The organism is Cupriavidus sp. HMR-1 (genome assembly GCF_000319775.1).
Classification (GTDB): Bacteria; Pseudomonadota; Gammaproteobacteria; order Burkholderiales; family Burkholderiaceae; genus Cupriavidus; species Cupriavidus metallidurans.
Genome location: NZ_ANKP01000086.1, coordinates 1 through 43,085 on the forward strand (window position 1 = coordinate 1; position 43,085 = coordinate 43,085).

Here is a 43,085-nt window from a genome sequence, read left to right on the forward strand (position 1 = left end):
TCACGAAAGCTGCTTATGCACACCTGTGGCGGCGGTGGCGGTGACAGCGCTCCTGCTACGCAACAACCAGCCACGCCGACGCCGCCGGCTCCCACCATCACAGTGCAAGGCAGTGCTCCTGCTGTGACAGCCGATCCGGTCGCGCTCATCTACGTTCCTCAGGATGCTGTGTCTCGTGGTGCTTCGCCTCATGCTTACGTGACGGCCAGCGTCGCCGCATCGGCACAGACCAAAACTGCGGAAGGTGCATATACGACCGTCGGAGCAAATTCGTCGGTCAACGTTTCACTCACCACCGGCACCGTGGCAGACGTTTCTGGCAACGGCAATTTCTCCATTGGGCGCTGGACCAACGGGACTACCAGCCAAGGCAATATCAGCGTGAATCAAGGCGGCCATTACGTAGTAGGTAAGCCGCTGGCTCTTCCCCGGACCCCCGGCCCGGTGGCCAACCTCGTTTGCTCCCTGCTGTCGAGCACGAATCCGACAGCGGTTTCCGGCAATTTCCCGACGGGGAAGGTCAACACCGCGACCGCGCAAATCAGTCTCGGCGGTCCTGGCATCGACTCGTTCGCGATTGACGTCGCCATCGGATCAGACGCCCATGCAACCGCATCCACGACGGGCGCGCCGATCACCGGAGCACATCTCGCGACGGCTGGCACCTTCCAGTTTGAGACCCTTGGGACTGATACGGCGAAGCCCCTTCTCGCAGTCGGCTACACCATCCCCAGCCCGTCGAGCGGCGACATTTCCGGTGTAGCTATCCTCGCCTGCCAATGAGTGTAACTAAGGCCAGGTAAAGAAAAAAGCCGGCAAATGCCGGCTTTTTTCACTGTAATATGGTCAGCCCCCGTTTCCGCCGCCGTCCTGAATGATGCTATAGAGGGGAACCATAGCCGTTCCCGGGGGACAAGCGTATCCATCCGCTTGCCTGTACCCTGCATTTCCATACATATCACTGTACGGAGTGGAGCCTGCACGGTAGTCGGTCGAAACCGCGCCGCTGCCTTGATATACGCCGGGCGAACCGGCTAAGGTGAAGCACGCCATCGGATACCTGTTCATTCCCCCCGATCCTCCGTATGTCCAGGTAATCGAATGGACACCCGAAGCGGACCCGCTAGCCGCTCGCCACACACCCGATTGGCAAGACAGGGTCTTACCCTCAGGATCGCTCCGAATAGCACCCTGTGGGTCAGCGCAACCCCAACCCTCGATGACCTTTTGCCCTGGGTCCAAGGATGGGACGACGGCCCCATTGGAGTAGACATAGCCACTCGCATTCATGTTTCCATATGAGGTAACCCCACTGGCGTAGACGGCTCCAGTCTGAAGGTTCCCGGCAACATAAGCGCTCCCGTTGGACTGAACGTAGTTGCCATACACCCCATTGCCAGTAACGTTGCCGCCAGCGCTCATGCTGCCGGATGCCGCCACATTGCCAGCCGCAGACACTGAACCATTCGACTGGAAATTCCCCACCCGATTCATCGCCTGGTTGTTCGCATCCATCGGGCCGGTCAGATTCAGTGAGCCGTCCCGCTTATAGAATTGATTCATCGACTGCGCGAGCAACGAGCTTGATCCCACGCGCATTGCCAATACGCCGACGGGCTGTCCAACCACGGGGTTGGGTGCCTGCCAAGTAGCCGCCATCCCCGTAATGGTCGCCGGCGTTTCCGCAAAAGTCACGCCAGAATCCTGTCCCGCCTTGACCACCGCTGCGCCCATCAGGTCCGTCCGAATCCGCCCAAACGCATCACGATAGCCGGTCGTCGAGTAGACAAGCCCAGGGATCGAGCAGCCTGAGATATCGCCAGCGCAATTCGTGGGGGTGAGATCGATTCTGAACGACAGTCCGAGCGGGCTGACGTCCGAATACCCGATCGGGAGCAAGCCGAAGTTGATGAAGTCCTGCACCGTCGGGTGCAGCGGATCGGCCACGCCGATTGTCTTGCCGCCCACCGTCAGATTGGTCGATCCCGTCGGGCTCTTAGCAAGCGCAGTGAATGCCTCGAACGTGTACGTGTTCGCCGCCTGTGCGATGTTGGACATGTAGTTGCCCGTGCCGATTGCGAGGTTCTCCTCCTGGTCCGCATAGGCCCATGCCACCGACCCCACCAGAGCGATACTTCCCACCAGCAGGCCCATCGAATAATTGCTCAACAGCATTTTCCGCTCTCCTATGCCAAAGCCCGGCCATTTGGCCGGGCATGTCTACTCGACTAGCGTCCACGTCAGGACATGAACAGGTTGAGGGTGTTGCTGTCGCCGGAGCACTTCACCTTACTCGGATCCACCGAGCCGCCAACATCTTTGATCGTCGTGCCGTTCACAACGATTCGCCCAGCGCTGCTCTGGAATGCCGCCACAATCGCCGGGCACGCGGCATCCGGTTGATTCGGCACCGTGTACTGCACGCTGTCGTTGTTGCTCAGCAAACGTGCCGGCGCCACCGTCAGCGTGCCGCCACCGGGTTGCACCGAGATCGTGCCGCCCGTGTCCGTCATCGTGGTCAAGTCACGGAATACGCCGTTGTCGATCAGCGATGTCACGGATACCTTGCTGTACTGGCCACGGTAGTTCGTCTTCACCTTGCCCATGACGTTGTTCAGTTCGGTCGTCAACTGTTGGACCTGCGTATCCACCGAGTTGTGCGAGAACAGCACCAGGATCGCAACGAGGGTCAGCGCGGCGAGCAGCAGGTAGAAGCCGTATTCGTCGAGAATGCCGCCGTGTTGGCCGCGCAGCCGCGGGGTGCTGCGAATGCGCTTCCACTGCTCGGCACGGCTCAGTTGATTGAGGGGAACGGTGGCATCGAAGGCCATCTCGTCGGCGGCCGCGGGGTTGTCTTGCAGGTTGCGGTTGTCCATGTTTCTTTGTTCCATGTCAGTTGGATGGGAGGGCGGAAGGGTTGATGCTCTTTTGATGCGTGCGGATACTGTTCGTCTGCATGCTGGACTTCAGTTCCCGCGCCATGAACGCAGGCATGAAGGCCAGGCTGGTGATGAGGATGATGAGCAGGATCGATGCCTTTCGATTGAACGACGACGCCCGTTGCTCCAACTCGCGCGGTGCAGTCTGCAGAAGGGTGTGGGAGACCGTGCCCAACATCTTCGACAGGTCGTCTTCGTACTCGGCAATGTCCTGAATACGGAACGAGGTGTCGCGGTCGAACAAACCGGTATCGAAAATTTTGCCGCCGGCATTCGGACTGTCTTCGAGCGCGATCTGGATGCGTTCGATGTGCTGGGCCAAGTACGGATACGCGTGCTCTCGCATGAGGTCCAACGCTGGCGACAGGTTCTTGGAATCCCCTCCAAAGCGCTGCGTCACCGCCGACATGGCCGAGAGGAACTGCGCGCCCTGGAAGCGCCGGAAGAAGTCGAACAAGATCACCTTGTTATCGAGCCACTGGCGGTATTTGCCGGTGTAGTTCTTCAGAGCCTTGAGGACCCAGTAGCCCAACGCAAGCTCTCCGGCCAATACCAGCCATCCCCAATTACGAAGAAACTGCGCCGCATAGTGGAATGTCTTGGCGATAGGCCCGTAGGCGTCCACCGGCAGCAGACTGGCGAAGCTGCGATCCAGCATCGGCGCCACGAGGAACGCCATGGCGCCGACATACACGTGCAGGATGATGAGTGTGAGGCCGACGCTCGCCAGCATGATCACGATATTCGCCTTCGCGTCGTGCATGGCACGTAGGTTTTCAGCGAGCTTGAATAGCCCTTGCTTCAGGTCACCGCCCTGCTCTGCCACGGCAAGGATTGCGAGGTCCTCATCCGGCACGGTGCCACGCAGAATCTCTGCCAGACGCGATTCCTGCGTTTCACCGTCCAGACCCTCGCTACGCGCCAGCCACAACGCCGCCAGAATGCCAAGCGGCTCGCCAGCGCGACGTGCCGCATCCTTGGCGAAGTGGTTCGAGATCGGCTCACCCGGCATCTTCTCGATGCGCATGGCCAGATCGTAGTAGTAGTCCGCCCGCTTCGCGCCGAACTCGAAGCGCGCACGCCATAGCTTGTCAGGGAAGCGGCCCACAGAGGTGTGGGGACGCGTAGCCGCAGTGCCATGCGGGTGCTGGCGGCGCAGCAGCGCCTTGAAACGGGATTTCATACGGCACCTCCTCCTTTGACGCGGCTCAGCATGCGCTTGAGGCGTTGCTCATAGCCGTCCAGCGAGAGAATTCGTTCGGCCTCGCGCGGGTCCACCGTCCCGGTGTACACGTGGTACATGGCAACTTCGAACACCGACTTTCCGGTGCAGTCCGGGATATCGAAGCCCGTCTCCCGCTTTTCGCGCTGATGCGCCTGCAGCTCGATGGCGCGGGCATCGCGGATGTACATGAGGTCCAGTTCGTCCGGCTCGAACATCTCGGCGGCCATGACTCGGCCGCGGATGCCGTTCAGATCCGGTAAGTTGGCGCGGCGGCACTTGTCACAGCCTTCGAGGCGGCGCAGGCGAATGCCATCCACGTTGAACTGGAAGAGTTTTTCGATCTGGTGCAGCTTTGCCGCCCCAAGCATCTGCTTGGCCTCTTCCCCGTGGTGGCCGCACTCGCACGTCTTCGGCAACAGTGCCTGATAGACATAGAGGTTCACGAAGCCGGGCGTGGCCAGCACACTGCGCGGGATACGCAGTTCGCTGTCCGCGAGCCGATCCGTCGCGGCAACCGCCGAGGGTGCGTGGACCGTCGTCAGTGCCCGGAGGCCGGCACCGGCCACGTCGCGGAACAGACCCGCTGATTCAAAGTCCCGCACCTCCCCGATCATGACGAAATGGGGGTTCATCCGCTTCAACTGGCGCTTTGCCACGATGAACGGATCGTCTTCCCGGTTGGCGCCGTCAAGTTGCCGCGATACCGAGAAATGGTGCGTGCCGCGCGCCATCAACTCCACCGGGTCTTCGATCGACATCTTGTTCATCCAGCCCGGCAGCCGCTGCATGACCGCGTGCGCCGAAGTGGTCTTGCCCGAGCCGACAGTACCCACCAGCACAACGCCCCCGCCCATCTGCATGGTGCAGCGGTCGATGACATCAGCCTGCTGCTGGAAGAATCCCAGGTCCTTGACGAAATCGACGTCGTTCGTCGCCGCCTTCTCCCGGTTGACCCGCATGACGGTCACATGGCCATCGGCGCTTTGCATCGACGCCCAGCGAAACACCAGCGGTACGTTCTCGACCTCCGCGCGCACGCTCGTCTGTTGAGGCAGGATCCGGCTGAAGAGACCTTGCGAGCCGCCCTTGCCCTTCTGCCAGACGTGTCCGAGCATATCCAGCAGGTCGCCGGTACGGATCTGGAACTCGGGCGGCGACACCAGGTGGCCATCGATCGCAAAGCGGATCTGCGAGAGTTCGCTGTTGTCTTTAGCCTCAAAGTGGATATCCGATGCCTGCTCGCGCAAGGCGAACTGCGCGGCCGCAAGGAACGTCTGCCAGAGTGCGTTGGCATTGCGCGCGCCAGGGACGGCTGTGGCCGCGCGTCGCGCCCGCCCCTCGACGCCACGGGACAGCGCAGTCATAACCTGCGGCGCGGCGGAATAGAAGAACGGGGTCGCGGCCTCGTAGTGCAGGCGCGACTGCCGAAGGATTTCTTCGGTCACGTCCGAATGCTGCATCTCGGCCAGCAGAATGAGCGCAAACTTTCCTCGCGATCCCGCGACGCCCTCCTCCACCAACACCGGACAAAGCTGGTGTCGCAGGGATTGGGCCATGGCCAGCTCGTCGTAGATCACGCGTACGAACGAGGGCAGATCGTCGGTCGTACGGATTTCTGTGGCGGCCGAAGCGTGGCTGTCAACAGCAGCGAGCACCGGTTCGACCGGCGCCGAAGATTGCACCACCGATCCGGTTCCCGACAGCACGGTAATGCCACCACTCGAGGCCGGCATCAGGGACTTGGATTTGCCAAAGATTCGCATAGCCGATCTCACCCTTTGGCCGGCGCCGCGGCAGGCAACGCGAGCGAGCCGACTTGAGGAGGCTGCGTCGGAGCGGCCGTAGGCGCCGGTACCGTCGACGAACCCGGCTTCGGCTGCAGCGGGGGGAATGGCGTGAAACCGCTGGGAGCGCCCGAAACTGGTGGTGTGCCGCCGGGTTGGGTACCGCCAGGAAGCGGACCCGCATGTTTCGGTGTCGTGCGGGTTTCGCCGCCCGACTGCTCACCCGCCAGAATCACCGCATCTTCGTCGACCCTGGCGGCGTTGATGGTCTGCTTGCCGCGAGAGAGCTTCGTTCCGGCCTCGGAAATAGAGACTACCTTGTAGCCACGCATCGAGCCGCCAACCTTGGCCGCATAAACCTGGTCGCCCCACTTCACATAGCTGCGCAAGGTCAAGGGCAGCCCCGCTGCCCGCCCATCCACGCCGTAGAGTGCAATCGTCTTGGGTGCTTCGTCGCGCGCGCGTTGCTCGGGCGACGACGTTGGCGTAGCGGCCACCGATGTGGGCGCGGGGTTTCCCTTTGCGAGATCCTGGTCTAGCTTCTGGAGCGCCAATTGGGCGTCCTTCTCCAGCAGCTGCTGCGTGACGGTCTTCACCCCGTCAGCATGCGCGGCACCAGCGGCCAGACAAACAAGAAGAGCCGTCGAGATTTTGTTCATTGCAGTGCTCCATCGCGCGCGTACGCGTCGCCCTTGACTTCGATCATGAATTTGGAGTCGTTGATGGACGGTTCGACGTCCAGCTTGACGGTGAGCGTGAGTTCACTGACGGACACGTTCGGGGGAAACGATCCGACCATGCCGGCATTGCGCAATGGGCCGTTGATCTCCCACGTCGCGATCCTGTAGATCGCCGGGACCGATCCAAGCCCCTCAGGCGGGATCGCCCCGAACGGCACCATTTCGTTGAGCGCCGCCTTCACTGTGGCAGGCCGCATCAGTTGCAAGGTTGAACCCAGGTCGGTGCGCAGTGCCATGCTGGTCGGCAGCGATTCCAACAGCTTGCCAAGCGGCGTCGGCGGCCCGAACGGTACCTTGGCGGTCACCGTCACATCGTTGTCGTCTTTCCCGAACCGAGGATTGCCGAAGACATCCGGCATATCGACCAGGAACGTGGTGTTCGTCGCACCACGCGTGCCGCCCCCGCTCTTGCTCGCATCCAGGCTATAGACCGCATCGCACTCGCCCACCGGGGACACGACGGTCTTGCACGTGATGGTGGCGAGCTTCCACCCGCCGACGATAACCGGTACGGATTCCGCGAACCAGCGGGCAAACTGCGGGATCGCAACGGCAGCTTTCGCGGACGGCGCACCCGAGCGGGCCATAATGTCCTCCGCATAGCGCTCTGCAGGACTCTTCTGCGGTGGCGGCGGATTCTTCCGAATCTGGTACGCCTGGTACTCGGCCATGCCGTACTTGCCACCAACGGCAGCCAGCAGCGCGACAATCGCCAGCATTGCCAACCGCTTCTTGGTCGCGGCTGCACTCGGCTTGCGCAACGCCGCGTGGGAGTCGGCGGCAGCGGCGATCGCATCGAGGTGCAACTCGACAAAGCTCAACGGCGTGGTAGCCGCCACCAGTTGGGCCAGTTCCGGCAGATTGCCGGCCAGCCGGAACGAGCCTCCGGCCTTCTGCGCAAAATCCCTGACCACCTCGGAGAGCGTCGCCTCGTCCGCAATGACGCGATCGAAGCCCACGCGTGGGCGGCCCTTCAGGATGCCGCAGACGAAGTAGCCCACGTGCGCGCCTGCGTTCTCCAGCCGATACGCGAACAACACGTTCGGCAGCAGGTCTGGGATGCGGGCGATGGCAACGGCGGCCGAGTAGATCTTGTCCTTGATCTTGGTCTGTGCGTCTTCGGGCGCGAGATACCCCATGTGCAGCGCCGCGCCGTCATGCCAGATGCGCCCCGCCTTAACCTCCTTTGCCACCTTGGCGGCCAGGTCCGGCGCCGGTGCATTGCCCGTGAGCGTGCGCCAGTTCATCCCGAAGGCAAGCGTCTTGCCATGGATATTGACGATCATCGTGCCGCCCCTCCTGCAGCGCTCGCGGCGGCCTCGGTCATGCCGCGCTGGCGCAGAAACGCCCGGAACGCACGACGCTCGTCGGCAATGACGGTCTGCTGATCCTCGACGCGCGTGAGGTTGATCTCGCCAATCGGAAACAGTTCAAGCCTGCGGCGCAGTTCATCCTGCCAAGCCGCGCGGAACTCATTGCGACATCCGAACTGGCGGTACAGAAACAGCATGCCGAGCGCGGCCGACGAAAGCAGCATGGGCAATACGACCTGGACGGTTGCGACCGCAAGCCGTTCGGGTTCCGTCTGAGCCGCAATCAGAATCGTCTTGATCGCGCCGACAGTACCCTCCGGTGCCAGCAACAATCCGCCCAGCGCAATCCAGAACAGGATCACCGGAATGTTGCGAATGAGCCAGTGCAGGAAAGTCACGCCAGCACCGACGACATTGACCGTCTGCCGCAGGTAGGTACTCACGGAAAAGGCGGCCCGCTCGCGCATTGCGGCGTACTCCGCATCGGAGATGGCACCACGGGCAGTGCCGTCCACCAGCACTGTCCAGTAGTTGTCATCAGCCGTGATCATCCGGCTGCGCAGCGACAGGCTGTAAGCAGCGAGCAGCCCTTGACCAAACAGCGTGACAGCGGCCATGACGATCCCTACCCCGATCCTGTCCGCACGAGGTTGTATGGCAATGGCCAGCAGCCAAGGAAGCCACGTCACGACAGCCACCGGCAGGCTCCACTGATACAGGGTCACCAGATCCGAGATGAATTGACGAAATGCGCGCATTGTTTACCTCGCCTCGCCCTGGTCCTGCACCATCACGGTCGCCAGCAGCAACGTGAAGGTCCGCGTTTTGGATACCGTCTGCGATCCGCCCAGGATCATCGGCAGGGACTCGCCGAGGGTGCGGCGCGTGTTCTGCGTGTCATCCTGATCCAGCGCCGTCATAAGCACGGTCTGGCCGTTGCGCACGATGAGATCCTGCTTGGGGATGCCCTTGCCGACGAGATTGATGGTTTGGACAGACTGCTGGTTGTCGCCAGAACCGGACGTAAATTTCTCCAGCGGCCCGTCTTGCTTGGATTGGTCCAGCGCGATCGTGAGATTCACGTCATCGCGCGAAGTCGCGTCGGCGTAGACAGCCAGCTTGAAACCGACCGTGGCAGTCGATGTCGTGATGCCAGGAACGCCGCCCGTTCCGCCCACGCTCGATGCAGCCGGCGTCGTGCCGGAGACGTACGAGAACGTACGACGGTTGTTGTACTGGAAGCCGTGTCGGTTGCGCATCGAGACCGGAATCGTCAGGTTCGACGTCACCGTGCCGTATTGCTTGAGTGCGCTGACGATGGCCTGCGTCCCGCTGAAGCCACCCGAAGTCAGGTTCAGACCCAAGCTACCGGCAGACGACGAGACCAGCGTAGCGGGCGACAACGCCGTTGCAGTGAAGCCGGGCAGGTTATTCAGTGCTTTCGTCAGCACCACATTCCAGTCCACACCGGCCTCACCGTTGTCGGACACCGTCAGGTCGATCATCTGGAACTTCAGGGTCACCATGCGCGAGTAGATCGCCACCTGCCGACGCACGATTTCGTCGGCGGCATCCACGGCTTCCTTGGTATCGCGCAGCGTCAACAGGCCGGTGGCCGGGTTGAGCTCCGCATTGCCGACCAGCGTCATCGCCGGCTCGATGCTCTTCTTCACGCCCGCGAGGTCATCCTGATCCTTGATCTCGGACTTGGCCACCGCGTCCACTTGATTGCTCTGGCCGCCACTGGTGCTGCCAGAACTTGAGCCTTGGGCGGACTGCTTGAATTCGGTTGTGAACGAGTTGGTGCCGGCCTGCATGGGCAGTTGCCACGTCTTCGTCACCAGACGATAAAACCGGATGACGCCCTTCTCGCTGTTGAATTCCCAGTTGATCCCGAGACGCGTGGCAACGGTATCGAGCATGGTGGCCAGCGGCATCTTCTCGCTGTTCTTGAACTCAACGTTCAGGGCGTTGTCGAGCAGCGGGGTTGCTTGCGATGCCGCCGACAGGCCACCGCCTGCGGTCAGGGCGCCGGGCAGCGGACCGTTCAGGGTAGGCGCCGGGCCCAGACCTTGCGCAATGGGATTGACGGCACCCTGTCCCTGTGTCGAGCGTAGCTGCTGCGCAGCTTGCTGTCCCAGGCTGCGCGGGAGCAGGAGGCTAGGCGGCAGGTAGACATCCGATTCTATCTTGACCGGAATGTTGGTCGACATCTGGATGCGCTGGGCAACCACGGCGAGCGACATCGACCGCTCGGGGAACATGACAAGGGTGTCGACATTGGCCCGCAAAGCGACGGGGAGCGTCACGTTCCGTGCAACGGGAACACGCTTGCCCGCAAGGTAAGGGCGCGAAACATCTTGTTCGGCCTCGACTGCGGCTCGGTCACGGCGAATACGCGCGTACAGGTCCTCCGTGGTCTGCATAGACTGCGCCGTCGTCGAGTCGGTCGCCTGGCGCACGTCCTTGAGCAACGAAGGAGAGACACACCCTGCGAGCGTGGAGCAGACAAGCGCGGCGCCAGTTGCCGGGCGAAGAATTCGGGTCAACATCATTGCTTTCCTCACTTGGACGGGTCGCACTTCGTGGTGAGCTTCACCACACGTACATAGTTGTTGGAGTAGAAGCAGGGCTTCAGGCTGTAATCGGTCATCTCGGTCGCGGACAGCACGCGACGCACGGCGGTCTTAAAGTCGCCCGAGAACGCGTCCGACGCCTCAATGGGCACGTCCTGGTCCACTTCCCATTGCGCCGCCGTCCAACCTGCCTCCCGGGCCCACTTTTCAATGAGGACGCGATAGTTCGTGTCAGCAGGAGAGACGCTCCAGCTGCGCTCCAGCGATGCCGACGCGCTGAGGGGCGGCACAGTGCTCGGAGCTGAGGTCACGGCTACCGGCGTTACCGCTACCTGCACTGCACTCGGTGTACTTGCCACGGCCGATGAAATCGCGGCCACCGTGGTCGGCTTCGCGCGATCGCCCGCCAGCACCTGCCACCCGCCGCCAGCAAGCGGCTTCGTCGGTTCGAAGCTGCCGAACGGCTCAGCGCCAAAGGGGCCGGACACTGGCACGGCCGCATTGGCGCATACCGCAAAGGCGGCCGCACCGGACAAAAGGGTCCGGGAGATCCGGGCGAGCAGTCGAGACTGGTACATGGCTGATTTCCGTTTGAATTCGAATGGGTTACTTGCTTGTGGATTGCAGCTTCTGGTAGACGCGGTTCGCATACCTGAGCCGCTTGTCTGGCGAGCCGGCGTTGTAGCAACCGACCGCTGTCCAGGTCTCGCCATACCGGCCCAGGCAATCGGCGAGGATCCAGGTACCAACGTAGGCATTGGTGCAAGGATCGAAGAGACTCTGGCGGGTGATCCCGAACTTCGCGAGGCGCGGCAGGTGCACTGAATTGATCTGCATCAGCCCGATGTCCTCGCTGCCGTTGGTGTTGGTGTTGGTCACCCAAGAGCGCATGCCGGACTCGACTTGCGCGATGCCGCGGACCAGTACGGGACTCACGCGATGGAACGCCGCCGCATCGTCCAAGCAATCGGCGTGCACGAGGCCGGCCAATGCGGTGCCGGCGATCAGTAGCCCGATGCGCATCGCAATCATTGGACCGCCCGCTCGTAGAAGCGGACCTCAGGCAAGCGGTCCACACGAACCACATTGCCGTCAGCAATGACGGTCAGGTGGTCCGATACACCGTTGAACTTGAAGTAGCGATCCTTCTGCTCTCCCCCGCCCTGGTGGTCGTCGCCGAACACGGAGATGCTGGCCATCGACTTGGCGAAGCTCAGGTAGGTCGCACCGTCCTTCTCGAACACGCGCTCCAGGCCCGCAGCGTTCTCGCGGGGGAACAAGAAATTGATGCCCGGCACGCGCGCGACTTCGACGCGCTTCGACCCGCTGCTCGCCGTAAAGCTGTCGACCGTGGGGAAGGACAACACCTTCTCGCTGTCATCCCAGCGGGTACGGAGCTTGTCGCCGGCACCATCCCGCATTTCCAGGTCCTTCGGCTCGGCATCGAAGCGGACTTCGATCCGCCCGTTTTTGGCGTCGCGGATAGCCAAGGCGTTGAACGCCGAAGCCAACGTGGGACCTTCCGGCAACGGCGTGCCGGTCGCCGGCGCACTCGCAGTTGGAATCGGCGTAGCGATTGCTTGCGATGTTCCAGTCGTTGCTGAAGCGCGGAGCATTCCAGGCGTCGCGGTCTCCACGCCGAATGCCTTGGGTGGCGTCGCACGCAGCGCTACGTTCCGGCGGCCGAAATCCACCTCCGCGTACAGATTGCGCTGCTCAAGTACCTGCGCGAGCGCTTGCAACCAATTCTCCCCGGCCCGGGCGTCCAGCGAGACGTCATCCGTCAGCGGAATGTCCTTCTGCGCCGTACCGCTCCACCCGTTCGGGGCGATGGACTTGACCATCTGCGCCAGCGGCAATGAGGACCGGCCTGCTCGCACCAGCGCGATATCCGAATAGCTGCCGATCAGGGCCAGACGGCCGGAAATGGCGGCGAGGCTGCGCGGCATATCACCGCCGGGGTTCGCGGGCTCGGATGTGAAGCCATTCGCGCGCTTCCAGCGGGCCACAACCGGCTGCCCATTGACCGAGTATCGGACCACGTCCGGCACGCCATCAATGACCCAATACGGGCCGTTCTGGATCGCACCGTCGGCCTGCACCGATTGTCCGAAGCGCGGCTGGATGTACGTGGAAAGTCCGTCGTTGAACACCATCGCCGGCCGGTCGGCGGCGCGAGCGACGACCTGATAATCGAAGTCAAGCGGGTCGGTGTCGGCCGCGATGGCGGGCGCAGCAATCAGCGCCATTACAGAGAGTAGGAGCGGCCTGATCATTGGAATGTCGCCACGTGTTTCATGAATCGGGTGAAGTAAGGACCGCCGCGCTCGGGATTCGCGCTGTGGTACCAGGCCACAGCCTTCATGGCAGACCCGCTGCGCTGAAGGTTCTCTGCGAGGATGTCCTCTGCCACGCGGATGTTTGTGGCCGGTGCCAGTGCTTCCCACGGCGAGGCGAAGCGCTTGCCGTGGTAGCACCAGTTGACCTGCATGAGTCCCACGTCGAAGTCGCAACGGTCGCTCGCCAACAAGCGATTGATGGCCGAGTAGGCTTCTTCCCGTGACGAGAAGAACATGCCCCGCCCTGCTACGTTGAGCGTCCACGGCCAGGGGCGACCGCGATAGGACGACTCGTTCATGGCGATGCCGGCGGTAATCTTGGGATCCACGCGGCTACCCATCTGTGCAAATGGCTCTGTCTTGGGTGCGCACGCCCAGCCGCCGCGACGCTCTGCAAGCGCTTCTTGAGCAGCGTCATCCAGATTCGCCGGGCGCAGCCACCCTTCCCGTGCAAACAAACGGGCAATCGGCGCCGTCTTGCCTGCCAGCATGACTGTCGGGCCGTGGTCGGCACCCGCCTCGATCTGCACGCCGAGTAGCCGCGCCGACCAGCCCAGGAACGCGTCCAACCCACAGTACAGAACGGGCTTGCCCTCGAGGGTATGCACGCGCGCCTGGCCGTCGGCATTCACGACAATGGCGTTGGGGCTGATGACGGCCTCGATCGTTGCCGCATTAGCAGCAACCGACGTGGAAGCAATAAGCAGAGACGCCGCGAGCCGCTTAATCACGATACGGCTCCAGAACGATGTCATGCTTGACCTGCACCATCATCTTTTGGCCGGGTTCGGTCGTGATGGTCGGGCGAATGTTCTGGTTGCGGTTCAGGATCGTTTGCGCCGTCTGCGTCGCGACCTGCCCTGCAGCGTTGCCGTATGCAACCAGTCCGGCCGGACCGACTGTGGTGGTCGTCGGGTTGTCGTTGAAACGCAGCGAGAGTGCGCCGATGATGAGCGCACCACTGAAGATCTTCAGGAAGTGGTTGTTGACGTCACCCGTATTGCCGGCGGTGCCGTCAGGGTCTGCGCCTTGCATGCCCATCAGCGGCACCGTCTTGCCGTTAGGCAATTGCATGCGCACGAAGGCCGTGAGGATACGCTCCTGGCCTACCGCGATATCGGCGCTATACATGCCAACCAGCGTGCTGCCTGCGGGGATGATCTTGCAAGTGCCCTTCACCGTGTCATAGACGTCCTGCGATACGGTCGCACGGAACTCGCCTGGCTTGTCCGAGTTCAGGCCACCCGCAAAATTCGCGGGAATGTTGAAGCCTCGGCTCAGCGTGCAACGCGGCAGCTTGCCGTCGAAGCCGGTACGCAGCGTGGTCGTGGACCCTGCATCGCGCAGAAATTGGCGATCGGCCGACGCCGGTTGAGCCGCCGCGCCCTCAGGGTTCTGAGCTGCCGCATTCGCCGCCGCGGCCTTGGCGGCCACCGCCTGCTGGATAGCGCGCATCTGGGCAGGATCGGTGACATCCGCGAGCGCCGCCGTAGGCTTCGCCTGATTGACCTGCGACTTCCGTGCACCGCTCTTGAACACCGGGGCCGTGAAGAGGTCATCCTGCTCGTTCTTCTTGGCATCCGGCGATGCGGTCGTGGTTCTTGCCGTACTGGTCAGGTCGCCGGCGGTCATAACGGGCGCCTTCGTGTCGGACGGGATCGCCTGTTTGCGCTGCCGGTCGGCTTCCTCGCGGGCCTTGTCGGCCTGCGCGCGAATGGTCGCCTCCAGGCTCTGCCCGGTGTCCGCACTGGCTGCGCGTTGGTTGATTTGGTCGGCGCGCTGCTGCTCGGCCTTGGCATCGAGCTGCTCGTCCGAGATCGTCTGATAGTAGTAGCCCAGCGCCCCAACCATGACAGCGGCCACGCCGCCCAACGCGAACACGACGTTGCGCGGGAGCTTACCCTTGACGGTACGCTCCTGCGCTTCCGTCACGTCAGTGACGTTCTCGGATTTCTTGTTGCCGCGCATCAGAACAGCCCCAGAATGCGGCGACGACGCTCAATCTTGACTTCGTCGCTACCCGAACGCAGCACTACGGTATCGGCCAGACGCTGCACTACGAGGTAGCGTCCGCGCGTCACGGAATTCACGACCACATAGTCGCTGCCGTCCTTGATTAGCGGCACCGGCCAGTTTTGCAATGCCCCAGCCGGCAAGCGCAGCCAAAGTGCCTTGCCGTCGTCGAACGCCGTATCTGGCTTGAAGTCCGCACCGCCGGAGATGGTGTAGTCGAAGTTGAGTTGATCGGGGGGCACACCGACGGCATCCAGGTTCCGGCTGATGTCCGCATCACCGGACTTTCCTTCGTCGGCCTGCTCCGGTCGGGCCTCATTGCGTGCCTTCACCTTGGCGGAAATGGACGTGGGGATTCGGAACCGCACCTTCTGATAGAAGATGCCACCGAGTGGCGAAGAAACCAGTGTGAATTCGTAGCTACGCTTGTTCGTGTTCACCGACAACGTGTTGACCAGACCGGCCGCCTGCGGCTTCACGTACAGATGGTTCGCACCGTCGGTGTCATAGTCCCAGCGAACGCTCTCTCCCCACGCCGGGTCCCCAACGATCTGCTCATCGTCTGGGAACTCGATGGTTGTCATCTTGAGCGGCGCACTCAAGACGCGGAAGATCTGGTCCCGGCTGTAGTTGAAGACCACCAGCCGCGAATCGCCCGGGAGCGCCACGGGATCCACACCACCGTTGAACGGGTTGGCCGGGTTCATCGCATCACTGAGATCGCCAATACCGAGTCCGGACATCCCGGCTCCTGCGCGACGAGGCGACTTGTCGGCGGCATGGCCGTCCGGCACCGACAGCATTAGCGCAATACAGCAGGCGATGGCGTAAGGGAGGAATCGGGAAGAAGTACGGGCGTCCATGAGCGTGTGCGCGGTCAGGCCGCGGATTTCTGAATGCTGAAGAAAACGGGGTACACACCAAACGGATTGGTGCCGAGCACGGCTTCCTTGTCCGCCGGCTTGGTCTGGTACCGGAACGTGATCGTGTAGCGCTGCTTGCGCGGCTTGAAGCCGTCTTCGGCCGTCGTGGTCACGAACTCCACGACCACAGTGCTATCCGGCAGGCTCGCGATATTGATGAACTTGGGTTCGCGCGTGAGCGTCGGCGACGATGTGACTTGCCTGAACGGTTCATCCTCATCGACCCAGGCCTTGAACTGATCTTTGGCCGACCCGAGCATCTGCTCGCGCACGGACCGAAGGTTTGCGGCCATCCGCGAAGATTCGATCTGGGGTGTCAGGATCGGCTCGATGGTGAACCAGCGTTGCACCAGGTCCTTGAGCGCCGCCTGCACCTGACGCTCGTCAGGACGAAAGGCATCGAGTTCACGGGTAATGGGCTTGCCGGTCACATCCGAAGACACGCCGACCACCTTGACGACCGATGGCGGCGGATCACGCGTAAGGATGGCTGCCACTGCGATCACGCCCAAGCCGACGGTTGCCAACTTCCAATGATTCCGGTCCACGCTGATCCGCGTGGTACGGTCGAAGATGACTTGCTCCGGGCTCTCATTGCCATACATCCCCGGTGCAACGGTCAGGGGCTTGGCTTTGTCGGAAGATTTGCTAAAAAGGCGCATGCTGCGGCAGTCCAATTTGATGCCGCCCATTGAATCAGCGAATGCCCTTCGACTTCCGTCCAAAAGCTATGCGATTTCGCGTAGCTTTCTGAAATTCTGAGATCGGCGCGAAAACTCGCCCCCTCCGATGCACCGTCGCTCTGAGGCGAGCCTACCTAGAAAGGCGATACAAAAAAGTGAGCTTTCTAGGATTTTGTGATGAGCGTGCTCAGACTTTTGACGCCGATTCCACTTCACTCGCTACTGCTCGGCATCAATTCCTGAGAAAGCTCGCCAAAATCGCATAGCTTTCAGCAGCCCATGATTAACGTACCCCGCCAACAATACGGGGCATGGAATCTCCGACCAACGACCACCCTCTTCTGCAACTCACGCAGCTGGCTGAAAGCGCTGTCTCGATGTTCTTCGAGTCGCTCGCGCCGCTGCACGACGTCATTCATGCTGCGGACGTCGCAGAAGTCATGATCAACCGGCATGACAGCATTTGGGTGGAGCGTCGCGGCATCCTGACAAAGCTCAACGTGGTGCTTGAGCCGTTCAAGCTCGAAGGTGCGGTCCGTGCCCTGGCCTCTTCCGTAGAGAAATCGGCGGTGCGGGGTACATCTCAGGGCATTATCAACGCCGGTCACAAGGGCTTGCGGATTGCTGCAGTCATGCAACCAACAGCGATAGACGGCCACGCTCTGAGCATCCGGCGGCACCGGGAAACGAATCTTACGCTTGAGGACTACGCGAAAGCTGGTGCCTTCTCATTGCGCAACGCAACGACGCAGGATGAAGAGCCGATCTTCCTTGGGAACGAAGAAGACGAATCCCTGGCGCGCGCCCTTGAACAACTGATGGTCCGCCGCAAGAACGTCATCGTCGCCGGCGGCACTTCCTCCGGGAAGACAACATTCCTCAACGCATTGGCAGGCAAAGTCCCGGTGACAGACCGGGTCCTGACGATCGAAGACACGATGGAACTGAAGCTGTCCGTACCGAACCTCGTGCGGCTGCTCTCGAACGCAGACAAGGGAGTAACAACCCAACATCTTGTGGCGCTGGCCCTACGCTTCCGCCCAGATCGAATCTTTGTTGGCGAAGTGCGCGGAGGCGAAGCCTACGACATGCTACAGGCACTCAACACCGGCCACGATGGCGGCATCGCCTCCCTGCACGCCAACAACGCTCGCTCCGCGCTCTCCCGCCTTGAAAGCATGGCGCTTCTTGGCATTCCAGCCGGTTCCGGCTGGAAGCTCGACGACATGCGCAAGCTGATTGCCGATTGCATTCACTACGTGGTGCACATGAAACGAACCGGCGAAATGCGTCACGTCTCGGAAATCATCGAAATCAAAGGTTTCCGCGACAACGACTACGACATCAAACGCGTCTTCTAACCAACGGAGTCTTCCTCGAAATGCAACTCGCAATCCATCCGCGCGTACGCGCCACCGCCCGTAAGTACGCACCGTCAGCCATGCTGATGATCGGCATGATGGCCGTCGCCACATCGGCGGTCGCTGCCGACGATTCGTTCCTTGGCAATCTCGGCAACTTCATCTGCGGCCTGGCGACCTTCATCAACACCAAGTATCTCTTCGTGCTGGGGCTCATCGTGATCGTGCTCGGCGCGATTGCGTATGCCAATGCCGAATCCTCCCTCTCGAAGTTCATCTCCGGCGCTTGCGTGGGCATTGGTCTCGCCGCCGCTGCACCGTCGATCCTCAAGACGCTGAACATCGTCGCGTCCTGCACAGGCTTCTAGCATGCGCAAACACCACGTGAGCATTGGATTGTCCATGCCGCAGCTGATCGCTGGCGCGGTGCGGACCCTGGCCATCGCCAACGGCACGATCACCGCGTTGCTGATCTACGTCACTTACCGGAGTGGCTGGCAAATCCCCGTGACGTTCTTCGTCCTGGGCTTGAGCGTACACGCGCTGCTGGCATGGCTGACAAGCCGAGATCCGTGGTGGAACCAGATACTGAACCTTTACAACCAGTACGGCGACCTCTACGAATCACTCCCTTGGCACGGGAAATCGCACCCGGTCTTCCGTCGCCCCTATGGATTTGACAGCGACCTGCCATGCTGAAACTCAAGCGACGCCCACTGGCTGAGATTGCCCCGTGGCTCACTTCGATCACTCCCGAACTCATCCTGAACAAGGATGGCTCGTTGCTCGCCACCTACGAATTCCGTGGCGTAGATGCGGACAGCGCTGACGCAAGCGATATCACATCCGCCCGTGAGCAACTCGACCAAGCCTGCCGCTCGTTTGACAACCGCATCACTGCATGGTGGCGCCTCACACACCGGCGCACCAAAAGCTACGTCGATGGCGAATTCAGCAATGGCACAGACGCCCGCCTTAACGCCCTTAATCAGGCGCACATGACAACCGGGCGCTATTTCCGGAACGTGCATTCACTGAGCATTGCCTATACGCCCGAGACCGGTGTTGCCAAATTCTTTGAAAAAATTGGCTATCACATGACGGTTGGGGGCAAGAAGGTCTACGGCGCCATTATCGAAGCTGCCAAGGACACCGTGCTGTCCCGCAGCGCATTTGCGTTTGACATGGAGCAAATCCGCTCCGACACGCGCCGCTTCGAGGCCATGCTGGATGCCTTCACGGGTGGGATTCCGCGCATCAAGCCGACGCGCCTCGCGATGCAAGAAAGTTACGAGGCGCTTCATCAGATTGCGAACCCCAGCGTCCCCAGTCGCCGCATCCGATTCCCCGTCACGTTGCTGGACACGCATCTGAGTGAGTCCGAGATCACCGTGGGCGCGGAGCGCCTGTTGTTCGAGTCGGCACACGGCAAGCGCTATGCAGCGATTGTGGCGGTGAAGGAATGGATGAGCTTCCAGGAAGCCGCGCTCGACAGCCTCTTGCAGGTGGACGCAGAGTTGGATATCTGCATCATGTTCCGCTTCCTAGACACCGCGCGGGCCACGGCCTACATCGAGAAGGTGCGCCGTTTCTACAAGATGGCGGCCGTCAACCTCCGCTCCATGGTCAAGCAGTACGTCGCCAAGGAGGAGAACGAGAATGATGAGGGACGCGAGGAGCTCGCCAAGGAAGCTGGCAAGGCCTTGAAACGCTTGACGGCCGAGGGCGTCCAGCATGGATTCGCCAACATCTCCATCGTCATTTACGCGGATACGGAATCGGAACTTGAGGATTCTGTTAGCGAGGTGGTCGGCACGCTGACGAATGCCGGCTTCGGAGCGATCCGCGAGAAAACCAACCTGATGCCGGCGTGGAACAGCACGCTTCCCGGGCGTTGGGACAAGCAACGGCGTTTGCAGTTTGTCGAGACCCCAGCAGTCTCCGATATCGCACCGGTGCGGTCGGTACTCGAAGGCCCAATCCGCAATGCATGGCTCTCCGAGAAAACCGGTACCGAGGTGCCGCCGCTCACTTGCCTGCCGACACAGCATCGCACCCCTCAGCGCGTCGACATGCACCAACCGGGCGGCAACGGCCACCTTTTCGTCATCGGTCCCATCGGCGCCGGAAAATCGGTATTCCTCAACTTCCTGGTGTCGCAAGCGGACCGGCACGGTGCGCGCCGCATTCGCTTCGACAAGGATCGCTCCACACGCATTCCCACGTTGCTGAGCGGCGGGGCGTTCATCGACGTCACCGGCAAGTTCCAATCGAGCACGCCGGTGAATCCGCTTTCTCTGTTATCTGACCCAGGCAGCTTTACCTATGTCACCGAATGGCTAACCCTCGCGATCGAGGATGACACCTTCACGCTTTCGCCGCAGCAAAAGCAGGACATCTTCGAAGCGGTGAAGTTGGTCGCAAGCTACTCGCCTGATCGCTGGACGCTCAGTTCGCTGTCCACGCTGCTTCATGCGGATCTGCGCGAGCGCCTGCAGATTTGGCTTGTAGGTGGTCAGTATGGCCACTTCTTCGATCACGTCGAGGATGCCTTCGCCGTAAGCGACAACCTTTGCATCGAGTGCGGCGAGCTTTTTCAGAAGTTCCCGCGCGCAGCCGCTCTCTTCACCGACTACGCGTTCTATCGGATCAGCCAGTCGATGGACGGTATCCGCTACACCGTGATCGAAGTGGAGGAATGCGGCTTCTTCTTCCAGAACGAGCGCTTCTATAAGCGCTTTGAGGACTGGATCACCACGATTCGGAAGCTCAACGGTTCCATCTGGGCCGCTACGCAATCCTTGCGACAGATCGCTCGTGTGGCGAACTTCGAGATCCTCAAAGAGAACATCGCCAACTGGATCTACCTACCCAACAGCCAGGCAAAAACGACCCCTGAACTGTACGGGGAGAAGTTCGGCCTGACCAAAGACCAGATCCAGATGATATCCGACGCGGTCCCGAACCGTGACTACCTGTGGATTGTAGCCAGTACCAACCAGACGCGGATGCTTCAGACGGCATTCAACGATGAAATGGTTGCAATGCTGCGTTCCGATGGCGTCGCCCAATCTATCTGCGACACACACCACGCATCGGGCGAGCCCGATTGGCAGGATCGATACGTGCGCGAGATGCTCACTCGCGCAGCCTAACCAGGGAGCACATAAAGTGAAGAAGTGGATCGCAAACATCGCCGTCGCCGCGTCGGTCTCCGTCGCATCAACCGCACACGCCGCTCTCCCGGTCACGGATTGGGTAGGCCTGGTTCAAACCACGATCTCGGCTCTGCAGTCGATCAAGTCCGAGGTGTACGAGAACACCAACATCGTCTACCAGTACCAGATGATGGCCAACCAACTGCTGCAGGCCACCGGTCTCGATCCCGAGGCGATTATGGAGCAGTTCAACAGCATCAAGGACGAGATCGGCAAGTACGAGGTGTACGGCACTACCCTGAAGGACCTCTATGGCACCGTGCAAGATAACGCCGACTATTTGAAGAAGATTCAGAGCATGGTCGTTTCCTCTGGCAAGACAAAGGAACAGTGGTTTGAAGATCAGCGATCGCTCCTGACAAATGGGGACAAGACCGCGAAGGCGCTGTTCAACCTTGGCGAGCAGATCTTCAAGAACACGCAGTCTGTCGCAAAGCGTCGCGAGAAGATCCAGTCCCAGATCAAGCTTTCGCCCACCGCGCAAGCGACGGCGCAAACAACGAACCAGATGCTCGATGTTCTGGCCAGCCAGAACTCTGATTTGCTCCAGCTTATGAGCGTTCGCGCCCAGGCTGATGCTGACAAGGACCAGCAGAACGTTGCCAAGGAAGCGCAGAGCGCCGATGCCTTGCGCGCGATTACCGCGGCGCAAGATGAGGAGCTGAAGCAGTTGCGCGCACGGGTCTTCTCCCGCAAGTTGCAAGGCAATTGATAGAGGATTACTCAATGTGGTTCGCTCGCGTCATCGTGCTTTTTATCTCCGTACTTGCGCTGCACTCCGGCGCAGTCTACGCCCAAGCCTCAGGCCCCGACACGGGAACAGAAGCCCAGCAATCAAGCAAGCCATCCGTGGGTCTGGGAGCACAAAAGGGCACGATAGGTGAGTCCATCCGGAGTTGGCTCGAGCAGTTCACTTCCTTCCGGACAGGACTGATTTCAGGCGCTACCACGTTGAGCAAGACTGTAAAGCCGGACGCAGACAAGATCGCATTCGGGTTGGGCATCGTTACGCTGACGCTGGCTGGACTTCGCTTCGCCGCTACGTCGGATCCAGTATCAGCGTGGACAGACTTTTTCGAGACGATCCTACTGCTTGGCATCTTCGCGTCGATCTACGCTGGCTATGACAAGTTCGGACCTGGTGTCTACGATTACTTCCAGTCGCTCGCCAGCAAAATCGCTGGGACCGATGCTACGACGCCCGGCCTTACGCTTGCCACTGTCGGGGCAGGATTCATGGACTCGTACATTGAATCGATGTCAGCTGCCCAGGGCATCAGCGATGTGCTGAAGATCATCTTCTCCAGCATTTTCCTTGTCATAGCCTTTCTTTTCTGTGCGGCTGCCGCTTGCTTGTACGTCATCTTCATTTCGCTGGGCGAGATCTCCGCGGCGGTCGGCATCGTCATTGGTCCCATTGCCGTGGCCTTGGGTCTATCTGAGTACACCCGCCGCTACTTTACTTCTTGGCTCGATTTCATGATCGGCGCCTCCATGTACACCGTCGTTGCAACGATCATGGCGAAACTTGTCTCCAGCGCTCTCGTTTCGACACTTGTGGAGCAAAAGGGAGTCGGGACGGCAACTTTGGCGGGGGCAGCATACGCAATGAGTGTATCTATCTTCATGCTTATCGTCGCGTTGGAGCTTCCCAAGATTGCCACTGGAATCTTCGGTTCGGGGGGCGGCGTCAGTGGTGGTGGCGCAATGCGGATTGGCCTGAAGGCGGCTGGCGGGCTCGGCAAGTTTCTCTCCAAAAAATGAGCGCACACACCCACCAACCGCTTGTTCCCGCGGCCCTCCTCTCGGTACATGAGAGCCGTATTGCGTTGATTCGGCAGTACGCTAATGAGACAACCCCAGCGGAGTTCGACGACAAATGGTTGAGCATCCTCATCCGGTGTGCAGAGTGGTTTTCAAGCGTGCCGCTTCGTCCTAACGAGCATGCGGAGCCCGGCGGCGCCTTTCGTGCCACGATCGAGGCTGCGTACTTCGCCATGCGGCTTTCAGGCGCGCAGAAGTTCGGGGCGAATCAGCCGTCGGAGCGCCGGCGACTGCTGGAACCCCAGTATCTCTATGCACTGTTCCTGGCCGCATGTTGCTCGCGGCTTGATGAGCCATGTCGCCATTTCCAGTTCTATCGCGACAGCGACGGAACCGAATGGATCCCGGCCGCTCACGGCGCTTTCTCTGGCTGGATCGGTACAAGTGGCTATCGTGTGTCACGCCGTGAGAACGCTCTACCGATGGAGCGAATGCGCACTGCCCTGCTCGCTCGTGAGATTCTCGGCACGGAACGCCTGAGCAGCTTTGACAGCCAGGTACTAACCGACCTCTTTGGCGCTATCAATCCTGATCCGCGTCCTAGCGGTCTCGAGTCTCTTTTGCACAAAGTGGCCCGCCAGGCCATTGAGACCCTGACGACTTTTGAGATGAAGGCCCGTAAGGCGGAATTTGTACCGGACTCGACGCCGGCACCGGCCGCGGAACTGCTGGCAATGGCGGAAGGCGTTTCCGCTCCCAGTCCCTCTGCCACTGCGGCAACCCCTTCCGCCGTCCCATCGGCCGCGCCAAAACAATCGGAGGCGTCGACTGCCGCATCGAGTAGCGACATTGATTCTCCGTCTACACCAGATGCACAGGAACCCGACTCGCGGAACGTTTTGCAGTTGGACGGCGCGCGCTCGCTCCGCAAGGACGCTGCAATCGATGACCCATTCAAGGCGTTGGCTGGAACGTCCAATCTCATGCGCGAGTTTTTCAAGGCGCTTTCGCAAGACGTTACCTCAGGCAAGACCAAGGTCAGTCGCGTCGACGGGAAAGTGGCCATCAGCAAGCGAATGCTCGGCAACTACGGACTGGCATCTGACACCTTGGTTGAACACCTCCGCAAAGGCAAGCATCTCTATCGGGTCGATGGACAGAGCATTCTGCTAGTCGACGAAGTAGGAAACCTCATTGCTCCGACCGCGTCGTGATGAACCAATACATCAACCATTTCCGGCCGATCTATGAGTTCCGTGCCGCGCTCGGCTGGAGCCTTGCCGCAGTATTGATCCTCTGCAGCGGCATGCCCAACGCGGGATACTTCGCGTTGCTTTGCCTGGCAGTACTGATGTTCCGCTCGACCCAAGTCTGGCGTGCACTGAAGTTCAGGCTCGCAATTTCTACCAAGTGGCTGACTGTGGTCAAGATTGACGCACTGCTTGATGAGAGCCGTCAGCTGCGTTCGAAGGACAAGGACGAGGATGCGATGTACCTCGGGACGGGCTACGAATGGACGCAACGACACTGCCAACTCGCCCACGACATCCTGCGAATGCCGTCCACGGACATCCCTGGTCTGCCTAAATGGCTGCCAAAGGAGACGGTACGGGCAATCGAAAAGACATTCGCTCCCGCTGGCAGCATCGCCGACCACTCGCCGCAGGGCAGACCGTGGATTGCCGGCCTAGAAACAAGCAAGCAGCCCGTGCCATTTCACTACAAGGCCATGGGAGGTCACACGTCGATTAGCGGTACGACCGGCTCAGGCAAGACGCGTACTTTTGAGCTCATCTGCACGCAGGTTATTCACAATCCCAACGACGTGTTGATTGTGTTCGACCCTAAGAACGACGCAGACTGGGTTGCTCGATGCCGACGAGAATGTGAGCGTACAGGACGCAAGTTTCTTTACTGGAAGCAGGCGGCACCGTCGCAGTCCATTCGTCTTAATCCCGTAGAGAATTGGTCACAGCCATCGGAGATTCCGACGCGCATCGCACAGCTCATGGAGGAAGGTCCTTTCCGACAGTTTGCGTTTCTTTTTATCGATCGTTCGGTCAAGGGTGAACTCTACGTAGGCGACAAGCCGAATCTTCGTTCGATCCTCCAGTACGCACAGAACGGCATCAATAACCTTCTTGAGCGCGCACTGCAACGCTTCTTCCCTGAGGCCGGAAAGCCCGACTGGGACGAAGAGGTCGCCGGATATATACAGCAAGTGGGACAGAAAGGCGGCGGCACACGCCTGGACGCTATGGTTCGGATGTACATCGAGCGCTTCGCAAACGTTGGCAAGGGCCACGAGTCCATCGACGGACTCGTCTCGACGTTCCAGCATGACCGGGACCACTACGGGCGAATCATTGCGTCTGCTCTGCCGCTGCTGCAGATGCTGGCCACCGGTGAAACCGGGTTGATGCTCGCGCCGAAGGCCGACGACTTCGACGACGACCGCGAAATCTGGGATATCGACAAGGTCATCAAACAGAAGGCGGCCCTGTACATTGGTGCTGACTCCCTGTCCAACTCGATGGTGGCCCAGGCTGTCATGTCTATGCTGCTGGCGGACACTGCGTCTGTCGCGGGGGCCATCTACAACTTCTATGCCAAGCCGCCAGAGATCGTTCTGGTTGTTGACGAGGCGGCCGAGGCGGTGAACGAGCAGTTGCTTCAGCTGTTAAATAAGGGGCGCGGCGCTGGCTTCAAAGCCTTCATTGCTTACCAGACCCGCTCCGACTTCACGGCCAAACTTGGAAACGTGGCCAAAATGCAGCAGGTATTGGGCAATTTGAACAATCAGATCGTCTTACGATTGGAAGACGTCGACACCGCTCAGTGGTTTGCCGAGAAAGCTGGGACTACCGCAATTCGAAACCTGGTTGTCTCCAGTAGCACGAGCACCGGCACTGAAGCCCACGTCGGTGAGTTCACTGGTTCGGTGTCGAGGTCCGCCCAGCTCGAAAAGGTCCCGCTTATTCCGCATGACCTCCTCATGCAACTACCGAACCTTCAGTATTTCCTGCGAATCTCCGGTGGCGCCGTCTACCAGGGTCGTATTCCAATTATTCAGGACTAACCATCCATGCGAAGCAGTCTGTTCCGACAAGTTGTCAAGGAAAACAAGCTCTCAGTGAAGTTCGCCCCAATCTTCACGCTATCGCCAGATCTCGATGATGTCTGCACTCGTGTGGTCGATTACATCGGCGTCAACTTCCGTGTCCGTGATGAACCTCTGGTCAAGGAAATGCTATTGGATGCCATCACAGCCTGGCGTGCAGCGCGCAAGCTCGGTGACCCAAATGTCGCATTCATGCAGGGGCTGTTCGCGCGCTCTCATGACCTCTATGAAAAACGCTATGCCGCGTTCAAGGGGGAAAGATACAACGTCTGGGACCCGTTCCACGAATCCATTCCATCGTTCGAGCAGCGCCAGCCTGATGGGTATGTCTGCCAAGTTGTGGAAGAACGCGTGCCGGGTACGGTCACACAGCGATGTGCGGCCTTTCAACTGGCCGCTCGTGTCCTCACTGGTTATGCCTTTTCCCGCTACTTCGAGAGCTACGATGTCGCTGGCAAGTTTGCACACTGATGCGCGCCGGGCCGCGCTGTATTTCCGACAGGCTCCGGCCCGAATTGCTGCCCGAATCTGCGGGGTGGAGACCTCTTTGGCGCTAGCCATGCACGAGTGGCTCACGTCGACGTCGCCTGCCAAAGGTGAAAGGCCGATGGAGTTCGCTGAGGGCGCCGCGCCAGCGTGCTTCGCTCTCGTTCAGATCGCCGTTATCAAGCCGGCGATGTTTTGGGCGGCAATCGTAGCCATCCCGTCCCTTCCCGTCCTGCTGGCATTGCGATGGATCTAGATCATGGCTAGCAATAGCAGATTCGCTTCTCATGTTCGTCTGTGGCTCATCGTCTCGCCTTTGATGATCTGCACGTTGGCACCCTTCATTCAGGACCAGACAGCGTTTGAGATCAGCGAGGCCGAGCAAACGTCCGCGGAGCGAGTACTCGGTCAAAGAAAGGCGCAAGGTGCGGTTTCTCTTGCGAACGCGAGATTCCACAAGTGGTTCATTGAGACCGGTGCCGTTAAGGCCTCATTCTCCGGTTCCGATACGTCGACGGCAGTCTCGGACGGTGGCGCATCTGATTTCGGCCGCGGTTGGATGAAGCACTTTTGGCTGACTATTTACAGAGGCTTATACCGCGCTGGCGTGGCCTACCACTGGTTGTTCGGCGCGCTCGTCCTTTTGCTGGCCATATTCAACGACGGCTCTGTGACTCGGAAGATCCGCGCCGCCAGTGCCGGCTTTGCGAATCCTGTGTCCTTCCACGTTGCGGCGCACGGGCTGATGCTCTGCTTCGGGCTCGGTGCTTCAGCATTGCTACTCCCTGTTTCACTGCTTGCCAACTGGTGGACTTACGTCGTCTGCCTAGTTGGCCTGCTTTGCTGGCGCCTCGCGGCGTCCTTCCACGTCGGCAAATAGTCCGGCCGCTTACTGACTACATGGGCCATGCCCAGGAGAACTCATGACCACGACCGACCTCACTCCCAACGAAGACCTGCCCGTGGATCCGGCGGCGACCACGGCCTCGCCCACCAATCCAAGCACGCTCGGCGCCGTGGATACAAGCGGAGACGTCGAGCACGAACTCAACGAGATGGAGGCCTCCGCCGATGCACTACGCAAGGAAGGCCTGATTTCCACGGCTGATCACGAGCAACGCAAGGCGGAGGTCGAGCGGACCCGAAAGCTCTTCCGCGAGCTCCAGCCTGAACAACGTCAGGCAATCATCCGCCGGCGTCGTGAACTCGGCATGCAGATCCTCGATCGCGAACTTGCGGGCGCCGCAGTTGTTCCGATCGCGTTGAAGTTGAACCACACGCGCCTTCGTCCGCTCTTCGAACAATGGTGGCCGTACATGAACCGCATGTCGCTGAACCTGCAGCGCTTCGGGCAAAGCACATTCAGCCGCACCGAGCTGTCCACGCTGGAAACCTACTTTGAGCGTGAGCTTGCCAAGCTTGAGGACTACGTCGACGAACAACTGCAGGTCGCCAAAGCCTATCGTGAGCAGCGTGAGACCGAAATGCGCAGCAAGGCGGAGATCGTCTTCGTACCGACCATCCAGCGTCCTTCGCTCTCAATCGAAGTCCAGGCGTACTCGCGTTTCGCCGTGCGGGCACTGCAGGTACTCATCAAGTTTGACCAGACCATGGATCAGTTCGACTTCATGGTCTGGAACGGCATTCGCGACCAGAGCGACGTCAATGATGAGGTCACCCGATTCTTGCGCAAGTTCCAGCCCCTCGGCCTGCGCAGCTACACGACGCACCTGAAGCTCATGACAACGGTCCGCGGCATCTAGTGTTTCTAGCCAGGCTGTGGTGGCACCAAGTGCGACTTAGTGTGACATCGTGCCATCAAGTGCCACGCGGCTGATGCGGGCGTCGCAATTACAAGGGGGAGATAGTGTCAGCAAGTGCCACTAAGTCGCTCGTAGTACCACTTGGTGCCAGATAGTATGGCTGGCGCGATTGGGGCTACAGGCGGTTGCTGGCACGTCCTCCGCGTTGCAGGGGCCAAGTCCGACTTCGTCGGCGAATCGTCTTCCCATCCGAGTTATGTCTCTCGCTGAAGTTATCGAAAAGCTCAATCCGGCGCAGCGCGAAGTCGTGGAATGCCGCGAACATTGTGTAGCCGTTGCTGTGCCTGGTGCCGGAAAGACAGCGACGATTGCGGCTAAAGCTGCGTTGCTACTGAGCAACCCTGCACTTACCGTAGGTGCCGTCACCTTTAGCAAGGATGCTGCGATCGAGCTTCGCGACAGAATTCTCAAGTTGGCGGGTCCGACTGCCAAGAGGAGACTGATCGCCGGCACTTTTCACTCGCTCGCATATAAGCAGTTGGCTTCCGTGGCAGGAAAACGGCCGGATATAGCCTCAGACGGTGATCGGGCGGCACTGATTGCCCAGGTTCTGCAGGAGATGGGGCTTGAATGGAAACTCGAGGAAGCGGTAGCGGTTATCGAACGTCTTAAAACCGAGCTAGTCTCGCCCACAGACGATAGCGTCGAGAGCCAAATGTATGCGGCCTACCAAGCTGCACTGGAGAGGAATGGTCGCGTGGACTTTCAAGACCTGATGCGGCACGCAGTCAAGGGAATGCAGTCCAGTGCTATCAAGCCCTATTCCGTCGACGTCTTATTGGTCGACGAGTACCAGGATTGCGATTCGCTACAGGCTCTCTGGACTGCTATTCACGCACGATCCGGATCCACTACCACGCTCGTGGCTGACGACGATCAGACGATCTTCGGGTTTCGGTCCGCACTCGGGAAGAAAGGAATGGATGCCTTCGCGGGCGAATTCAGTGCTCGCCAGATCGTACTAGGGATCAACTACCGTTCGCACGCAGAGATTCTTAGCGTTGCTGACAAGGTCATCCGAAACAACGAGGAGCGGATTATCAAGGAACTACGTTCTAACAAGGGCTCGGGCGGCTCTGTCAATTTTCAAAGGTATGACGACGAGTACAAGGAAGGCGTAGCAGCAGTCGAGGCGATGTCTTCAGCTGTTCGCGCCGGCAAGAGCGCGGCCATCCTTGCTCGGACGAATCGAATACTTGACCCTGTCGAGGCAGTTTGCCGTTCGCATGGTGTGAAGTACTACCGTGCTGCGGGGCGATCGATTCTCGATCGTCCTGAGTCCGCTCTAATGGGTAACTTGCTACAACTGATTCAGCAGACAACCAGCAACGGTCTAGACGGAATCCTCGGTTACACCGGCATTGGATCAATGGATTTGCAGACAATCCATCGGAGGTTCCCTGCCGGAAAGGGTGCCGATGGCGTGAAGAAGAAAGACCTGACCGAGGCAGGACTTGGCGAGGACGCAGCAGAGAAGTTCGTCGAACTGAACAAAAAGATGGCTGAATGGCGCGCGCTCTGTGAACGGCAGTTTCACGCCCTGGTCCTTGACGGTGTCCACGAATGGATGCTGAAGAAGGCGACTTCGGACCAGGCCAAGCGGGCGATCAACACTACCTATGATGTGCTTAGCAGACTAAACGGAACCTTTTCTGAGCGACTCGATTTTCTACGTCGAAAGAACAACGAGCCTGGCGACGATGCCATCGTTCTTACGACCTTCCATTCCAGCAAGGGGCTGGAATGGGATCAGACAGCGCTCATCCGTCTCGAAGAGACCGTGATCCCAGACGACGGCAGCACGGAAGCGGAGGAGCGCCGGCTCTTTTACGTGGGTCTCACGCGTGCCCGGAGCGCCATGTTTCTCTCAACTGCCAAGAAGAATCCGACGTCGCGATTTGTCATTGAGTCTGGGCTTGCTTAGCCGGCCCACTTTGTTAAGTGCACCTTTAGCCATCCACACAGATGTGCACAATACATCGGACCCGCCCTTGTCCTCTTTTCAATCTGCGAGAAAAGCCGCATGCTGCACTTCTGCACCGGTCTTTTATGCTTTTATAAGCACATTATCCTAACACAAGCATGCAATTCGGTTGGAATAATGCAACAGAGCCAATCTACGGCGAAAACATGTTTCTATTGCCTAATAGCCTGCGGCATCGCAACATTTGCCAGCAAGGCACTTTTTATCGCGTAGCTCTTAATTTTTGCTATGATAGGGAAATCGTGCTGTTTTGCCGAAAAACCCTTTCAGGATTGCCAAGTGCCAATCAAGACTAACAAGTACCGTCTTGCAGATATCGTCCCCATGCTGGACGTCAGCGAGGCAACCGTCCGAAGGATGATCGAAGAACATGGGATTGTTCCTGATCGGGTTCCGGCAGGCAGCACAACGCGTCCTGTCTATTCACTCGAACAGATCCTCCAGTTGGCGAAAGCCAAGCGCCATCGCGGCAAGGTCAAGTTCAAGCGTCCGCTCGTCATTGCCGTATACGTACCGAAGGGCGGTGTTGGCAAAAGTACGTTGTCGAACGAGTTCACGGCGGAACTGACGCTGCAGGGCTACAACGTCATGGCCATCGACCTGGATGACCAAGCCTCGCTGACCGTTATGAACGGATTCCAGCCAGACGAAGTCCCGGACGCCGGCAAGCCCAATCAATGGCTTGTGAAGCATACCTTCCTGAATGCTCTGTATCCGGCCAATGGCGAGAAGAACATTCTGCCGTTGTCCGAGATCATCGTGAAGCCGTATGGCGAACACGGGCCGAAGCTGGTTCCGGCTGACATTACGCTTGGCGAGCTGGGCTATCGACTGTCGATTCAGCCCAACCGTGAGCAATTCTTGCGGAATTGGATTTCGGCGCATGCCGACAGTGACCTCAAGGATATCGACATCATCCTGATCGACAACGCGCCGTCGACCTCTGTCGTGTCTCGCGCGTCGATCGTTGCAGCCGACCTGCTGCTGATTCCGGTACGCCTCGACGCACTGACTGTCAAATCTTTGAGCTTTTTGGCGAACGAGTTGACGGGCTTGTCGGAGTCGCAGCTGCCGATTCCTCAGGTCGTCGCTGTTCCTAATTTTTTCAAGGCAAATAACAGCCGTAGTGCTCGTGTCATGAGCGCCCTCCAGCGGTCCTTCGGTGAAGATGTTCCGATCGCCCCGCACGTTGGTGAATCCGAACGCTTTCCACGTTCGCTGATGCACGATATCGGACACGAGCTTGAAGAAGTTCTGCCCGTTACGTTTGAAGGTTGGACCCGCGCACTGGAGCGGCAGCACGAAGAGATTCGAAACGTGTGCAAGTTTGTGATGAACATTGCCGAAGAGACGTTCGCACGTGGCGAAACACCGGACTTGTTCGACGACGCATCCGAAGCGCGGAAGGCGACTAACTAATGACTGAAAGAAAGCGTTCTTTCCAACCACCGCCCGTTGCAGTAGTGGATGCACCGGGCGGAGATACACCGGCTGCGGGTCCTGTGCCTGGCGGCGGTTTCAAGATCGCCGCTTTTCCTAAGCGATCAGCCGGCGGCGTCGCGACCCCTGCAAGTGCTGTTGCGACGGCGCAGCGTGAGCAACCCGCCGCTGTCGTTGAGCACGGCAACGTCGCGGCGACTGTTTCCGCGACGTCGGTTCCATCGGAAGACGGTGCCGCACGAGGTTTCACAGTCGCCATGGAGCGACTGGAGACCCATGCATGGAATGCCCGGCTTCATCGGTCGGTTGCTCGCATAAAGGAGCTAAGCCTCCAGATGTCGACCCACGGTCAAGAGTCGCCAATCATCGTCACGAAGAATCCAGCAAAGGCGGGATTTTGGTTCATCGTTGACGGCGAAACTCGATACAAGAGCGCACAGAAGCTGGGATGGGATCAGCTCTGGGCGCTTGAACGCGAGGTTGATCCGAACGATCCGAAAGAATTCTATGCAGTTTCGTTTGAGCGCACTGACTCTACTGAGCCGATTTCTCAGATCGACCAAGGGTTGCGCTGGGCCGAGCTAGTCAACGATGGCCATGCCACTCTGGACTGGCTGGCGGATCGCCTCGATAAGAGCAAGGCAACGATTAGCAATATGCTGTCCTATGGGAAGTTTCCCCAAAAGGTCACGGATCGTATGGCGGAGCACAGCGAGGCGTTCCCCTACACAGTTGCGGCCGAGTTGTCGCGGCAGATTGGGGACATGTCTCTGCTCAATGACGATCAGCTGCTGGAGCTCGTAGACAAGGTCATCGACGAGAACGTCTCGCGTCGAGGAATCGAGGCGCTTGTTCGACAGTTCGTTCGAGAGCCAGGTGCGAAACGGGAGCGCAAGGCCGCGCTAACGAACCGGCCCATTATGGTTGGGGCGTCGAAGACAGGGTCCTTGCGTGAGTATGCCAACGGTGGGATCGAGTTGAAGCTCCAGCCGTCTGCAGCAATATCGGGCGAGGCAAAGCAGGAGTTGCTGGAGATTCTTGGTGCCGCTGTGGATGCGCTGAACAGCGGTAGTGGTGAGGGCATCAAGGAAGCGCTCCTCGAGCGGCTCTCCGCCGCCAAAAGAGACGCATAATGCACACAAACGAGGCCGGGATTGATTTATTTTCCATGCAATGCATGGGGAAGTCATTCGAGCTCGTTTCTTCTGCACCATTTAGCCGGCTAAACGCCTGCACTCGCTGGAATGATCAGGCGTTTAGCCGGCTAAACGCCATCACCCTTCCCGTCTTCCCCGCAGAACCATTTAGCCGGCTAAACGCCGGCGACCTTTTGGCCGTGACCTTGTTTAGCCGGCTAAACACGCTTCCCCCCAGCCTCCCGTTTAGCCGGCTAAACGGACAGCCGATCGAGCAGCGATACCGGTCTCCCTGGCCAGGCTCATTTAGCCGGCTAAACGGACCTCGATCCCAGACACCAAAAGAAAACGCCCCAGTGACCCTGGGGCGTTTTCTTTTGTGGCCTTTGAATTAACAGGACGCCTATGAGCCCCTAATTGCTAAAGACAAAAAGAAAAAGCCCGGAGCAGCAACTCCAGGCTTTCTCAGTGATGCGTTGACTTCGGTCTTACTTCCAAACTCAAGCTCGCAACTGGAGTGTAGGAAGCCCAGATCGTCGTGTCAATGCTCTTCACGAATAAAAACTAAATGAGCAAACGATGACGACCAATACAGCAGTCGGTGGAGAGCTTATTTTCTCTGCGAATAGTGCGCACGTTAATGAAGCGTATTTTTCGACTAATAAGCAAACATGTCCCGCAACATCCTATGGAGTAACTCCCGAAGCTTCTAATAGCTTTGAGACTCCTGATTTTCTTCCTGCGCGAATCATGAAGGCGATCGCGCTCGCCTATGAGTCCCGTTTCTTTAATGAACTCTCAATCACGACGCGTCAGGTACTAGCAGCGCTGATTCGGTTCTCTCTCAACGACAAGAACATGCATCAATTGGCCTACGTTAAGAAAGAAACGTTGGCCCGTCATGTCGGAGTTAGCGAAGCTACTGTCTATCGTGCGTTGTCGACCCTGGAAGGGCAGGGCCTTATCGAGCGTGAGAAGCAGCTCCGTACACGAATGAAACTTCAAAACATCGGAAGAATTCGTTTCACATTGAAGTTGTTAGGAGCACTAGGCTTTTTGCAACGTTCTATGGAAGTTCGGAGCGCCCAGGCCCAAGACGATGGCGCGGTCACAGGTGTCGCCTCGCGCACTTTCAGCAAAGCTGGAAAAATGCCATTTAAATCAATGGTTTACGAAACACCCAAGGCCTCCCAGAAGAACCAATCCGACCAGAAACGCACATTCAAAACAATCAACGGGAAAGCCGTACCCTCCGACTTAGCCTGGCTGGCCGAGCGCAACGCATTGGCAGTCACAGCCATCCTCAAGCTGATGAAGGTTGCACGTGCAGCGGGCAAGCGGCTGTCCGACGTAGTGGCCGTGACCAAGCACGCCCTTCAACAGCTGCAGGGCAAGGAGCTTTACGCGTACTTGAAGTCCCTGCTGTCGAAGGACGTCGATTTCGCCTTCATCGCCAAAGAACAGGCCGATACGGCCCACCAGGAACAGCAGCGAGATAGGCAGATCGCCGAATCGAAGGCGCGGATCAGCCAGTTGGCAATGAGCCTTCGCGGCAAGAAATATGAGTTGCAGGACGGATCGACCATCTCGGTCGACGAAGCGTCTGTGGTCGTCAAACGAGGCAGCTTCACGTCATCCACGCCGTTGCACGCAGCTTTGCGTCAGCTCGAAGCACTAGCGTCCGGCCAGCTTGCCTTGCTCACGCCAATGGAGACGTGTGAACACGACCGACGCAGCCGAGACGACGTGACCAGCCAGCTCGCCCAGTCCCTGGCTCTCCTGCGCCGTCCGTCGCCGGCATTGCTACGTGGTCGCGAACGGCTGGCCATTTGAGGTCAGCTGATGACCGACTATCTCTCATGGATGCGTGACGTTAACCACGGGGTAAACAAACAGTCTTCTACGAAGAAACAGTCCTGCCGGGAATTTTCCGAGAGAGAACGAAAGGCGAAAACCAGGAGACCGAGCATTTGCTGGGATCGCTGGAAGTACCAATCCGCTCCGACTGCTTAGTGAGGCTTGTGTTCCTGCGCTTAGAATATTGCGCCCCAACGGCTACTTTTTAGTTCGGCGAGACATGGAGCCATACGATTACGAGACGTTCAAGGAAGTTGAAACAGGGTTGAACGACAGGATTAACCGCTACGACGCAGAGGCAGATGCTTGGGATCTCGAGACAATCAAGCATTTGGTGGTTCTGAACGCGGCTGGCGCCGCGGGCGTTGCAACGCTTTTGGCGGGTCAAAAATCAGGGCTCTGCGGTACTGCCCTTATATGCTTCGTCTCGGGTGTGGTCTTCGCTGTACTGCATATGCACCTTGTCGGATTACGGCACAGATCGCTGGCGCGGAGTTTTACGCACCGACGGGACGAACTACGCCATTTGCAAACATCTCCGCGTGAACAATTCACTCGCCCTTTGCACACCCTGCCAAGATGGATTTCGCGATACGCAGTCCCTGCCTGCCGCTACCTGTCCGCGATCTGTGCCATTGTCAGCACCTCCGTGCTTGCGTTCGCACTGATGCGCTAAAAAGACACAAGTACCGCACCGTGACAGATGCAAGCGGCACGGCAATCCGCAGCGTCAGTCTCGGGACAAGCGTAGGGGATTTATATACTGAACATGACGCGAAGCAGGGCGGCTCCGTCATGCCTCAGAGGCTGGGCCCACCGCAGTGGCAATAAGTGCTAGCAAAGAGGGGGCAAAAGCCCCCACGCCTTATGTGCCGCCTGCAGCAGAGGTTACGAGCGTCTCTTCTTGGCAGATTTGCCGAGGGCAAAGGCATAAAAGACGGCAAAGGAAGCTAAGTAGCAGCCACCGATTTGCCAGAGGTACTCGTTGGTCGACGTAGAAAAGCTGACAAACGTAAGCAGCGCACCAAAGCCACATACCGCTGACGCTGACTCGTCGCCCAGCAACCGAAGAAAATTCTTGATGCGGTCTTTTTCTTCCGCCTTCCGGTAAAACAGGCCAAGGATGATGAAAACTCCCAGGCCGATAGCGATCCCAAGCAGTTGGGCCTTGAAAACATCCAGGCTAACGAGCCCACGGATTGCCTTCTCCAATGATGCCTTGTCCCCGCCTTGGGTAATAGTAAAGGCCAACCCGAAGCTGAGGCCGACGACCATCAGGTTCGCCACCATCCGATAGCAGACCTGCACGAGTGCACTTACCTTAGGGGCGGCCGGGGCCGCAGTAGTGATACCAGCTTGTACTTTCATAACGCTCCTAGTGAGGTGTGAATGCCGGGCAACCATTTGCCGACAGTCGGTATAGCTCCGCTGAGCACTCATGAAGACTCACGAAACTCTGCTGTGCATCGGGCGCCAACACCTCAAATTATTTACGCGAAGCTTCTTCAAAAGCATCGCGATAAACGTGCCGGAACAAGCTGTATTTCGGGATGAAACCCAGCGTCATGACTCGTGCTTGTTGTCACTCCAGATCTTCTGCATGGCACTCATGCGTCGGGCCTCTTCGGTTGAGACATACCGCGTGGTTGTGTCGAGGGAAGCGTGCCCCGCGTTCTGCTGCACGACCTCCAGCGGAGCGCCAGCTGCTAACGCATGGGAAATATGCGTGTGACGGAGCCAATGGGTGCTGGCAGCGGCCAGCCGCTCAGCCCCGCGCTCGTCGTGAGGTTGCAGGGCAGTCGCGCACTTCGCGAAGAACCCCTTCAATTGCTTGTATAGGGTATCGGGCGTGACGCCGCGGGCCGCATCCGGCTGTCGCTGCATCATCCACGGCGCCAGTTGGTCAGCGTCAATGGCCTCGCCCAGGAGATAGACGCTACGAGGCAAGTGCCCCTGGTCTGGCTCTGCCCGGAATCCGCGGTGTGCGAGGTACGTGGCTAGCTCGCTCATTACGGCGGGCGCCATTGGCACGCGCCGGAGCTTTCTTCCCTTTCCTAGTACTTCTAGGCGCCAACCCTCCACTGGCTCGTCGCCACGAACCATGGGGAAACTGACCCACTCCAGGTGATCAGTGGTCACGCTTACGGCTTCGGACAGCCGCATGCCCGTGGTGTACAGCAACGACAAGGCGAATCGAAGGCGGAGGTGGGCAGACGTCTGCGGCAGGGCGGTAGCCTCCGATCGGACAAAAGTCCACTGGGCCTCGGTGAAACTGCGGCCGACATCGAGCTTCGGCGCTGCGGCGCGCGGCACGTGAACGCCGTGCCACGGATTTCCCATCAGATAGTTCTGGTCGACAAGGAATCGGTATAGGTTGTTGAGAACGCCCAGGGCATAGGCCCGCGCGCGGTCCGAAAGTGGTCCTTCGAAAGGGCGCCAAATGGGACTCCATCGCTCACGGGAGCGGGGGGCGCACCAGTCTGCCGGGGGCGCGGCGAGGAAGTCGCGATAGGCCACGCAGTCCTCGTGCGACATCGAGGAGAGAGGCTTGCCACGGACCAGAATGGCCCACAATAGAAAGCGCTCCGCTTCCTTTCGGTATGCACGCTGGGTATGCGAGAGCGTTTGCAGCCAGTCAAGCGGACCCGGCATAGTGCTGACGTCGCGACGCTTTTCCCGGAGTAGGGCGATTTCCTCTGGCGGCAGGCCGGGTTTTGCCCGCAGCCAGGCCAGCACCGCTTCGTAGTCGTTGTGGGCGGACAGCAGGCATTGCCCCTGCGGCCGCCGGTAGGTGCCGTTACGGCCATCAAGCGCTTCGGGCACCACCAGCTTGTCGAGGGGCACCAGACCCGTTGATCGCGGCACGACGCGGGCGAGCTCGTGCGCATAGCGCTGCCGGCGGGGTACAGCGACGTGCTGGCCGATGGTGCGGGTGAGGGTGTCCCGGTGCGCCTCAAGAAACCGCTCCACGGCGCGGGCCTTGCCGGCGCCGACGCCGGGAAGCGCCGATGACCAGCCAGTCCCCAAGCCGTTTATGCGGTCGACAAGTTGTCCGATTGTCTCGACGCCGGCAGCCTCTAGGCGGCTGGCCAGCGTGTCGGCGAGCCAGGCTTGGCAGCCATCGTCGACAAGTACCGGGCGCGCGTACTGCGTTTCTAGCCAGTCCATCGCTTCCAACTGCCTGTGCATCAGGGCGATGCGCTTTTTCTCCCGTGCGAGCGCCGTGCCGTGGCGCTCTTGGAAGACGGCAAGCTGCTCGGCCTCGCTGAAGCCGTCCAGTCCTTCGGCGGCCGCGAATTCCTCAAGCGAGGGGAGGGCGGTGCCGGGCCGGCCAATCTGGCGCAGATCGACCTTCACCAGTCGGGCCATGCTCGGTCGCGCGGCCCTGCGCGCGGCGGCCGCCAGTTCGTCGCGCAGCCATGCCGTGACGCGCCTGACCTTGGGATGGCGCGAAAACGCATCTACCGAGTCGCCGGCGGCGATCGCGCGCACGTCGGCTTCCGCCTCGATCTCGCCTTCCTCGGCCAGATAGCGATCCCACATGCCCCGGGCGTTCAGGCCCTGGATGATGGCGCGCAGAAATCCAAAATGTCCCCGATGCAACTGGCGGCGGGTGACGGAACGCCGGCGGCGGCGAGGCGCGTCACCACCAGTGGGTGTGCCCATTATGGTTACCATGCGAATGCTTTCCGTATAGCCTCGACATCCTCGTCATCCTCATTGTCGGCCTCGAAACCAGCGCGCTCGCGATGGATCTGAAAATAGGCCGCCCGACGCGCTGAAATGGGCCACCGCAGCGGCATGCCGGGGTGGATGCCGAGGCGTGCACAGGCGCCATCATCCAGTTCGTCAGAAATCAGCAGATGGCCCTTCGCATCAATGGCGATTAACCCGACCTCGAAGAGGCAGTCCAAGTTTGCGGACAGCAGCAGGCCGTTATGAAGGTCCAGGCGGGCATCGAGGTCATCATCACAATCCGCCCAACGCTGGATATGCGCGGCGCGGAGGACTTCTCGAACCGTTTCTCCGGTCAGCGCGCACTCCCCATAGGCGGCGAGCAAGGCGGAACGGAACGTGCCTTGGCCAAGACGAGCGCGCACCTGCCGCTTGGCTTCGGTCGGCAGACGTCCCCGCTTTAGCAACCGCTCGATGGCCGCGTCCGTTGGATCCTTGGGGGCCAATACCTTCTCCCCCTGCTTCAGCGTATCTTTGAGCTCGTTCGCCGACAGGGAGGCCGCACGACGCGAACCGCGCTGGGCACCTTTTAGGACGACGGGGATCGCGACCGCGCCGTTGGGGGACACTGCTATCGGCAAGACGGGAAATCCGAGTTTCTTGAGTTGGCGGTGCCACGGGCCATTGTCTGCGCCAGCAAACTCGTCGGTGCGCAATGGCCGTCGACCTGCATCTCTCGCCGCTAGCGCCACGATGGCCTTGACCGGGTAGGGAGTCAGGACGTCGTCGCCGGCCGCATCGATCCAGACTTGGAATTTCTTCGCCACCCCAAAATTCTTGAAGCCCCGACCCTTATCCCAGACACGGGCGGCAGCTCGGACGTTCTCTGCACTGATATCGGCCGGCCGGGGCTTCGTCCTTCGTGAAAGTTCGGGCTTAGGCGGGTCGTTGTCCGCCACCGATCCGAGGCCAAATCCGGAGACATGGAAGTCGAGGGCCACTAGATGTTCGCGCCATTTCGCTTCAACACGGGGAATTTCCTCGTCGCGAATTCGCCAGCCGGCGCGGGGCGCCGCCTGGCGCAGGAGGTCGCGGGGCGTATAGAACTTCTTGCCGTCGACTACCGTCCAGGCGTTCGAGTGAGAACGTTCGGTCGGGTGACTATCGAAATAGGCCATTGCCGCACGGACGTGTTCCGATTTGATACTGGCGAGGCGACCCCGAGTGGCCATAGCAGTAGCTGCCAGCCTTGGTCTGGCAACGGTTTGTGGACGATAGGGCTGATTCTAAGCGCGGGCGTGTGCGCTTGACTAGGTGACCCGTACCTTATTTTTATGTATCTTGATAAGAAAGGTTATCAAGAACTGAGAAAAGTGCTTGGTTCGATATGGGCATGCCTATAAATGCCGTATAAGGCATGTAGGATGGGGCGCCAATCACTTTGAGACGGACCGCCCGGTGTATGAACGACTACAACCCTGGCGCAACTGGACTTCCCGCAAGTCTCCATGCACGGCCCCGGGAATCGTGTTGTGCCCCTACAGGCGGAGTCGCGAATTTTCTAGTTGACGCCGATCTTCTAAACTATGTAATCTACGTACGGATCAATTTATTATGGGATTAACGTATGTACGTAGATCCTGCAGATGTGAATTCGCCGCGTGGGCGATGGAAGCTCAAGAAAGTGCTCGCCAACACGGGGAGAGCGGGATGGAGCGCAGCCGAAGGCGTGTTTGACGGGGAGCCCAGGCTCGGATTGCGCTGGAACGGCGCTGACAATGAAACCGGCCCAGGCAATCCTCAGTCGCGCGGGCACGCCACGTGGTTTTTGGTGCCCCACGCATTGGAGCGGGTCTTGCGGTCCGAACTCGAGCGCATGGCCAACGTCGATCGGCCGGTTTGTGAACTCACGCGTCCAGATGGATATCAGCACGGAGCGTGGCGCATCGAGCTGACGCTACCGCCAATTGCCATCGAGCGAGGCCTAGGCGATCTGCCATTCGAACTGCCCAAGCTCGAGCACCGTACTTGTCATCCGGAGCGCGAGTATTTCCGCGCCGGATTCAACGGGTTCGTTGGCCAGTGCGTGAAAGGCAAATGGTTTGGCGACGTCTATACCAACGGCATCGCGGAGGACGACAACCCTGTCACACCCGAAGCGGTAAAGGATGCCTTCCGCCAGGCATTGTGGGCGGCCTTGGCAAGCGCGCTGGCGCAGCCCGGGGCGTGACATGCTGGCCACGGAGCTGTATCTCGATCGGTTTCCCTTGCTGTTTGAAGAATATTCCGCTGTGGTCGGGCCGGAGTCCTGGCTGCGGCCGCACCGAAATTTACTTGCACACACGAAGCGGAATCCGTGGTTGCGAGCGCACCACCATGAACAGAATCAGGTTGTTTTCGACTTGGCAGAGTGCAGCGCCATCAAAGAGAAATACGGCGTGCTGCCGACCGAGGTGTTGCGGGACGCCCGCCTACACGCAGGCATGACGTTCGCCGCCCAGACGCTCTCGTTGCACAATTCGCTCCAGGGGAAGAATCGAACCGCGTTCCTTGGTAGATTGCGAGGCGCCTTCAAAAATAGCCGCGATATGAGTGGGCTGCGCCTGGAACTCTCGATCGCAACGCATTTCCTCCGGCGCGGCTGTAGTCTGATCTGGCCGGAGTTTTCAGATCAGAGCTCCGGTAAGCCGTCTTTCGATCTGCTTGTGGAAGACCTGGGCACGGATGGGCTCGAAATTGAATGTAAGTCGGTGTCGAACGACAAGGGCCGGCGGATCGATGGCGAGACCGTTGCCGAGCTCGCATTGCTCGTGAAGCAGCAGATGCCGTTCGCAAACGATTTGACCCAGGGCCTTGCTGTTGTCGTGACAGTCCCTGATCGCCTGCCGAGGCACGCCACGGAACGGAAGGCTCTGCTGAAGGCAATTGCGCGCCAAGTCATGATGGGGGAGTCCGGTGTCCTCCAGGACGGCACCCATGTAGATCTGCGCGATTTCGAAGCGAACGTAGCCGCGCAATTGAACGAGCGGGATCCCGCACTGCGACAGGTTCTTGAAGCGGTCACCCAAACTAAGAACGTACCGACACTCGTGATTGGCAAACGCGGCCACGGTGCGTTGGTGGTGGCTTTCCAGAGCGCCAGGAGCGACACCTTTCTCAATGAGGTGTTCGACACGGTGGCAGACGCGGCGAAGCGGCAACTGAGCGGAAGGCGGGCCGGCCTCGTGGTCGTCGGCCTTGAAGCCATCGATGCCGCTGCGCTCAAATCGTTGGCCCAGCACGACCATGCCGCAAGCAACGATCCTTCAGCGCTGCGTCTCTATGTCAGCCGGCTGCTGAATCGGGCGGACTTGTCGCACCTCGTTGGAGCATCCTTTGGCAGTAAGGGTAACCTGATTGATGGGGCCCAAGCGTTGACGACCGATGGCAGCTCCTACAACTTCTTCAAGGAAGAAAGCCCGTTCTGGCATCCCGCCATCGGAAACGCGTTTAGCTAGTGTTCGATTGGGAAAGGATTCAAAGCGGTCGACGATATGGCACTACCCACCACAGAATATTTCGAGAACGAGCTTCGTGTCGCCTATGATGTGTTGTGCGACTCGGATCTGGCGACGACGCACTTGAGCGGCGAGTTTCGCTGGGATGGCACTGAGATCGAAGTAGGCGATCCGATCGAACTTGACGGTCGCATGCTAGAGAGCCGTGAGTTCGCTCAGTTACTCATGATCTTCAGTGGTTCCCGTGTGCATGCACAAGCCGAGCGAAGGTACGGTCCAGACGACAGTCCTCCGGGCATGTACTACACAACGATGAATCCGGGTATCGTGCATGAAGGCCACAAGAATCGGGTAGGCATCTACCTGGAGGAGGATGGGCCTTCCCTCTATATCGAGGACGCAGCAAATGATGAAGAAGTTGGTGCCGAAGTCGCAGCAGCCGTACACGTTGACCATTTCTACCTGAGAGAGCAGGCGCCTGATGGTCTGGGTCCGGTGGCATTCGCGCTGAGCGCCATGGTCGCTCACCGAATGGGCTACAAGCGCATCTCCTTGATCGCCGGCGGTGGCGCTGGACATGACCCGCGCATGATCGGATACAAGTTCTGGCCCAAGGTGGGTTTCGATGCGGAGCTCGACCCGGGAGAGACGGACGCTGCACCTCACCTCGCTATGTGCCATACGGTACAGGACGTGATCGCAGTGGATGAAGCGTGGTGGGAGCGATACGGCTCCCAGCGATTGATGGAGTTCGACCTCGCTGCGGGAAGTCCTTCCTGGCGAAAGCTGTTAGACTACCTGCACGGCAAGGAGATGATATGACCCAAGCGCTCAAAACCAACCAATCTCGGGTGACACAAAAGACACCTAAGGTCGTGGTGCGCGCCGTTACGGCTGCAAAGACCGTAGTCGTCACTTCCGCCATGAAGGCCAAGCTGAAAGAAGCGGCCAAGACCTCAACGCGGCGAAACTTCCCCGAACTGCCCGAGTGGCGGGCGAGCACGTCACGATAAAAAAACGGGCCACTGGCCCGTTTTTTATTGCGCCTGACCAAACGAGAAGGGGTTGTTCTGTTGTACTGCTGCCGCCTGCGCCTCCGCTCTCGCTTTTAGTTGGACCACCGCTTGGCGTACCGCCATCGCGCGACATTGGCCTGGGTCGATGTGTAAGCGGTCTTTTAAGGGCGCC

Annotated in this window: 38 protein-coding genes; 20 read left to right on the forward strand and 18 right to left on the reverse strand. The window is 59.6% G+C overall.

All coding sequences use genetic code 11. From position 1 onward, the window contains the following. Positions 1-783: hypothetical protein (locus tag D769_RS12770; RefSeq protein WP_206536999.1), on the forward strand; the 783-nt coding region annotated here is incomplete at its 5' end. 63 nt (positions 784-846) lie between these two features. Here D769_RS12770 and D769_RS12775 read toward each other — a convergent pair. The 15 genes from D769_RS12775 to D769_RS12845 form a co-directional block, all read right to left on the reverse strand. After that, positions 847-2,175: a hypothetical protein gene (locus D769_RS12775; RefSeq protein ID WP_008645632.1), complete on the reverse strand. Its 1,329-nt coding sequence runs from the start codon at positions 2,173-2,175 to the stop codon at positions 847-849. Between the two features lie 65 nt (positions 2,176-2,240). Further along, positions 2,241-2,876, reverse strand: coding sequence for a type 4 pilus major pilin (locus D769_RS12780; protein ID WP_008645634.1), 636 nt, complete (start codon positions 2,874-2,876; stop codon positions 2,241-2,243). A 16-nt stretch (positions 2,877-2,892) separates the two neighbouring features. Continuing rightward, entirely contained in the window at positions 2,893-4,122 is a 1,230-nt protein-coding gene (locus D769_RS12785) for a toxin corregulated pilus biosynthesis protein E (RefSeq protein WP_008645636.1), read from the reverse strand. Further along, entirely contained in the window at positions 4,119-5,927 is a 1,809-nt protein-coding gene (locus D769_RS12790) for an ATPase, T2SS/T4P/T4SS family (protein WP_008645639.1), read from the reverse strand. The genes D769_RS12785 and D769_RS12790 overlap by 4 nt, the downstream gene beginning before the upstream one ends. A gap of 8 nt (positions 5,928-5,935) precedes the next feature. Next, on the reverse strand, positions 5,936-6,607 hold the full coding sequence (locus D769_RS12795) for a hypothetical protein (RefSeq protein WP_008645641.1): 672 nt from the start codon (positions 6,605-6,607) through the stop codon (positions 5,936-5,938). Further along, on the reverse strand, positions 6,604-7,974 hold the full coding sequence (gene pilO2, locus D769_RS12800) for a type 4b pilus protein PilO2 (RefSeq protein ID WP_008645643.1): 1,371 nt from the start codon (positions 7,972-7,974) through the stop codon (positions 6,604-6,606). The genes D769_RS12795 and pilO2 overlap by 4 nt, the downstream gene beginning before the upstream one ends. Further along, entirely contained in the window at positions 7,971-8,759 is a 789-nt protein-coding gene (locus D769_RS12805) for a hypothetical protein (protein ID WP_008645644.1), read from the reverse strand. The genes pilO2 and D769_RS12805 overlap by 4 nt, the downstream gene beginning before the upstream one ends. A gap of 3 nt (positions 8,760-8,762) precedes the next feature. Then, the gene (locus D769_RS12810) at positions 8,763-10,556 is read right to left on the reverse strand and encodes a protein PilN (RefSeq protein ID WP_241227860.1); all 1,794 of its coding nucleotides are present in this window, start codon (positions 10,554-10,556) and stop codon (positions 8,763-8,765) included. An 8-nt stretch (positions 10,557-10,564) separates the two neighbouring features. Further along, entirely contained in the window at positions 10,565-11,155 is a 591-nt protein-coding gene (locus D769_RS12815; protein ID WP_008645648.1) for a toxin co-regulated pilus biosynthesis Q family protein, read from the reverse strand. 28 nt (positions 11,156-11,183) lie between these two features. Then, a complete protein-coding gene (locus D769_RS12820) occupies positions 11,184-11,609 on the reverse strand; it encodes a lytic transglycosylase domain-containing protein (protein WP_008645650.1) in 426 nt (141 codons plus the stop codon). Continuing rightward, positions 11,606-12,853, reverse strand: a complete 1,248-nt coding sequence (locus D769_RS12825) for a lipoprotein PilL (protein ID WP_008645651.1) — start codon at positions 12,851-12,853, stop codon at positions 11,606-11,608. The genes D769_RS12820 and D769_RS12825 overlap by 4 nt, the downstream gene beginning before the upstream one ends. After that, entirely contained in the window at positions 12,850-13,647 is a 798-nt protein-coding gene (locus tag D769_RS12830; RefSeq protein ID WP_008645658.1) for a transglycosylase SLT domain-containing protein, read from the reverse strand. Before D769_RS12830 ends, D769_RS12825 begins: the two co-directional genes overlap by 4 nt. After that, positions 13,640-14,884 carry a TrbI/VirB10 family protein gene (locus tag D769_RS12835; RefSeq protein ID WP_008645660.1) on the reverse strand — a complete coding sequence of 415 codons (1,245 nt, stop codon included), beginning with the start codon at positions 14,882-14,884 and terminating at the stop codon, positions 13,640-13,642. The genes D769_RS12830 and D769_RS12835 overlap by 8 nt, the downstream gene beginning before the upstream one ends. Continuing rightward, a complete protein-coding gene (locus D769_RS12840; protein WP_040011023.1) occupies positions 14,884-15,792 on the reverse strand; it encodes a TrbG/VirB9 family P-type conjugative transfer protein in 909 nt (302 codons plus the stop codon). Before D769_RS12840 ends, D769_RS12835 begins: the two co-directional genes overlap by 1 nt. A gap of 14 nt (positions 15,793-15,806) precedes the next feature. Then, a complete protein-coding gene (locus D769_RS12845) occupies positions 15,807-16,514 on the reverse strand; it encodes a VirB8/TrbF family protein (RefSeq protein ID WP_040011027.1) in 708 nt (235 codons plus the stop codon). Between the two features lie 332 nt (positions 16,515-16,846). Between D769_RS12845 and D769_RS12850 the strand changes: the two genes are divergently transcribed. The 15 genes from D769_RS12850 to D769_RS12925 all read left to right on the forward strand — a co-directional run bounded on the left by D769_RS12850 (position 16,847) and on the right by D769_RS12925 (position 34,701). Continuing rightward, positions 16,847-17,896, forward strand: coding sequence for an ATPase, T2SS/T4P/T4SS family (locus D769_RS12850; RefSeq protein WP_008645666.1), 1,050 nt, complete (start codon positions 16,847-16,849; stop codon positions 17,894-17,896). Positions 17,897-17,916: 20 nt separating this feature from the next. After that, positions 17,917-18,264 (forward strand): TrbC/VirB2 family protein, encoded by a 348-nt coding sequence (locus D769_RS12855; protein WP_008645667.1) that lies wholly within the window; start codon positions 17,917-17,919, stop codon positions 18,262-18,264. Between the two features lies 1 nt (position 18,265). Beyond that, positions 18,266-18,595 (forward strand): conjugal transfer protein, encoded by a 330-nt coding sequence (locus D769_RS12860; RefSeq protein ID WP_008645668.1) that lies wholly within the window; start codon positions 18,266-18,268, stop codon positions 18,593-18,595. After that, the gene (locus tag D769_RS12865) at positions 18,589-21,051 is read left to right on the forward strand and encodes a VirB4 family type IV secretion system protein (RefSeq protein ID WP_008645669.1); all 2,463 of its coding nucleotides are present in this window, start codon (positions 18,589-18,591) and stop codon (positions 21,049-21,051) included. Before D769_RS12860 ends, D769_RS12865 begins: the two co-directional genes overlap by 7 nt. Before the next feature lie 16 nt (positions 21,052-21,067). Further along, complete coding sequence (locus D769_RS12870; protein ID WP_008645670.1) at positions 21,068-21,826, forward strand: entry exclusion protein TrbJ; 759 nt, start codon at positions 21,068-21,070, stop codon at positions 21,824-21,826. A gap of 14 nt (positions 21,827-21,840) precedes the next feature. Next, positions 21,841-22,878 (forward strand): type IV secretion system protein, encoded by a 1,038-nt coding sequence (locus D769_RS12875; RefSeq protein WP_008645671.1) that lies wholly within the window; start codon positions 21,841-21,843, stop codon positions 22,876-22,878. Next, positions 22,875-24,092, forward strand: a complete 1,218-nt coding sequence (locus D769_RS12880) for a TraI domain-containing protein (protein ID WP_008645672.1) — start codon at positions 22,875-22,877, stop codon at positions 24,090-24,092. Before D769_RS12875 ends, D769_RS12880 begins: the two co-directional genes overlap by 4 nt. Continuing rightward, positions 24,092-25,957 (forward strand): conjugative transfer system coupling protein TraD, encoded by a 1,866-nt coding sequence (gene traD / locus D769_RS12885; protein WP_008645673.1) that lies wholly within the window; start codon positions 24,092-24,094, stop codon positions 25,955-25,957. The genes D769_RS12880 and traD overlap by 1 nt, the downstream gene beginning before the upstream one ends. 6 nt (positions 25,958-25,963) lie before the next feature. Next, a complete protein-coding gene (locus D769_RS12890; protein ID WP_008645674.1) occupies positions 25,964-26,470 on the forward strand; it encodes a hypothetical protein in 507 nt (168 codons plus the stop codon). Positions 26,471-26,744: 274 nt separating this feature from the next. Beyond that, a complete protein-coding gene (locus tag D769_RS12900) occupies positions 26,745-27,365 on the forward strand; it encodes a DUF4400 domain-containing protein (RefSeq protein WP_008645676.1) in 621 nt (206 codons plus the stop codon). A gap of 43 nt (positions 27,366-27,408) precedes the next feature. Further along, on the forward strand, positions 27,409-28,248 hold the full coding sequence (locus D769_RS12905) for a hypothetical protein (protein ID WP_040011025.1): 840 nt from the start codon (positions 27,409-27,411) through the stop codon (positions 28,246-28,248). A gap of 256 nt (positions 28,249-28,504) precedes the next feature. Next, positions 28,505-30,232, forward strand: coding sequence for an ATP-dependent helicase (locus tag D769_RS12910; RefSeq protein WP_008645686.1), 1,728 nt, complete (start codon positions 28,505-28,507; stop codon positions 30,230-30,232). Positions 30,233-30,571: 339 nt separating this feature from the next. Next, positions 30,572-31,711 (forward strand): AAA family ATPase, encoded by a 1,140-nt coding sequence (locus tag D769_RS12915; RefSeq protein ID WP_241227861.1) that lies wholly within the window; start codon positions 30,572-30,574, stop codon positions 31,709-31,711. Next, complete coding sequence (locus D769_RS12920) at positions 31,711-32,865, forward strand: ParB/RepB/Spo0J family partition protein (RefSeq protein WP_241227862.1); 1,155 nt, start codon at positions 31,711-31,713, stop codon at positions 32,863-32,865. The genes D769_RS12915 and D769_RS12920 overlap by 1 nt, the downstream gene beginning before the upstream one ends. 582 nt (positions 32,866-33,447) lie before the next feature. Continuing rightward, positions 33,448-34,701, forward strand: a complete 1,254-nt coding sequence (locus D769_RS12925; RefSeq protein ID WP_081596794.1) for a helix-turn-helix domain-containing protein — start codon at positions 33,448-33,450, stop codon at positions 34,699-34,701. Positions 34,702-35,613: 912 nt separating this feature from the next. Here the strand turns inward: D769_RS12925 and D769_RS12935 are convergent. The 3 genes from D769_RS12935 to D769_RS30670 all read right to left on the reverse strand — a co-directional run bounded on the left by D769_RS12935 (position 35,614) and on the right by D769_RS30670 (position 39,578). Then, positions 35,614-36,093 carry a hypothetical protein gene (locus D769_RS12935; RefSeq protein WP_040011026.1) on the reverse strand — a complete coding sequence of 160 codons (480 nt, stop codon included), beginning with the start codon at positions 36,091-36,093 and terminating at the stop codon, positions 35,614-35,616. 195 nt (positions 36,094-36,288) lie between these two features. Beyond that, complete coding sequence (locus D769_RS12940; protein WP_241227863.1) at positions 36,289-38,268, reverse strand: phage integrase family protein; 1,980 nt, start codon at positions 38,266-38,268, stop codon at positions 36,289-36,291. A gap of 128 nt (positions 38,269-38,396) precedes the next feature. Continuing rightward, entirely contained in the window at positions 38,397-39,578 is a 1,182-nt protein-coding gene (locus tag D769_RS30670) for an HNH endonuclease (protein ID WP_193750045.1), read from the reverse strand. Between the two features lie 677 nt (positions 39,579-40,255). Between D769_RS30670 and D769_RS12950 the strand changes: the two genes are divergently transcribed. Genes D769_RS12950 through D769_RS12965 form a run of 4 tightly spaced genes read left to right on the forward strand, consistent with a single transcriptional unit; the run spans position 40,256 to position 42,910 of the window. Beyond that, positions 40,256-40,630 carry a hypothetical protein gene (locus D769_RS12950; protein ID WP_008645709.1) on the forward strand — a complete coding sequence of 125 codons (375 nt, stop codon included), beginning with the start codon at positions 40,256-40,258 and terminating at the stop codon, positions 40,628-40,630. A gap of 1 nt (position 40,631) precedes the next feature. Further along, positions 40,632-41,897: a hypothetical protein gene (locus D769_RS12955; protein ID WP_008645710.1), complete on the forward strand. Its 1,266-nt coding sequence runs from the start codon at positions 40,632-40,634 to the stop codon at positions 41,895-41,897. A 36-nt stretch (positions 41,898-41,933) separates the two neighbouring features. Then, complete coding sequence (locus D769_RS12960) at positions 41,934-42,719, forward strand: hypothetical protein (protein ID WP_008645711.1); 786 nt, start codon at positions 41,934-41,936, stop codon at positions 42,717-42,719. After that, on the forward strand, positions 42,716-42,910 hold the full coding sequence (locus D769_RS12965; protein WP_008645714.1) for a hypothetical protein: 195 nt from the start codon (positions 42,716-42,718) through the stop codon (positions 42,908-42,910). The genes D769_RS12960 and D769_RS12965 overlap by 4 nt, the downstream gene beginning before the upstream one ends. Positions 42,911-43,085 lie beyond the last annotated feature (175 nt).

Bases quoted from the DNA above. Each gene is read 5' to 3' on its own strand.
- D769_RS12775 (WP_008645632.1), bottom strand. From the start codon at position 2,175: ATGCTGTTGAGCAATTATTCGATGGGCCTGCTGGTGGGAAGTATCGCT.
- D769_RS12780 (WP_008645634.1), bottom strand. From the start codon at position 2,876: ATGGACAACCGCAACCTGCAAGACAACCCCGCGGCCGCCGACGAGATG.
- D769_RS12785 (WP_008645636.1), bottom strand. From the start codon at position 4,122: ATGAAATCCCGTTTCAAGGCGCTGCTGCGCCGCCAGCACCCGCATGGC.
- D769_RS12790 (WP_008645639.1), bottom strand. From the start codon at position 5,927: ATGCGAATCTTTGGCAAATCCAAGTCCCTGATGCCGGCCTCGAGTGGT.
- D769_RS12795 (WP_008645641.1), bottom strand. From the start codon at position 6,607: ATGAACAAAATCTCGACGGCTCTTCTTGTTTGTCTGGCCGCTGGTGCC.
- pilO2 (WP_008645643.1), bottom strand. From the start codon at position 7,974: ATGATCGTCAATATCCATGGCAAGACGCTTGCCTTCGGGATGAACTGG.
- D769_RS12805 (WP_008645644.1), bottom strand. From the start codon at position 8,759: ATGCGCGCATTTCGTCAATTCATCTCGGATCTGGTGACCCTGTATCAG.
- D769_RS12810 (WP_241227860.1), bottom strand. From the start codon at position 10,556: ATGATGTTGACCCGAATTCTTCGCCCGGCAACTGGCGCCGCGCTTGTC.
- D769_RS12815 (WP_008645648.1), bottom strand. From the start codon at position 11,155: ATGTACCAGTCTCGACTGCTCGCCCGGATCTCCCGGACCCTTTTGTCC.
- D769_RS12820 (WP_008645650.1), bottom strand. From the start codon at position 11,609: ATGATTGCGATGCGCATCGGGCTACTGATCGCCGGCACCGCATTGGCC.
- D769_RS12825 (WP_008645651.1), bottom strand. From the start codon at position 12,853: ATGATCAGGCCGCTCCTACTCTCTGTAATGGCGCTGATTGCTGCGCCC.
- D769_RS12835 (WP_008645660.1), bottom strand. From the start codon at position 14,884: ATGCGCGGCAACAAGAAATCCGAGAACGTCACTGACGTGACGGAAGCG.
- D769_RS12840 (WP_040011023.1), bottom strand. From the start codon at position 15,792: ATGGACGCCCGTACTTCTTCCCGATTCCTCCCTTACGCCATCGCCTGC.
- D769_RS12845 (WP_040011027.1), bottom strand. From the start codon at position 16,514: ATGCGCCTTTTTAGCAAATCTTCCGACAAAGCCAAGCCCCTGACCGTT.
- D769_RS12850 (WP_008645666.1), top strand. From the start codon at position 16,847: ATGGAATCTCCGACCAACGACCACCCTCTTCTGCAACTCACGCAGCTG.
- D769_RS12855 (WP_008645667.1), top strand. From the start codon at position 17,917: ATGCAACTCGCAATCCATCCGCGCGTACGCGCCACCGCCCGTAAGTAC.
- D769_RS12860 (WP_008645668.1), top strand. From the start codon at position 18,266: ATGCGCAAACACCACGTGAGCATTGGATTGTCCATGCCGCAGCTGATC.
- D769_RS12865 (WP_008645669.1), top strand. From the start codon at position 18,589: ATGCTGAAACTCAAGCGACGCCCACTGGCTGAGATTGCCCCGTGGCTC.
- D769_RS12875 (WP_008645671.1), top strand. From the start codon at position 21,841: ATGTGGTTCGCTCGCGTCATCGTGCTTTTTATCTCCGTACTTGCGCTG.
- D769_RS12880 (WP_008645672.1), top strand. From the start codon at position 22,875: ATGAGCGCACACACCCACCAACCGCTTGTTCCCGCGGCCCTCCTCTCG.
- traD (WP_008645673.1), top strand. From the start codon at position 24,092: ATGAACCAATACATCAACCATTTCCGGCCGATCTATGAGTTCCGTGCC.
- D769_RS12890 (WP_008645674.1), top strand. From the start codon at position 25,964: ATGCGAAGCAGTCTGTTCCGACAAGTTGTCAAGGAAAACAAGCTCTCA.
- D769_RS12900 (WP_008645676.1), top strand. From the start codon at position 26,745: ATGGCTAGCAATAGCAGATTCGCTTCTCATGTTCGTCTGTGGCTCATC.
- D769_RS12905 (WP_040011025.1), top strand. From the start codon at position 27,409: ATGACCACGACCGACCTCACTCCCAACGAAGACCTGCCCGTGGATCCG.
- D769_RS12910 (WP_008645686.1), top strand. From the start codon at position 28,505: ATGTCTCTCGCTGAAGTTATCGAAAAGCTCAATCCGGCGCAGCGCGAA.
- D769_RS12920 (WP_241227862.1), top strand. From the start codon at position 31,711: ATGACTGAAAGAAAGCGTTCTTTCCAACCACCGCCCGTTGCAGTAGTG.
- D769_RS12925 (WP_081596794.1), top strand. From the start codon at position 33,448: ATGACGACCAATACAGCAGTCGGTGGAGAGCTTATTTTCTCTGCGAAT.
- D769_RS12935 (WP_040011026.1), bottom strand. From the start codon at position 36,093: ATGAAAGTACAAGCTGGTATCACTACTGCGGCCCCGGCCGCCCCTAAG.
- D769_RS12940 (WP_241227863.1), bottom strand. From the start codon at position 38,268: ATGTGGGATCGCTATCTGGCCGAGGAAGGCGAGATCGAGGCGGAAGCC.
- D769_RS30670 (WP_193750045.1), bottom strand. From the start codon at position 39,578: ATGGCCTATTTCGATAGTCACCCGACCGAACGTTCTCACTCGAACGCC.
- D769_RS12955 (WP_008645710.1), top strand. From the start codon at position 40,632: ATGCTGGCCACGGAGCTGTATCTCGATCGGTTTCCCTTGCTGTTTGAA.
- D769_RS12960 (WP_008645711.1), top strand. From the start codon at position 41,934: ATGGCACTACCCACCACAGAATATTTCGAGAACGAGCTTCGTGTCGCC.
- D769_RS12965 (WP_008645714.1), top strand. From the start codon at position 42,716: ATGACCCAAGCGCTCAAAACCAACCAATCTCGGGTGACACAAAAGACA.